Source organism: Rhodospirillaceae bacterium (assembly GCA_002728255.1).
Lineage (GTDB): Bacteria > Pseudomonadota > Alphaproteobacteria > UBA7887 > UBA7887.
Genome location: PBWV01000012.1, coordinates 1 through 57,671 on the forward strand (window position 1 = coordinate 1; position 57,671 = coordinate 57,671).

Sequence of the window (57,671 nt, forward strand, 5' to 3'; positions counted from 1 at the left end):
GGCTGGAGCAGGTCCCAAGGGTTCGGCTGTTCGCCGATTAAAGTGGTACGTGAGCTGGGTTTAGAACGTCGTGAGACAGTTCGGTCCCTATCTACCGTGGGTGTTGGAAACTTGTGAGGCGCTGTCCCTAGTACGAGAGGACCGGGATGGACGCTCCTCTGGTGGACCGGTTGTCGCGCCAGCGGCATAGCCGGGTAGCTAAGAGCGGACGGGATAATCGCTGAAAGCATCTAAGCGAGAAGCCCTCCTCGAAACCAGGTTTCCCTTGAGAGCCGTGGAAGACGACCACGTTGATAGGCCGGGTGTGGAAGCGCAGTAATGTGTGAAGCTAACCGGTCCTAATAGCTCGATCAGACTTGAGAAGAGAACTATGCACAGCCGCAAGAGCGCGCCAGATTACCTCATGATACAGCTACCATTCCCTAGAGTGTCGTTTTGTGGCACAAGGGTCTGTGAATTGTGTCCCCCGTCGGGGCACCATTTTAATTAGATCACCTTGGATGACCTGGTGGTTATAGCAGGGGGCCCGCACCCGATCCCATTCCGAACTCGGCCGTGAAAACCCTTAGCGCCGATGGTACTGCGTCTTAAGGCGTGGGAGAGTAGGTCGCTGCCAGGTCTTCCAAGGTGATTGTTGTTGACCGGTTTTGACGCGGGGTGGAGCAGTCTGGTAGCTCGTCAGGCTCATAACCTGAAGGTCGGAGGTTCAAATCCTTCCCCCGCAACCAACCTTTTTACGATAAATCAGTAGTTTACGACCTCCCAGTCGGGAGGCGTGTCCGCGTGCGCGCGTTTTGCCGCAAATTCGCCGCAAACTGGTTTTTTCGGACTCCAATACGGCCCCAAATTCGACCTTCTAGTTCTGTCTCGGCTTTGCCGCGTCAGATTCTGAAACTCAGTGCAGGCGGTTAAATGGTGTCGTGAGGCTGCTTGCTGAGGCCAGGGTGATTTTGAGGCACAGTTTGAAGTTGGCTTATACTTGGAGACCTTTCTCGCCTAATCTTAGATATCGCCGAGTTCAGTGTTTTGCTCATCTTTTGAAATAAGTGTTAGGTAAGATAGTGGTTACAAGTTGTTAAATGGAGCCTATGATCTCAGCGTATTCTAGTAAGAGGAGTGTTGAGATGGCTATAGATCCAAATACGATCGACAGGTCGGTGAAGGTGGGATCCGAAAGGTCTTTTGGGCTAATATTTGCAGTTGTTTTCGCCATTTTAGTGGCACTATTTTGGCGAAGCAGTATTTCGTTGGCTATAATTTTTGGGATATTTAGCCTACTTATGATAGGATTGGCATTTGTTTGGCCGGACAGTTTAAGGTACCCAAACAAGGCTTGGTTTGTTTTTGGTCAATTGTTGCATCGAGTTATTAGCCCCATAGTCATGGGGTTTATATTCTTTGGTGTGGTTACCCCCATGGCCCTGGGTTTAAGAGTGCTAAAAAAAGACCCCTTGAAGCTTCAGTTGCAAAAGGGACACAAGACCTATTGGGAGGTGAGGGAGCCAGTAGACGAGGTTCGGAACAGTTTGACCAATCAATTTTGAGGATTATTGTAGATTGGCATTCCTGAGTGAATTTTGGCGTTACATGAAGATCCGGAAGAAATTCTGGTTGCTTCCAATCATGGTGACGTTGTTAATTTTTGGGGGCTTGATAGTCTTGATTGAAGGTTCAGCAGTTGCGCCCTTTGTCTACACGTTGTTTTAATTAAGCTTGCTATGAGGGTGCTTGGAATTTCAGCGTTTTATCATGACGCTGCTGCCGCTCTACTTGAGGATGGGAGTATTTTGGCTGCCGCCCAGGAGGAGCGGTTTACTAGAAAAAAACATGATGCAAATTTTCCGACTAATGCGATCCAATTTTGTTTGGACGATTCGGGTATTGGGCCTGACGAAGTTGACTTCGCTGTTTTTTATGAAAAACCGTTTTTGAAATTCGAAAGACTAATTGAGACATATTTGGCTTTTGCCCCATCCGGGTATTCCTCGTTTTCAAAAGCTATACCTATTTGGATAAAGGAAAAGCTCTTTCAACGACGCTTGTTGACGAAGCACCTCAGTGAAATGGGTGGCACCCAAAGTTGGGATACAAGGATGCTGTTTTCTGAGCATCATCTGAGTCACGCGGCGGCGGCTTTCTATCCCTCGCCTTTTGAGAACGCAGTGGTGTTAACAATGGATGGCGTCGGGGAATGGGCGACCACATCGATCGCGATTGGTAGTCAAAATGGTTTAGAGGTGAAAAAGGAGATTCATTTTCCTCATTCTGTCGGTTTGCTGTATTCAGCGTTCACCTATTACTTAGGTTTCAAGGTAAATTCTGGAGAATATAAAGTTATGGGCCTCGCCCCTTATGGCGAGGCAAAATATTTTGATAGGATTTGCAAACATCTGATTGATGTTAAGAGTGATGGTTCATTTAGATTAAACCAACGGTATTTCAACTACTGTGCTGGCCTGACAATGACCAACGATAGATTTGCATCTGTTTTCGGGCAACCGAGAAGACAACCAGAAAGCAAGCTGACCCAATTTCATATGGATATCGCTGCTTCGATTCAGGCAGTTACAGAATTTATAGTATTAAAAATAACGCGAACCCTTTCAGATGAATATAAGATTCCGAATTTGTGCTTAGCTGGGGGCGTCGCACTTAATTGTGTAGCAAATGGTAAAATTCATCAGGATGAGTCTTTTGAGAACATTTGGGTTCAGCCTGCAGCGGGTGATGCGGGTGGCGCAATTGGCGCGGCTTTTGCAGCATTTCATTTACACAAAGGTCAACCTCGAAAGCTCTGTGATTCTTATGACGGTATGAAGGGATCTTTTTTAGGGCCGCAGTATGGTGACGAGTATATCCAGAATTATCTAACGGAGAGCGGCGCTACATTTGAGGTGCTAAGTTGGTCTGACTTAATCGATAAAACGGCGTTAGCCTTAGCTGACGACCTGGCCGTAGCATGGATGCAGGGTAAAATGGAATTTGGTCCCAGAGCACTTGGGGGCCGGTCCATATTGGGTAATCCAATGTCACCGAGCATGCAGAGAAACTTAAATTTGAAGGTCAAATATCGCGAGAGCTTTCGGCCTTTTGCGCCGTCGATTCTGAGAGATGACGTTGCTGATTGGTTTGATTTTGATTCTGATAGTCCTTACATGCTGATGGTTGCAAATATCAAAAAGGAAAAACGTATCCCCATGAGTCCAGCGGACCAAGAACTGTTTGGAATGGATAAATTAAATGTTGAGCGCTCTACTATACCGGCCGTTACTCATGTGGATTATTCAGCGCGGATACAGACCGTTAGGAGAGAAGAAAATCCGAAATATTATGACTTAATTTCAAAGTTTAAAGAAATCACTGGCTGTCCGGTTTTAGTGAATACTAGTTTCAACATTCGTGGAGAGCCGATTGTTTGTTCGCCAGAAGACGCGTTCCGGTGTTTTATGGGAACTGAATTGGATGTTTTGGTGCTGGGAAGCTGCTACCTGCAGAAGGTGAGGCAGCCAGAGGGCCTACGTTNGGACTACCGCAGTAAGTTTGAATTGGATTAATTGTTGGCATTGATTGATTTAACTACTGCGGCCTTGCATAAGCAATTTTTCGGGGGAGAGACTGGGGCGTGCTNGTTGGTTAGGTGTTGCACTGTATTTCTATTTGGTTATTAATTTTTACCTAGGGANCTGAGGTGAATTTGATATGTTGGGCAAGTACGGCGCTTATTTGCTAATTTCTATACTGACGATTTTTGGGCTTGAGTTTGGTTGTTTTGTAGCTCTTAGCGTGCACACTGTTTACACAAAAGAAAAAACGGTTGGGGAGGCTGTACAACTTTGGGTGCGCGAGCATCCTTGGTCGGGTTCTAGGCCAAGGGTGGCTAGTGCGTTTAATCCTCTTACTCAGACAGACTTAATCCCGGGCACCGAAATTACAGGCTTGAAGGTGAACAAAAAAGGGTTCTTTTCAAACACAAAGAAAGAGCCAGAAAGGTTGCCCGATCTTGTGAATAAAGGGTCGGATATTTTCCGAATTGTTATTTTAGGGGGAAGTAGCGCTGCAGGGCTTACTGCAAACTCAAATGCCGAGACCATCTCAGCGCATCTTGAAAAAATTCTTAAGAGGTCAGAGTCAAATCTTTTGAGAGATAAAACAATAGAGGTATTAAATTTTGGCGTTCCGGGACACTATTCTTTTAATGAGATGAATCGTTTTTTTGTGCAGGTGGCGTTTTTGAATCCAGATATTACAATCAACTTTGATGGATATAATGATGCGTACTACGCTAATTTTCAGCACTACATTCAAGGAATTCCAGTCCCAGTTATGAACTGGGCAGACTATACCTACACTACCTTTAACCTTTTTCATGGTGCAGGCGAGTACAAAAGGCCAGCGGCTCCTCCAATTCTGACTTATTTTTATTTGATGGCGCAGAGGCTTTTTGAAAAATTTCTTTTGGTGCAGGCGTTGAGAACACAAAATGATNCAAAGCGCTCCGTTTATGAAGCAAATCCTTATATTAACTTTTCTTGGGGTTATCGTTCCAAGGATCCAACTTATCGGGGGGCGCTGAAAACAAATTTATCCGCAATTGCGAGTTATCATAGTAAATATGCTGGATTATATTTGGCTTATCTACAGCCAACCCCACTTCGCTATAAAGATGTACAGGCTGAGATCTCGAGTGGTGTGGATTTCAGGCGTTCTCCCGGAAATCCTAAAACGGAAGTAACGGGTGACATTGATGCGCTGTACGTGGAGAAAATAATTGAGGCATTTGATTCTTTCGCAATCGCTTTTGAGCAACTGGATACGGAGTTCAAGGCGAATGCCAATATAAGGTTTTTTGACATTCAACGAATTTTCCAGCCAGTACAAGAAAGGGTTTTTAATGATGTCGTTCACTTAAACAGCCTAGGGAATGAGATTATCGCGAATAGGATGGCGGGCGATATTTTGGNGCTCATTGCCCAAAATAATTAAAATGATGGTGGCGCAAGTTCCTATTATCGTGCCATTCAAGGGACTGAATTTGTGACATCTGAAAAGTGGGNGTTGCTCCAGAATTTTNGTAAGTTTCTTGTTATTCGCATTTGCTGAAGTTTTGGTTTAGGGGGTCGGAGACCGTTGGTCACCATAGGGGCCGTCAGGCGCATATCTAAGGGTCGGAGGTTCAAACCCTTCCCCCACAATCAACCTTTTGGCACAAATCAGTAGTTTACCACCTCCCGCGTCTTGCTTTAACATTGGCCTGTTAGGTGTGGAATGCCGAATAGGTTCAAGGGTTACTCTGAGGAGGGTGTTGACGTGCTAGATGTTGATAACGATGTGAGTGTCGAGCAAGCGGGCGGGGTTGATAGCGTTGATCAGGCTGAAACTACTAAGCAGGTCATATGTGGGACTTGCGATGGATTTTGTCCAGTAGAGGCAAAAGTTAAAGATGGTCGTGTGGTGAGGGTGACTCCGCGTAGCGCGCCTATTCTGAAAGACGTGTTGTGCATGAAGGGTGCATTTTCGCCAAAGGCTTTTTCACATCCCGATCGTATTCTCCACCCTTTGAAGCGGGTTGGCGCACGTGGTGATGATCAATGGCAACGCGTATCTTGGGACGATGCGTTAGATGACATCACCGACCGACTTAAGAAGGTGGTCGATCAGTACGGCCCCGAAGCTTTTGCTGTTGCACATAGTGGCGGTTGGTTGTTGGGTGACAATGGTACTACGCGTCGCTTTATGAACCATCTTGGTTCACCTAACTTCATCACGTCAGTAGCCTATTGCGCTGGTAACACAGCGGCTATCAATCGCTTCGTCTACGGCTGGTTCCCGCGCGCCGATATCATGAACTCGAAGTGTATCGTATTGATTGGCCATGATCCTAGGCGGCACAGCTGGACTATGGAGTACAAGGCTATCCGTATGGCGCAGGCACGCGGNGCTAAATTGATNGTNCAGGANCCNCGCAAGAGTGAGAANGCNGAACGNGCAGANGTNTGGTTGCCGCTNCGGGCGGGCACNGACGCTGCGATGACGCTTGGCTGGCTGAATGTTATGATCGAGGAAGGTCTTTANGATAAAGAGTTCGTGCGCGATTGGACNGTTGGGTTTGAACAATTAGCTGAGCGTGTTCGCGAATACCCGCTGGACCGCGTGGCAGACATCACTGGCGTTGACGCCGAGTTGATTGCTAAGGCTGCTCGGATGTATGCGACTGAAGGGTCAGCGTGCATCCCGTGGACACCTATCACAGACCAACAGGTCTCTAGCACGTCAGCCATCCGCCTACAGTGTATGTTGCGAGCACTCAGTGGTAATCTTGATATCAAAGGTGGGGATCAATTTGTTGGATTCAGTCCGACAGTACGATCGGATTCCGAAATCGAATGTCATGAGGTGTTGCCTGAAGAGCAGAAGATGAAACAGCTCGGAATTGATCGGTTCCCGGTGTATACCTATAAAGGCATGCGTCCCATGGAGGATGCCACCGAAAGAGTTTGGGGCACTCGCTATGCTAATCTTGTGAATGGATGCTATATGGCAAGCCCCATGGCGGTTTTTAAGGCCATGACTGATGGTAAGCCTTATCCAGTCAAAGCGCTTTTTTCGATATCGAACAATACACTAATGGCGTTTGCCAATACCAAACGCGCATACGAAGCGTTAATGAAGCAAGATTTGCTTGTTACCTANGAGCATATGATGTCACCGACAGCGGCGATATCTGACTACGTTTTGCCGGGAGACGCGTGGTTGGAACGCCCAACTATGCAGGCTGGAGTCAGTGAGCAGGCGATGCAGCCACCTGGAGAGTGTCGTAACATTGTGACCTTCTGGCATGAGATCGCAAAACGCATGGGCATGGCTGAAAAATTCCCGTGGAAGAACGCTGAGGAGATGCTGAATTATCGTCTTGAGCCGGGGCAGATTACCTGGGAGGAGGCAGTAGCTGCTAACCATATACCCAACCTCAATAAGGGCGGTGTGGGCGAGTTACCTGATAAGCAGTATTTGAACACAGGTTTCGCCACCCCGTCGGGCAAGGTGGAGCTGTATTCTGAAACCCTCAAGGATTTTGGCTTTGATCCGCTGCCCTATTATCGGGAAGCGGCGACAGTTAATGATGAATATCCAATGTCATTATTTGTCGGTTGGGCCGATGATGAGTACTTCCGAACGGGTCATCGCAATATCCCGGAGCTCCGCAAGCGGGTGCCGGACCCAAGCTTTTTTGTCAGTCCCGACGACGCAAATTGTNTGGATATTAAGGATGGTGATTGGGCGCGCGTGAAGACTTCAACTGGGTCGATCATAAGTCGAGTATACACTCGGTCTGGTATGCCGAAAGGTCTGGTGCGCGTGCCACACGGCTGGTGGAAACCAGAATCGCAGGGTGGATTGCAAAAGATGTCTGGTATGTGGGATTTTTCAGATGCTGTGGTAACCGCTGACGACGATCCAGATCTGATTGATCGGGAGCAGGGCGTTCCTCATCTTAAGGGCATGCGTTGTGCCCTCCAAAAGCTAACAGAGTCAGAAGTGAAAGTGCTTGAAGAGCATTATGGGCCGACCAACGACATTCCTCGTGGGCCGGAAGGTAAAGTATTGCGTCCGAAGTCGGACAAAGAGGATTTTATGTACGATGAGCTTTCGGGGGATGGAGTTGAGTTTGAAGCAATTGAGCTGTCCATTTATGGTCGAACTTCTAGCATGTAAATTCAGNGGTGCAGCCGTTATCCTNTGAGAGAATGCTGGACAATCTCGCCCCCTTTTTTGCCTACGACTTAGTCAGGTGTGGGGCGGTGAGGCATCATTTCCGCAGATGGACTTGTCATCAATCATTCGGCAGAGTAAGTCATCCTAGAAAAAGCAGGGCCGGATAATGTCAATGTTTGTTTGGGCCGATTAGTGGGGTTAAAAAAGGAAACATGACGGTGTCTCGTATTGTGCAAGTTTATGACACTGTAGTGCTGGGGCGACCTAAAGCCGTTTTGGTTATTCTATTCTCTTCATTAATATTCTTTGGTTATCATACAAAAGATTTCAAGTTGGATGCGTCAGCAGATTCCTTGCTGTTAGAAGATGATTTGGATCTGCAGGAATTTAGAAAAATCCATGAGCGATTTCCGAGTGGTGATTTACTTGTGGTTACATATACTCCCCAAGCCGATCTTTTTTCGGAACAGGCGCTGCAAGCTTTGAGGGGGCTTCGCGAGGAGCTTAAGCAAGTTAAAAGTGTGGCAAGGGTGTTCACCATACTTGATGCGCCCCTCCTAAATATTTCAGATTTGCCTTTTGAAGAAATGATCAAGGATATACCGAGCCTAGAGAAAGTCGGCATCGATCGCGCTAAAGCAAAGGAGGAGTTGCTTAATAGTCCTATTTATCGTGAATTGATTGTTAGTGCTGATGGCCGGACTGCGGCTTTACTTTTGGAATTGAGCGAAAATCAGCCGTATGCCTCCCTGCTAAAATCTCGAAATGAACTCAGAGCCAAAAAACGAAATACTGGTCTTTCTTATAAGGAANTCAGGTTGTTAGAGCGGACCAGTATGGCATTTGATCAAGCCCAGGAGCGAGTAAATCAGGAGCGCCGCGAGGTAGTTGCTGAGGTCAGGAAGATTATTCAACCCTATCGTCAAGATGGTATTCTATATCTCGGCGGTCTACCAATGATCTCGGATGACATGATAACATTCATCCGGACCGACCTGTTTGTTTTTGGTGGTGGTGTTTTAGCCTTCCTTGTAATCATTCTTTTTGTGATTTTCCGAGAAGTTCGTTGGATCATGCTTCCCTTGGTTGGTTGCTTATACGCTGGTCTGGTTATGACAGGTGTATTGGGTCTAATTGGCTGGAAGGTAACCGTAATTTCATCGAACTTTCTTGCTTTAATGTTAATCATCACTATCTCCATGAATATTCACTTAATTGTACGGTACCGGCAACTCAGTCGAGACAATGCTCATGATGATCAGCTAGTTCTTGTCAGAAACACCATGCATAAGATGGTGAGACCCTGTCTATATACGGCTCTCACCACCATCATTGGATTTAGTTCTCTAGTTGTGAGCGAAATTAAGCCCGTTATCGACTTTGGTTGGATGATGAGCGCCGGTCTGGCCGTTACATTTCTTACCTCATTTTTAATGTTTCCCTCACTGTTGATGGTGACGGGAAAGCGTGGATCTCACCCCACTGTGAATAGTGGACGATTCCTCTTGCCAACCTATCTAGCCCGTCTGACCGAGGCCCACGGGAATAAAATTCTCGCTTTTACGCTGGTTTCCGTCGTCATTAGCCTGGGGGGTGTGACCCAGCTACGTGTGGAAAATAGCTTCATAAACTATTTTAGTGCTGATACAGAAATTCATCAGGGGCTTAAACTAATTGATGAAAAGCTTGGGGGGACTACACCGTTGGAAATCTTGATAAGATTTCCGGAGGAATTGAATGATTCTGATTACTCTTTGGACCCTAAACACCTTGAAGGGTTAACTGAGGAAGAGATACAAATGGAACTCGAGTTTGCTGCTATGGAACGAGAGTTTGCGGCAACGGCTAACTCACCAGAGTATTGGTTTACTGCCTACAGGGTTGATCTTATTAGGCAGGTTCACGACTATCTTGAGGGACTGCCGGAAATTGGCAAGGTTACTTCGTTAATATCACCCGTGCGAGTTGCGGAAAATTTAGCGGAAGAAGAGCTTGACGAATTCCAGTTGGCAATTCTCTACACAAAAATTCCTCCTGAAGTTAGAAGGGCTCTCATTGATCCTTATGTATCCATCGATGACAATGAAGCAAGAATAGTGGCTCGTGTGCTGGACTCGAAACCAGGTTTGCGGCGAAATGAATTGTTGGAGAGGATACAACGTGACTTACGAGAAAAGCTAGGGTTTGAAGAGCAGGAAGTAATCGTGAGTGGGTTGTTAGTGCTCTATAATAATATGCTTCAAAGTTTGTTCGTATCCCAGGTCAAGACTATAGGCGCCGTGATGTTGGGGATTGCTATTATGTTNCTAGTTCTGTTTCGCTCAGTCAGCTTGGCTGTTATTGGAATTTTGCCGAACGTATTAGGGGCAGTGGTCGTTTTGGGCATAATGGGGTGGGCCAAGATCCCACTGGATATGATGACCATCACAATTGCTGCAATTACCATTGGAATAGCTGTAGATAATGGGATTCATTATATTTACCGCTTCCGGGAAGAATATGATCATACCAATGACTATGTGGAAACCTTACATGTTTGCCATTCAAATATAGGTAGGGCAGTATTTTACACTGCCATAACCGTTATCGTTGGTTTTTCGATCCTGGTTCTTTCCAGCTTTATCCCTACCGTCTATTTTGGGGTGTTGATTGCATCTGCAATGTTTGTTGCGCTTTTGGCGGCGCTTACCGTGCTTCCCAAGCTGATTTTACTTTGGAAGCCATTTGGGTGACGCATTAAAGATTTCCGCATAAAAATGTTTTGGCCTTTGTGATTTTTTGCAGAGTTTAGCAATCGGCAAAGACACTCGCTGGTTTCCCACCAGGAGTGCCGCTAACGATTGGAAGGTATTGTCTAGGTATGATTTAGATGCTCCCTGTTAGCGTGGGGTAAAATACTGTATGAGTCGGCATCGCTATAACCCCGCGCATGTTGATGGATTAGAGAAATAGAAGACTTATTGATCTATTTGGCATTGCGAAGCGAACTGCCGCTTCGGTAAGTCGGTCAGGATGACTGCTATGGCGCGTTTATTGGTTAAATGGCATAGACGTTCCCCAGAATTCTCTGTGAAGGAGAAAATAGAACTNGGCATGAAGTGGGGTTGGATATAATGATGGCTGGGTGTGCTAATGCTTACAGCATCTATTCCAAACACCCAGAGCAATGCTTTGACGACGATATAGTAAAGCGGTGTGCGGGTGGGTCCCGCCGACATCCAGTAAATTGTTTGGACGCCTTGGATGTCCAAGTATATAAGCTGACGCATTGCAGTGCTTTCAACCAAAGTTCTCTCTGCAAAGCCAAGTTGCGATAAAAGTTCTGCAAATCTTCTGATATCCTTGCTTTTGAGTTCNGAAAGATTTTTAAGATCTAGCCAAAACCATCCGTTGGACGGAGGTGATATCTCGTTTAGAGTGACTAGGGCCCCATTTTGTTTCACATAAGGCTTGTCATGGGACAGGATAATAGTGTCNAGTTCTCGGTCAAAATATATATCTAACTCTACCCCATCAAATCCGCTCCTAAAAGCCGCGGCAACAGCTTCTGGGGAGTTTGGCAAGAATTCTTTTGCGCTACCCCCTTGATGGGCCCAGACTCTAGTTTGAGAGAAATAGGAATTTTCAGATGTGTCGAGAGAAATTGGCTTAAAATGTATAATTAGGCTGGCAACAAAAAACGAAAGTGCGATCAGTAAGAGGCCTGTGGCAATGAACTGGCAAGTACTTCCACAACGGATGCGGGCGAGCAACATTAATCAATTTGGCACAAAGTGATTTAGGCTACCACGAATCCTCGTATTCAAGCTGCCAAATAGTAACAGGTCTCGAGAAGGGTTAGGGATCCCATCCGAAAAAGCGTAGCCCATTGTACCCAAGATGGAGCCGTAGATTCTGCTATTCACAACTAGAGATGCACTAATCTCGGGTGGAACGTTATAGGTTAACAATGGCACCTCCCACTCTGCTTCGTGGGGTTGCGTCGAATTGCAGTGAGGGAAGCCTGATGCATGTAGGTTTTGTCCATGATCCGAGGTGTAAAAAAACATTGTCTCTGTGGCCGCCAAGTTTGTCAGAATTTTTCCTAGAAAATGGAACGTGTTCAGATAAATGCTAGTAAGATACTCCCGTTCTCTTTGGTTAATACTTGTTGGGAAAGGATATTGATTTTCCGCGCCCTCTGGAATTTGTGCCTTGTATGGGAAGTGAGAGCCATTCTTAATCAAAAAAATAAAGGCTTTTTCGTCTCTTGCCAGTGACTTTGCAATCTGCTCCAACGCTGCTTGGTCTCTTTTTTCATTGGGAAGACTGCCAAAAAAGTGTTGTTCATCCATCAGTGAAATATCATTGGGTGTTTGAAAGTACTGATAGCGGGATCCCCTTTCTTGGGCACTAATATATATTGTTTGATAACCGGCTTTTTTTGCGCGTTCCCAAAGGCTAGGCTCTAACGTTATTTCACCATCTTGAATTGTCAGGCCATTGATGATTGCCCACACTGACTGTGCGCTACAATTATGCATAGATCGGAAGGATTGGGCGTTTTTCAGTATGGGCATATTCTTCTCGATCTGGTTGATGGGGGGGAACGTCCCGTCCTCAATAAAATGGGAAGCCATTTTGAAGTGATGAAAGGATATACTTTCATCGATCACTACCACAACAGAGGCGGAATTATTTTGTCTATGGGTGTAGCGGTCTTGGTGGGTGAACCCAGGACTGAGTTGGGTAATGGGGAGAGGAAAAAGGGTTGATATTTGGACGGGCATCCCTCCCATTCCGTTGCCATTTCTCGCCACGACAATGGTTGACGTGCCTAGTAACATCACTATCGACAGACCTACGGCNGATCTGTACACAAGTGGTTTGGCTGCCAGATTTTTGATAGGGATCTGTTTGGCTGGTAACAAAACGCCTAATAGGCCAACTATCGCTGTGCCCGCTGCAATGGCTATTGATTGTAATGTTTCAACTGCCAGAGGGCCAAGTCCATCGATGTTGATTAGTCCCATTTCAATGGCATCAATCGTTATGGGGAAACCGGTTGTGGTCCAGTAATACTGGCCACAAATTCCGGAAACAAGAAAAAGTATGAACACGATAGTTTTCAAAATTGTACCGCTAAAAAAGGAGAAATAGACGAAGAGCAAAGAAAATCCACAAAAATACAGAGTATAGAAAAGTATTAAGGCTGGTTTTTTTCCATATGCATTAAGAACTAGCGTTTCGTATAGAGCTGTATTGGATAGAAAGAGATAGCTAACTAGAAGGCATAATTTCAAAATAGAAAGATACATTGTATATTTGCGCATACTAAATTCAGCTTCTCTTTTGTGCCTTTNACTAATATTGTCAAGAAAATCAGATAGAGCAAGCGTAAATGGTCTCGTCGCGGGNGCGGCTGGNGATCGAATCAGCAGGCCCTTTATTTCTGAGTTCGATCCACGTGGCCGCGCCATGCATGTGAGAATTCTGAGCGAACCCCAGGAGAGCGAGCTAGCCCTTCTGCGGCAAACTTTTCGCGGATGAGCGCAAGATGCTCTCGGCCGAAGAGGCCTAAAGTGTGGCCTAGAGCGGTATCGAAAAAGACATAATGTGGGACGCCCGTAAGTCCAGATGCTTCGGCCTTTGNCATGCATTCTTGGAGTTTGATTTCTGCGTTCCCATTTGCGGCCATATATCCCTTAAAGTCTTTAGTGTGGGCGCCTACTTCCACCATTGTTCTTTGTAGTTGGTTAAGCGATTCAATCTCATAATTTCTCCAGCCGGTTCCCCAGCCTTGAACGCAGACTCGCATCAAAAATGGCACCTCCAGATCTTGAGCCTTCGCAAAAAGGAATGCTTTGTTTGCCAAGTTGGAATCCAGTAAGCGGCATGGGCTGCGGAAAGGGAGTCCTTGAAGGGTGGCATACTGCCGGGCTGTGGCATAGTACATCCTTGCTTTCCGGTCTGCTGCCGAATTGGCTGGGCGACGCTTATTATCTGGATCCACTCGAGTGGTGATCCCCAAAGACACATAGTTCAAGGTGTAGGGTAAGAAGTTAATGTGTACCCTGTAATCCCGCGCGACCTCCAACGAAGGTCGTACCGCTAGATAGGCATGGGGAGATTTGATATCTAGGTAAACATCCAACGTTTCCTCAGCATCTTGGGACATGATCATCTGCCATTCCTCAACCTCTGAGAGAATATCAGAGGAACATGGCTGGGACACTATCGGTTTTTTGTTACACATCGAAGTTCCTTCAGTATCTAGTGTGGCCTGGTAGGCCTGCTAACTTTTGTTTTGTCCTTTTTATTTAATCGGGATTAAATAATGGTTTGTTGAGAGCTAGAGTAAAACTAAACGACGCATTAAAGCAGTGCAAAAGTTGAGTTAGCAAACTGAGTGGTGTTTCCTTGGTAGGTCGTTCCCTTTCTCACCCCTTTACTGCTTGAAAGTAGCACACATTTGCTTTGCAAGCTCCTCCCCCATAAAGCGGTGACCCAGAGCATTCATATGACCCCAATTTACTCCGCTGAACGCATGGTAGTATAGATCGTGATTTCCTCTAAATGCTCGATCCCGCATAGAATTAATTACAGGGAAGTATGCAAAGTTTTCTTTCTGAGCAAGAGTGGTGAGTGCTTTGTCAATATAGCTGGGGACTAGTCGTCCTTCTGGCAAGCCGAAGCTCTTTTCGTAAGCATNCCATATGTCTGAACGCATGACGTAATGCGATGGGACGCTGGTTACCGCAAAAAGTCCTCCATCTTGCAGAACGCGGCTGTTCCAGGCACGCATACCTGCGACGAATACGTCCCAGGCGTGTTGTTCCTTTTCTGACATGGGTGGTGATACGAAGAGTGCAGGATGTGTTCCACGTCGGTCCACCGCATTATCTTGCCACGCATGAGGGCCTTTATGGTTAAGAATTAGGACTACATAAGCATGGGTGAACAATTGTAACAGACGGCTGTAGGAGGTGATGTTCTGCCGCAAAATACTCCAGCGAAGTTTTCTGAGGAAAACCGGGTTTGTTTGGAAACGATGATCCCAGACTAGGTTTCCCGCAGAATCGACTTCCCAGTAGGGGCTGAAGGGATCTTCTGTCAATTCACGGACATTATTGAAGAAGTCATTGCCTGCTACGACAACAAGGACGATATCGGGCGAGAAGTTTTTCACAAAACTCTCGTATAGAGCCATCTCGCGAGACTGCCCCATTCCGGAAACCCCAAAATTTATGACTTCTACTTTGTTGTCAGACAACATATTGCAATGACTCAGACCATCCTCAAGAATTTGGGTGAATCGTTCGCGTGCGGTGACCTGCAGTCCCTCTGTGAAGGAATCTCCCAGAACGGCGATACGAATGACTGACTCTGGTTTTGTTATAGCTACAAGTTTGTCCAGTTGGTTTATGGGTACCCGGATTCCTTGTTCATTAAATGCAATGAAGACCTCCGCCTCCTTACGGAACCAACCCACGGCTCCGGGTCTATGACGGACCCCGACGTCGGGGTCGTATTGATAGAAGGAAGGATAGTTGTATCCGATTATTCGGAGTAAAATTTCTCCGATAAATGCAGCGAAAACTAGGCTAGTGCATAGCAGGGCGGAGCTGGCCACGCCATGCCTTCTCAATCCAACGTTCATTGGGCACCGTGATTATTATTTGTTACCTATGGCAAGCCAAGCCCTTGGCACAGATTTAGCTAACCGAAGGTTAAGCCTTTAGTATATTAAATTCTGTTAAGGAATTAAATTCCCAATCTGNTGCCTATGCTTCTGAGGCTTCAAATGTANCTACAGTTGGTTGGAATGCTATTCATTTTTGGATTTTGACGAAAGGGCAAAAGTNATAAGCATTTTCTACTCATTCTTATGGGAATATGGGCTCCTCCATCCCAGNTTCCCAGNCCGGATATTTTTGCATCACTTTCAAAAATCGATCTGAATCAAGGATACTTTGCAACCAATTCTGGACAGCGGACAATTGGAGGGAATCAAACCANTTGCGGTCGTTATTGGCAAATTGTCGGATGAAGGGAAGGATCGCCGCGTCGGCAAAGGTAAAACTATCTCCGAACAGGTATGGCGAACCTGTTAGCCGTGTGTTCAGCTTCTTAATAAATTTTTCTCCTTGGCCGCGATAATGTAGGGGACTTAAAACATTGTACCGGGTGGGATATTTGTACCGATCTAGGTCTTTCTTAAATGGTCCATCGTTTTCAGCAATCAACGCATCGATTTCCTCGCGTCCTTGAGCCAACGGGTCTAACCATCCGTCCGGATCATTCCTGCTCAGTGCCCAATACATGATTTCAAGGCTTTCCTCTAGGACTTGCCCATTTGGTAATAGGACTACGGGTACGGTTCCCTTGGGTGATGCCTTTATCATCTCGGGAGGCTTGTTACGTAAGACGACCTCGCGTAGCGCACATTTCTGGCCACTTACAGCGATGGCAAGTCGNGCTCGCATCGCATAGGGGCATCGCCGAAAGGAGTATAGGACTGGGGTCTTGTCCGGCATGCTGGCTAATTCATCCATTGAAAATAGTTCGCTTCTTTGTCAACTCATAGCATTTTCCGACGTGTGGTTCACCTCTTTCCTCTGCTAGCTCTACTTGGACTTGCCTGGCTGAGTATCGCGCTCGTTGTTTATCGGAACGTTGATTTATGCAACCATCGCATGACACGCCAATCACAAAATTCGGTGACGAACGATCAGAGGGGCTAATGGGGCGTCGGCATGCATGGCAAAGTTCGTATTCACCTATTTGTAGGCCGTGTTTAACCGATACCCGGTAGTCGAAGACGAAACACTCGCCTTGCCAGCGGCTTACTGCCTCAGGAATTTTCTCAAGGTACTTTAGGATGCCTCCTTTCAGATGGAAGACGTTTTTAATACCTTGTTTATTAAGGTAGGATGTTGCTTTCTCACAGCGGATGCCACCAGTGCAAAACATGGCAATATTTCTACCCTTTAGCCCAGCGCTATGTTTATTGAGCCATCCAGGTAAATCACTGAAGCTGTTTGTTAGCGGGTTAATAGCCCCTNCGAAGGTGCCGACCCCTACTTCAAAGTCGTTGCGAGCATCGATAACAATTGTGTCTGGGTCGTCAATGAGAGTATTCCAGTCTTCAGGTTCAACGTAGGTGCCTGCACTAGTACGCGGATCAATGTCAGGTATGCCCATGGTTACGATTTCTTTTTTTACGCGAACTTTGAGTCGGTAGAAGGGTGCGAACTCTGCATGAGATTCTTTATGTTCCAACAGGGCAAAAGCAGGAAACGCACGCAAGGAATCTAATGCAAAGTCGATATCGGTTCGCGATCCTGAAAGAGTGCCGTTGATACCCTCTGGGGCCAGCAACACAGTTCCTCTCAGACCCCGAGACGAAAGGCGGGCCAGAAGAGAGTTCCGCAAAGAGGTAGGGTCGTCCAAGGAGGTAAAATGATAAAATGTGGCTACGACAATCTTTGGCATGATAGTCATTATAGATGACAAACGGTTAAAATAAAATGCAAGGAAGGGCGCTCATGTCATGCTACACGTATNCCAGCGAATAGGATTCTGCGGAGTATTGCCCACTAAGGAGTTGAGGTTAGAATGAGTGGACAAAAGAAAGTGTGTGTAGTCGGTGCCAGCGGGCTAGTGGGTTCAAGTATTGTTCGTGAGGCCTTAGAACGGGGCTATTTGGTTAATGGGACACTGCGAAATAAGAATATACTCTCCAAATCCACCTACCTCAAACGCTTAGTAGGTGGGGAACGGCTCACGCTGTTCAATGCTGAGATGGCTAATGGATCATCTTTCGATGCACCTTTGAGGGGGGCCGATGCAGTTTTCGTCGCGTGCCTTATTCCGACCTATAAAGGCTGCAGTGGAATGCTTGCGGTGGANATGGATCTTATGAGGGGGCACGCTGAGATAATCAGGCCTACAGTTGAGGGATGCTTAAATATACTACGATCAGCCAAGCGTAATAGAGTGAGAACGGTGATAATATGTTCATCCACTTCGAGCACCAACCCTTCAATATCCGTACCATTGAAAAATGAAGTCGAACATTGGTCGGATGAAAACGAACAGTGTCGCGTAAGAAAATACACATCTGCAACTAAAACAATAATGGAAAAGGCTGCAATAAAGTTCGCCGAGGAGAATGATATTCGCCTTTCAATTATCTTGCCGACTGGTTTGTATGGTGAAGCGGTTCTTCCCGAACATCTGCGCCATAATCCTTTTGCTTGGTTGGCCCGGGCTATTGATGGGGGGGCTCCACATCATAAGACGATGCCAAATAANTCTGTTTCAATGATTCATCTGCGCGATCTAGCAAATTTATTTCTTGCGGCTTTCGAAAATGACCATGCGTCCGGTCGCTATTTTGGTGTATGGGGCAGTTTGCATTGGAAAGATATTTATGCCGAATGCCACAAAGTTTTACCGAATATGCGGATGCCGGACCCAATTGGGGAGCCAGCAGTGGCTCCCACTGGTTTCGATTTCAGCCGACGCGATAGTTTGGGAGTTAATATTAGAGATTTCCCGACTTTCCTCCGGCAGACGATTGAGTGGATTCAGTCTAGGCCGTTTCCGTAAGAGAACAACCGTTGACTTATTCCGCTGCTATTTTTTCCAATTCGGGAAAAGCTTTTGGCCAGAGGGAAGGGCGTGACCGCCCATATTGGGGAGGATATGCTGTTTCAGCGCCGAGCGTGTCCGCTGCATGCATGGGCCAGTGCGGGTNGTAGAGGGCGCCCCGTGCCAGCGCTACCAGGTCGGCCTTGCCCGAGGCAATGATGTCCTCAGCAAGATGCGGGTCCCGGATCATGCCCACTGCCATGGTTTTGAGGCCACTGCTCCTCCTTATGGCTTCAGAAAAGGGCACTTGGTAACCTGGCCCTGTGTTTGCAACAGGCGGGCGCGTGGCTAAGTTGCCTCCAGATGAGCAATCGACGAAGTCACAACCATGATCTTTTAGTACTTTTGAAACCTCAATGGACTCCTCTACGGTGATACCGGGTTCCGCATAGTCCGTAACTGATAGTCTTACTCCCAAGACCTTTCTCTCGGGCCACGCAGCACGAATTGCATCAAAAACTTCCAGAGGATACCGCATCCGATTTTCAAGAGAGCCGCCGTATTTGTCTTTCCGGTGGTTGGCGATGGGTGAAAGGAACTGGCTCATCAGATAGCCGTGTGCGCCGTGNAGCTCAACAACCTCGAAACCAATCCGGTCGGCACGTTGCGTGGAGGCAACGAAGGCATNTCGAATACGATCCATATCTNTNTGGGTCATTTCCACCGGCGTATGCCANCCGTCAGCAAAGGGTATTGGGGAGGGGCTGACTGTATTCCAGCTNTCTTGGCTTGGNCTTAGTGGCTTGCCTCCATTCCACGATAGATCAGTGGAGGCTTTACGGCCAGCATGGGCGAGCTGTATGCCCGGCTTGGCAGAGCCAAAGTCTCTGAAAAACTTTACAATGCGGGCAAAGGCTTCTTCCTGTTCATCGGTCTCTAGTGCTGTACATCCGGGGGATATGCGGCCGATGGCTTCAACCGCTGTTGCCTCGGCAAATACCAGCCCAGCTCCTGATACTGAAAACTGTCCCAAATGCATTAGGTGCCAATCTGTGGGAACGCCCTCCTTGGCGCTGTATTGGCACATCGGTGCGATTACAATCCGGTTGGGNAGTTCGATATCTTTGAGTTTTAAGGGCGAAAATAATTGGCTAGTCATGATTCCTCTGTATGTAGGCTTATCTATAAATGNTTCGGTGCCCTATGTCATAGACTGTCTAAGATAGATTAACGAAAGGTCACCGTCGCTTTAGAATCCCCTGTGGGGAGCCCGGTATAGTGCACTGTTATGGTCTGCCCTGCTTNNACNGGACGAAAAGTTCCCATAGCACCCAGACTTAGGACATCTCCTGGCTGCAGCTGTTTACCCTGCGCTTCAAGGTGTTGTATTAGCCAAAGTACTACGTTCAAGGGATGTCCTATCATATCGCTTCCTTGGGCACGTTGGATCTCTTGGCCAGTTTGGTCGACGGTCAGGGATTCGATCTTTCCAAGCGCATTAATGAATTCCTGAGTTGGCTGAACGGGAATCCCTTTTCCGATGACTCCCGTGCGTGACACAACATTATAGCCTATGATGGTAGCAAGATTTAAGGGTTCTNCCTCTGCAACTACTATATCAAGAATTTCTANGAAGGGGATTACTTCTCCAAGNTACTGAATTACTTCCCCGTGGGTACGAGCAGAATTTATCTGTTCGTCTGTAACTGTGACGATAAGGTCCGCCTCGTAAAATAGCCGTACCCCCGAGGTGGTGGTAATTTCACTACCGGATGGCTGTAACATCTCCTCGAATACTACGCCNCCAACTGGCTCANTAGCCCCAAATCGCTCCTGTAGCTTCTTATTGGTTAGGCCTGCCTTGTATCCTACTTGAAGCCCGAGTCGGTCACCAAGTAATTTCAGGTATTTAGCCTGGGCGCAGTACCCATCATCTAAAGGGGTGCCGTTCGGGTAACCTGGGCCTGGACTTTTGGAGGNAAAGGCATTGGCAGTCTCGCGGATGGTATTGTGGTCAGGGCAGGCCATTGCTCCAACTGCGGGAATGAGAAAGCCTAATGCAGCGCTTAGAAGGGTGATAGGTGCGGTTTTATTCATGATGANTGAATATACTCAGATGGAGGTGGAAAACTAGAAATCCTGCTTTTACCAGTTTGCATCCCTGTACCGCAACGAACTATTTGAATTATTACTCAGGAATCTTCCAATAGTGTTTGAAGAAAAATTTTAATATTCCCCATGATTGTGTAATTTAAGGCGTAAGCTGATTTTCATATTCTTAAATCGAGGAAGGAGGCTTGGCTGTGCCGGTTTTTGAACGCGATGATGTCTGCATTAATTATGAAATACACGGAGATGGGATTCCCGTACTATTGCTTGCTCCAGGTGGTATGCGGTCCTCAATTTCTATCTGGGAAGAGGTGCCGTACAATGCTATTGAACGTTTAGCGTCCAGTTACAAAGTGATTGCCATGGACCAAAGAAATGCCGGTAGGTCGACTGCGCCCATCAAAAACACAGATGGCTGGGAGGTCTACACCAGGGATCAGATTGCGCTTATGGATCACCTCGGGATTGAAAAATTTCATGTTGCAGGTATGTGCATTGGGGGGCCGTTCATAATGGGTTTGGCAAAAGTTATCCCTGAGAGAATAATGTCAGCCGTTATGCTCCAGACGATAGGTTTTGATGATAATCGAGAAACTTTCTTTGAGCTGTTTGATAGTTGGGCTGAAAAGATCAAGCACTTGCATCCCACGATGGATGAGGTTGATTGGGTTCAATTCAGATCTACAATGTTTGGGGGGACTTTTCTTTTCAATGTATCTGAAGATTTTGTGGCCGCCTGCCAAACACCTTTTCTCGTCCTGATGGGAGAGGACGTTTATCATCCTGAGGTGACGTCTCGTAAAGTTGCTGAACTGGCGCCGAATGCGACTTTTATTGAAAGTTGGCAGGGTCCCGATGTTATTGACATAGCGAGCAAGAAAATTGACTCATTTCTGGCATCACATAGTTAAGGCGTACGAAGTACATTAGTGGGTAGATAGCTTTGAAGCAGGAAAGTGTAAATGATTGAAGTCAATGGGATGGCCCATGTCATCCTGACAGTTGGTCAATGGGAAAAGGCATGTGCTTTTTATGGTAAACTTTGTCCGTTCCTTGGAATGCAACAGGTTTTTGAGGGAAATAATTTTTTATACCACGTCGGAGGTCGTACGGCCCTGGGGATTCAGCGGTGTTCAAGTGAGTTTCTCGGGGAAGCCTTTCACCAGAATCGTATTGGCCTCCATCATCTTTGCTTCCGTGCCCGCAGTCGTGCGGACGTCGATTCTGCAGCATCATTTCTGAGAGAGATGGGTGCTTGCATCGACCGGGGTCCAATGGAAGGCTCTTGGGCCCCGGGTTATTACTTTTTTGTTTTTGAGGATCCAGACGGTATTCGGCTTGAGATCAATTATATTCCCGGCAAGGGTGTGCTGGCTGGGCCTACGCCCCTTTCCGTAAGTGAGGATCCTAATATTAATATGGATCCATAAAAACTATAAGGGTGTCTCCGCAGGGTGGGTCGAGATTTTGAGAAGATAGAGACTATTTGTACCTGCAATAACTTATTAGTTTAGTTTCAATTGACTTTTGTTTTGGTGCGAAACAGCGAGAACTTTTATGACCATAGATGTTGAGAATTTTAGAAACAGACGCAACAATGCGCGTTGGAACAGAGTTTCAGTCGGAGACGTTATCGAGCGAATGACCTGGAATGAGCCAGGAAAAGTTGCTTTTATTGCGACCCCAGAGGCGACAGTAGATCCAGCGTACGCCCGGGTTACCTATAGCGAAGCCAACGATGTAATTAATCGAGTTGCCAACGCACTTCTCGCTCTTAACCTTCCGAGGGCATCTCGAATTGCCATGTTGTGCGATAACTCTAATGAAGCATGGCTAGCAAAGGTGGGTGTCGCTAAAGCGGGATTGGTTGCTGCCCCGATCAATGTAATGATGGCATCAGATGTGATTGCTGAAGCCCTTCAGAGAGTAGGGGCCCAGCATGCAATAGTTGATCAGGCGCTTTGGGAACCTCTGGAGGGAACATTGGCACCGGCAAACATTAGGCCTATTGTGTCGATTGGTGGGCCTCCACAGGGTCGTATTCCTAATTTTGAAGAGTTTATGTCGGAACACGGCGCCGATGAACCTGATGTTGAGATACATGGGGACGATATCTGGCAAGTTTTGTTTACCTCTGGAACTACTGCCAAGCCTAAGGCCGTGATGATTTCACACACCAGTACCTATATGGCTGCTTATAGCAAGGCTTTGACTATGACGCGTGGACTGAGCCATGAAAGTGAAATTCGGCTGGGAGTTTTTACCCCCATGGTTTTCCATATTGGGGATCAACATTGCGTGTTTGGTCCTTTGGTGTGTGGTGGTACTGTAATAATTGGTCGGAAGCCCCAAGGTCCAGAAATGGCACGTGCAATTACAGATGAGAAAGTAACCTGCTTATTTGGTGGATCACCCCAATTTGTTGAAAGCTTGATTACTGAAGTTCAGTCCAAACCAGAAGAGTATGATTTGTCGAGCCTTGGTGTCATGTGGTTTGGCTGGGCTCCTCTTGCTCCAGCCTCCCTGGCTGCTTTCCAGGAGCTTTGTGGGCCTCAGCTTAAGGTTTATGAAATGATAGCCCAAACGGAGGCTATTGCCGGGCATCGGTTCTTCATCGACCGGCACCTGGATATGTACCTAAGGGAGGCTCCGGCCATCAACCATGTAGGTAAACCAAGCCCAATAATGGGCGCGACAGTGATGGACGAGACAGGGCAGGATTTACGCGATAAGCCGGGCGTGGCAGGTGAGGCTGTGTATCGGACGCCGGCTATGTTTTCCGGCTATTACAGGGACCTAGAAGCTACGCAGGAGGCGGTGCGCGGAGACTGGTTTCACTCGGGGGACAGTTTTGTATATGGACAGGATCAAATTCGTCTGATGGTTGATAGATACAAGGATATAGTAAAATCTGGGGGGGAGAACGTATCGAGCATTCGGGTCGAATCTGTGCTCCAGCAACATCCGACGGTTATTCGTGCCGCAGTGATAGGTCTACCAGATGACCGTTGGGGTGAAATGGTAACAGCCTGTATTTTAAAAGCCCCAAACACTCAATTCGAAGAAAAAGCACTTATTGGGTTTGCCCGTGAACGTTTGGCAGGATTTGAAACTCCCAAACGTATTGTGGTAATGGATGAATTTCCTACGACTGTTGGTGGTAAAGTATTGAAATATAAACTGCGCCAATACTTATTGGCTGGAAGCTAAATTTCTTGTAGACCTGTATTATCTATTAAAATATTTGTCACTTTGTAGGGAAAAACTATGGCGCAAGGCTACGTTTTTGGGCACTTGAAGGTGCTGAATCTTGAGGCGCTTAAAATTCAGTGTGCAGCCAAGATCCTTCCTATGATTGAACCTGCAAGAACAGAGAATACAACCGCGCCTTTTATGATTGTGGAGGGCGTGTAGCCAAATCTTGTGAGTTTGTTGGTCGTTTTAATCGCAGTGTTGCTGCGTCAGCCAGTCGAGTATTTTTATGCTTCTCTTTCAACCCGAATCTGTAGTGTGGAGACGTAACGCGGTACTGGTCGCTTCTCTGTTTTTCATTCTAATCGGTACGGGCAGCATTTATTTTATTGTAGTTGCTCTAAAAGAGATGGCAGCCGAGTTCGATTGGCCCCGCACTGTCCCATCTACTGCCTACGCCTTGCAATATATGGGGGCAGGAGTGGGCGGAATATTCATGGGGTGGTGTTTTGATCGCCGAGGGATGGCGATCCCTGCCTTTGTGGGCGCCAGCATGATTGGTGCGGGAGCCATTCTGACAAGTTTTATAACTAACCAGTGGCAGTTGCTTTTCGTTTATGGGGTGATGTTGGGTTTTTTTGGTCGCTCGGCTCTTTTTGGACCCTTGACAGCAAATATCACTCAGTGGTTTGAGCATAATAAGAGTTTTGCTGTTGGAGTTGTCGGATCCGGGCAGGGTTTGTCGGGTATGTTATGGCCTCCAATCTTCCAATATCTGATGGCTAGTGTCGGTTGGCGACAGGCAGCGTTAATTTATGGTTTGTTTGCGTTAGCCACCATGCTGCCATTGGCGTTTATTTTACGTTGGATACCGCCGGTTCTCGCCTCTAACCAGGCGGAGACTCATTTGCAGGGAGGTATTTTTCGGACGTATCGTGCGCTTCAGCTTGCCCTATGTGTAGCATCCGTTGGCTGTTGTGTGGCAATGTCGTTGCCATTAGCGCACCTCGTTAGCCACGTGAGTGATCTCGGTTATGATCTAGCTAGGGGTGCGGAGGTTTTATCAGTTGCACTTGGGTTCTCGATAATCTCCAGCCTGTTTGGGGTAGGTTTTTTAGGTCGGAGATATGGGGGCCTTAGGACCCTTCTGGTTTTTTCTGCAACACAAGCGACGCTATTAGCTGCCTTAGGTTTTGTCGATACTTTATTGGGATTTTATGTTGCGGCTGCATTATTTGGGCTAGGCTATGGTGGTATCTTGCCCTGCTATCCATTGATTGTCCGTGAACTTATGCCGCGATCAGAATCTGGCAGGCGGACAGGGCTTATCATTTTATGTGCGGGGATCGGGATGGCATTAGGTTCTTGGCTAGGAGGTTATGTTTTTGACCTTACTGGTGGATATCAGAGTGCCTTTCTTATTGGAGTTGCATTTAATGTCGCAAACCTCGTAATCATTGTTGGGCTCATTTTTCATATGCAGCGTGAAAAAGGCGATGATTATAACGCAAAAATGTTTTAAAGGCTTTCTATTTACTTTATCTCGGGATTGATAAGGAGGCAAATGCTAGCCGTGTCCAATTGACCGTGGCCGTTATTAACGTGTTGTTGGAAAGCCACCGTTGCTGCGGCACCTAGCGGTGTTGGTGAGCCCCCTGTCTGGGCGGCAGCCTGGGATAGACGTAGGTCTTTAAGCATTAATTGGGCGGAAAAACCTGGCGTGAAGTCTTTGTCTTTACCGGATTCTGGTTTGCCTCCGGGCAGTGGACAGGCATTTTCAAGTACCCATGAATTCCCGCTCGATGCAGATATCACGTCGTAGATAACCCTCTTATCGACGCCGAGCTTCTCCCCTAAAGCAAAGGCCTCCGAGGTAACAACAAATATGCTGCCAGCAACCATATTGTTACAAATCTTTACTACTTGTCCTTGGCTTGGGCCACCGCAGTACACAACTTTCTTTCCCATTGTTTCCAGGGTACTCGTGCATCTTTCAAAGATTTTTTTATCCCCACCGCACATAAAGGTAAGAGTTGCTTGTTTCGCTCCGACAGTGCCGCCAGACACCGGAGCATCAAGCATGTCAAATCCCGCTTGTTTGGCCAGAGAGTGCGCATCAAGCGAGCTCTCTACATCGATAGTGGAACAATCAATGAATATAGTGTTATTAGCTGCATTGCTCAAAAAGTCAGGTGAGGTGAAAATTTCTTTAACTTCTTTTCCTGTGGGTAGCATGGTAATGACAAAGTCTACTTCCTTTACTAAATCGCGAAGGGACATGGCCGATATGGCGCCTTGATCGAATAGGCTTTGTTGCGCTTTTTTCGACAAGTCAAAAACCTTTAGACTGTGGCCTGCCTGAAGAAGGTTTAGCGCCATTGGTTTACCCATATTGCCAATCCCAATAAATCCTATTCGTGACATGTGTCTATTCCTCGTTGCAAAAGTTTCTGAAATCCCCTGATTATTCAACGTGCCCGCCGATACACCCTTCAGAAAAACCTAGATTTTGTTATATGCCTCAGGGTCTGAGAAACTCTAATCGCCGGTGCGGGTCATTTGGGATTTTCACAGTAGCGTGGGTTAACGGTTTGTGCGGGGTCCGGAACTATCTTGAGAATTATCGTCATTCTGATACTATCGTCCAACTAATAATGCGAGAAGTCTAGAGGGAGATATTTCATTGGTGAACCTCAAATTCGTTCCATCAACGGTTTTGAAAAGGATTTTCGTGGCTGCAGTGACGCTCTCTTTGACCGCAAGCCCATCGTTGTCGGGCCTTTTGTGCGGTGGAAGTCATGAGGCGAAAGCAGAGCAAACTGTAGTGGCTCACCTTGATGAAGGCTCCGGCAGCGAGAGCATGAGCGGGCCAACGGGGGCTGGCGAAGCAGGGTCTCGGCATGATGCCAGTAGTCATGAGCATACCTCTTCGGATTAATTGATCTGGTGAGTTTGGTGTGGCGGGCGCCTCGCCAATCGATGGGCCACTTCATTTCAGCATTTTGGGTTGTCGACGTATGGGTTTGTGGCTAGAGGCCGACCTGACTTTATTGCACAGGAACGGTACCGGGTTGTTTTCTTAAATTGGTGTTAGGGCATGATATGCAAATGAGTGAGGCTCCGAACTGGAAAGAAAATGGGGTTAAAGTGATTAGCGGCGACCATTTGGATATCAATACTCCGCAGACCCCTGGAATGGATCGTGCCGCTGCAATCAATTACGCGACTGCTGGAGCCCAAAAACTTTGGGCTGGCACTGTAGCGATCCGACCTAATGCCAAGACCGGAGTGCATCATCATGGTGCTCTAGAGAGCATAATTTATGTAATTAGTGGGAAGGCGCGAATGCGCTGGGGAGATTCACTGGAGTATGTTTGTGAGGCTGGGCCCGGGGATTTCATATACGTGCCCCCTTTTGTGCCGCATCAGGAAATAAATGCAAATCCGGATGAGCCTCTGGAGTGCGTGCTCGTTAGAAGCGATCAGGATGCTGTGGTCGTGAACCTCGATATTCCAGTAGTTGAAGACCCAGAAGGCCTCCATTGGGTAGACCAGATACATCCGGATCCAAAAGGTTAGAGAGAGAGTTGTTAAAAGTATCTGTCAGGCAGGATGGTGGCCGCAGGATTTTATAAGAAAATTGGTGAAAATATAGGACGAAATTCCGAGATGAGTGTGGGGCTTCGTGTCCTGTCTGGGCCAAAATACAAAAATGAGTGAAATTAGGAGTGAAAATGACAGAGGAATCAAGCTATAGCCCGCCGAAAGTTTGGAAGTGGGAAAGCGAAAGCGGTGGCCGTTTTGCTAAAATTAATCGACCGATAGCCGGCCCAACCCACGACCAGGAGCTGCCGGTCGGCAAGCACCCCCTGCAACTTTACTCTCTTGCAACTCCAAATGGAGTTAAGGTCACAGTAATGTTGGAGGAGCTTCTAGCAAAAGGAATAGATGGGGCCGAATATGATGCTTACCCAATTAAAATTGCAGATGGCGATCAGTTCGGCAGTGGTTTTGTCGGTATCAATCCTAATTCTAAAATTCCAGCTCTTATGGATCGCAGTATAAGCCCCGGCACGCGTGTTTTTGAATCGGGTGCAATTCTGCTCTATTTGGCTGAAAAATTTCAGGCTTTCTTGCCAAGTGCTCCGGAAAATCGGGCCGAGTGTTTATCTTGGGTTTTTTGGCAAATGGGAAGCGCCCCTTATCTTGGCGGTGGCTTTGGCCATTTCTATGCATATGCTCCTGACCGATGGGAGTATCCAATCAACCGTTTCGCTATGGAGGTTAAACGGCAGCTTGACGTGTTGGATCGTCATCTGGCGCAGAATGAGTATATGTGTGGAAGTGAATATACCATAGCCGATATGGCTATATGGCCGTGGTATGGGGCTTTGGTTTTAAATAGGGTGTATGACGCAGCCGAATTTCTCGAGGCACATTCATATGAGCATGTGATGAAATGGGCTAAACAAATTGATGGTCGAAAGGCTGTGCAGCGGGGGCGGATGGTTAATCGCTTCACCGGAAAGACGAAGTATCAACTTCGTGAGCGCCATGAGGCCAGCGATTTTGATAATAGGACCCAGGATAAGATTGAGGCTGCGGGCGAAAATGAATAGGGTCACGGCCCAATCTACGGACTCTTGATTGCTGCACAGTTTTTGGAGAGGGTGTTTGCGAATGTTCTCAGACCGTGTAGAAGCAAAATGGATAGATATGTTTTGCAAGGTTTTTTGCCTTTGCAAGGTTGAGGAGGGGGATACGGTAGCTATCCTCTCTGAGAGTCAATCCAGGACGCTGAATGTGATCTTAGCTGAGCTTGCTCTTCTGAGGCTTGGAGCAAAAGTATTTCATGTGCGGCTGCCGACGCCCCCACAAGCTAGTTCTATTCCTATTCGTTCTACGGGCGCATCAAATTCTGTCCAAGGAATTGGGCCCGTGGTGATGGCGCTTCGAAGTTCTTCTATTGTTGTCGATTGCACTGTTGAGGGGATGCTCCACGCTCCGGAACTAAAGGAAATTTTGTCCGATGGGGCGCGGTTAATAATGGTATCTGATGAACACCCAGATGTTTTAGAAAGGCTTGTCCCCGAGCCCAAACTAGAGGCAAAAGTAAAACTAGGAGCGAAGATGTTATCAAATGCCAGCTTGATGCGTGTGTACTCAAAGGCCGGCACAGACTTGATGATAGATGTGACGGATACAAGGGGGGCGGGCGTGTGGGGGTATTGTGATCGTCCGGGTACTGTGGCCCATTGGCCTGGAGGTCTCGTTTTGTGTTTTCCTAAAGCGCAAAGAGTTAACGGAACCCTAGTAATGGATGCGGGGGACATAAATCTTACATTCAAGCGTTATCTGGAAAGTCCCATTCGGCTTAATATTGTTGATGACTATGTGACAGATATTGAGGGATCTGGCTTGGATGCGGAATTGCTGCGTAGTTATATAGATGCCTGGGGGGATCCCGAGGCCTACGCAGTATCTCATGTCGGGTGGGGTATGAACCCGGCGGCTCGTTGGGATGCTCTGGCGATGTATGATAAATGCGATATTAATGGCACTGAGTTCAGGTCATTTGCTGGAAATTTCTTGTATTCCACGGGCGCCAATGAGGTGGCTAAAAGGCACACCCTAGGACATTTTGATTTGCCTATTCGAAATTGTACGATTGAGTTAGACGATAATGTTGTTGTTAGAGATGGGAAATTACAAGGGGANTTAAACTGACGTTGGTTTNTNCCAANNGTAGGTTCTGGGNTGATTTTCTCTGTATGAGTTAAGCGCGAAAGTTGTCANGTGGTGACAANCGAAAAGAANGGGCTCTTATTTTAGAAAGTNCCCTGTTTNTTTTTTCACATGAGAAACTAGTGNATGGAGGATTAAGGATGAACCCTTCTGGGCCAATGAAAGAAGCCCGTTCTTTTGCTTGGCAACAGCTGGCGGGAAAATNTGAGGATATACAAAAAGTAATAAGTTCTCTTGGGAAGGAAAAATTTCTNCCTAGAGCAAGTGGTTATGATGAGGCCGCGGCTTTTCCTTTCGAAAATTATCGTGATATGCGTGAGGCAGGGATTTTGGCCATGACTGTTCCCAGGAGCTCTGGGGGATTGGATATAAAATATTCTGATTATGCCCTGCTTGCTGCGGAAATGGGACGATGGTGTGGGGCAACAGCTTTGACCTATAATATGCACGCCTGTACTCCTTTATGGGTGGGTCATATCACGGATGATTTGGAATTATCAGTTGCTGACCGAGAGCAACATAACAAAAATCGTGAGTTGCATTTTTCTCGCATAGTCAACGAGGGGGCTATTTTTGCCCAGCCTTTCTCAGAAGGATCTGCTGCTGCTGCTGGTAAAGCTCCCTTTGGCACAACAGCTGCGAAAGTGGATGGAGGGTGGATTCTCAATGGCAAGAAAATATTTGCTTCTTTGTCAGGGGCTGCTGATTATTATGGGATACTGTGTACGGAACAGATTGGAGAACCTACCCTTAAGGACACACTTTTTATGGCGGTGCCTGCTGAGGCAGATGGAGTTTCAGTAAGTGGTCCGTGGGATCCGGTGGGAATGCGGGCAACTGTATCTCGGACATTGATATTGGAGGATGTATATGTTGCTGACGAGCAATTGCTTATGCCTCGAGGGGTATATCACCAAGCTGCTAGCCGTTGGCCTCATATGTTCCTCACTCTTTGTCCCACATATATGGGGATAGCTCAGGCGGCATATGATTTTACAGTTGCCTATCTACGCGGGGAGATTGAAGGTGTCTCTGTTCGGAGGCGCATGTATCCGACCAAGCAACTTACTGTCGCTGATATGTGGATCAAGCTTCAGCAGACATGGGCTTTGTTCACACAAGTTACAGCAGAGGCTAGGGTGGATCCTGCTAAAGAAGTTCGACTTAGAGCATTTGCCGCCCAATACGCTGTTATGGAAAATTCCAACGATATTTGTCGCTTAGCGATACGGACGTGTGGGGGCCAGTCAATGCTCAAGTCATTTCCTTTAGAGAGGCTGTATCGGGATTCACGACTTGGGTCTCTGATGTTGCCTTGGACAGCAGAACTTTGTTTGGATCGACTGGGGCGTGAGACTCTCTATGAGCCCGGTGAGGTAGACGAGGACCAATGAATATCTGTGAGTGGCTGGAGCAGTGGTCTGTCTCTCAATCGGTTAAGCCAGCAATTGTGTTTGACGGGGTAAATATTTCTTATGGCGAGCTCAACAGGTTGACGCGGCTTGCTGCTTCGGTTCTACAACATAATTTTAATATAACTTCAGGTGATCGAGTGGCATTTCTTGGCGCGAATTCGCCAGATATGCTGGTNTTCTTATTCGCTTGCGCAAGGTTAGGCGCTATTTTTGTGCCTTTGAATTGGCGNTTGGCAGCGCCCGAGATTGCCTATGCACTGCAAGATTCNGACCCCAAAGTGTTATTTTGCGANGAAGATTATCGTAAAAATGCCGAAAAAGCGTGTGAGGGTTCAACCGGTGATCNAATTTTGNTTGTTGATAGTCGATTTAAACTTNTGAAAGCGCATGTGGAAGGTGAGTATGACGCTATTCACGAGGGTTCTCATAGTCCATTGTTGATAGTTTATACTTCTGGCACAACTGGCCAACCAAAAGGGGCAGTGTTGACCCATCAATCGTTAATTTGTAATGCCGAGAACTCTGTTTTTATGCATGGGATGGTATCTGAGGATACTATATTCACTAACTTGCCAATGTATCACGTGGGTGGATTAAATATCCAAACTATTCCTGCGCTGAGTGTTGGCGCTACAATAATTTTACATCCCCGATTTGATTTGGAAGAAACTANCAAGGTGATAAATGAGTCTCAACCGACACTTATGATTTTGGTTCCCGCATTGATGGCGGCGATCATGAGTCATCCTGATTGGCTTAAACTTGATTTTTCTTCTCTTAGGGCCATCACTACTGGATCTACAAAAGTTCCTGTCCCGTTCATTGAGGCCTACCAGAACCGCGGTATTCCTGTGATTCAGGTGTATGGGTCTACTGAAACCGCGCCCACGGCGATCCACCAAACAATTGAAATGTGTGGAGATTCCCTCGGCTCGATTGGTGTCCCGGCGGTGCTTTCGGAGGCAAAAATTTTAGATGCTGATGGGAAGTTGGCAGGAATTGGGAAGAAAGGTGAGATAGTTGTGCGGGGACCCAATCTGTTCAGCGGATATTGGAATGATCCCGAAGGTACCGCACAGGTTCTGAGAGATGGCTGGTTTTATACTGGAGATATAGGACATGTAGATGAGAACGGGTGGTACTTCGTTGACGATAGAATTAAGGATGTCATTATTTCTGGATCTGAGAATATTTACCCAGCAGAGTTGGAGCGAATATTGGATGGCTGCGATGCTGTAGCGGAGTCGGCGGTAATTGGTCGATTGGACAAAAAATGGGGAGAGGTTCCGGTAGCTTTTGTTGTGCCCCGAAAGGGTGCCACAATAAGTTATGATGAAATCAATGAGTTGTTTGTTGGAAGTCTTGCCAATTTCAAACATCCACGNGANGTAATTGTGGTTAGTGAGCTTCCGCGGAATACTATGGGGAAAATTCTCAAATTTAAGTTGCGGAAAATGNTTCGCGAACGNGTTGTGGATCAAGAGATGCCAAAGGTTTATGGAGATAGAAGGANTTAAATATAGGGGCGTNTTCTCCAATCTGAAATTCTTTTGTCATTTCAGTATAGAGGATTTTTGTCGGCCTTNGNNATTGTNATCTTTAAATCTAACAGAGAAGAAAGTGTAGATGATGAAACCTGTATGTTTAGTNTTGGGTGCGGGCGCTGGTATTGGCGGCAACGTAGGAAAGAGGTTTGCGAAAGCCGGATATCATTCGGTGCTTTGTCGCCGCACTGATGAAGATGGTCTCAAAAAGTTAGTCGGGGAAATTGAGGAGAGTGGGGGGTCAGCGTCAGGCTTTTTGATTAATGCGGTTAAACCGGATGGTATTGAAGATCGTGTGGCAGCTATTGAGGCCGATATCGGCCCCATCGAAGTTGTGGTTTACAATCTCGGAGCCCAAATTGGTGACCGGGCGCTAGCCGAGACGACCTACAAGGCGTTTGAGCGTGGGTGGCAGATGGCCACTTTCGGACTGTTCAGGCTGGCGTCTGCCGTTTGTCCGCTTATGGAAGAGCGAGGAAGTGGCACCATTCTGGTGACATCGGCGACTGCCGCCGTGCGAGGGAACAGCGGGCAGCATTCCCATGCTGCCGCTATGGGNGGCCGGAGAATGTTGTGCCAGACTTTGAACGCAGAGTTTGGGCCCAAAGGAATTCACATAGCTCATATATTGATCGATGGGGCTGTCGACGCCCCAGATACATTAGGTAAAATGCTTGGTCCCGAAGGGTTCCAAAAGTTACGTGAGACTAGAGGTATGGATAAGGAGGGGCTGATACTTCCAGAGAAAGTGGCAGAAACTTATTTCCATCTAGCTCAACAAGTTCGCTCAACTTGGACCCATGAGATGGATCTTCGTTCGTTCTCAGACATGCCGTGGTGGAACCACTGACAGTAAGATAATGGTGTACATTTAAATTTGGGCGGGGAGAATGTAGTTACACTGATCCTTATCCAAAGGGGGAATTATGGCTAATATCTTGGCAGGCACCCAAACTGGTATCTTTGTAGTTGAGAAAGGCACGCCTCGGAGAGTCTTGGAGGTTGAGGACGTACGGAATATNGGGCTNGTTGGGCANAAANTTTTTGCCAGTACTCGTAGCGGAGCCTATCGATCGGATGATCAAGGTGAGAGCTGGGTGTTGTCAGGCATTTCTGATAGGCAGGTTTGGCAGATATGTTCCGATAATGGGAGTAGGCTTTTCGCCGTAACCCAACCCGCGGGTGTGTTTTTCAGCGATGATGGGGGTGAGAGCTGGGTGGAGATGAAATCCTTTGCCAATCANCCTCAGGCCTCCGAGTGGACGATCCCGCTTACACCTCCAATAGCGGCNCGGGCCCGAACTATCATCATTGACCCGACTGACAAGTCGAAAATGTGGGTGGGGATCGAAGTAGGGGGAATTGCAAAGACCGAAGATGGTGGAGCTANCTGGGATGTGGTGTTGCCTGGCGGTAATCCGGACCTGCATGTTTTGTGTGCCGATCCGGATCAGCCGAATATCCTTTATGCATCGACTGGCTATGGACGGTTGGACGGCGTGGCAGAGATGATTGAGGGTAATGCGGGAGTCTTCCGATCTGATGATGGTGGGTCCACATGGAAGTATGCTTGGCGTGGTATTACACCCAGATACGCACGGCCTATGTGTATTGATCCGCGGGCGCCGCACCAACTTACGGTGGCCTGTGCGCCCACGGCATTTTCTAGTTTTCAGGACGAGGGTGGTGCGGATGCTATGCTTTTGAGGTCTGATGATNGAGGAGAATCTTGGAGTTCACTTTGTGATCAGGCTCATTCCCCGTCGTCCGCTAATATACATGGATTGGTTGTAGATTCGGAGATTCTTGGAGGCGTGATTGTGGGAATGGATAATGGCCAAGTATGGAGGGTTCAACAGGATAGCCGGTGGGAAATATTAGCGGAGAACTTACCCCCAGTATTATCAGTTGCAAGTTTCTAAAGAAAAACGGATCGCTTAGAAGGAAGAAATCATGGTCGACCCAAATAACACGGTTCTTTATGAATTCTCAGAGCATATAGCCACAGTGACTATTAACCGCCCGGATCATTACAATTCATTGAATTACCGCGCCTATAAAGAATTGACTGCTGCGTTTGAGAAAGCGAATTCTGACGATGCGGTTCGAGCTATTATTTTTACAGGGACGGGCAAAGGTTTTTGCACTGGCGATGATGTGAAGGAATTGCTTGGTTCGGGGGCTGCCGAGCTTTCGCGTCGTATAAAGAGTGGGGAGTTGCAGTTACCCAGTGAGCCTATGAAGAGGTCGGATAAACCAATTATTGCGGCTGTAAATGGTGCGGCAGTGGGATACGGTATGGAATTAAGCCTTTTAGCAGATATACGTATTGCTTCGACCTCGGCGCGATTTTCGGAAATGTTTGTGAAGCGAGCCATTGTGGCTGGGTCAGACAGCTTCGAGCTCTTGCCACAAATTGTGGGGGTTTCTGCAGCTGCTGAGATATTAATGACAGGCGATTTAGTGGGTGCTGAGGAGGCGTTGCGGATGGGCCTGGTTTCCAAAGTGGTTTCGGAGGATCAGCTGTTGGGCGAGGCCCGAGATATAGCGCGACGAATTACAGTGAACGGGCCTTTGGCGGTTAGGGCCACAAAAATAGCGCTTAATCATGCGAAGCAAGGAAAATCTGAGGAATTGGCAGATCACTTAAGGGCGGCGCTTGCATCACTTCTGGCTAGCGAGGACCATAAGGAAAGTACGTCTGCATTTATTGAGAAGCGTACACCTAAGTATACAGGGCGTTAGCGTTGCTTGTAGATAGTAAATTTATATATTCGCCATGTTTGCTAAAAAGCTACTCTGCACCTCCATATCTCCTTTAATATTTTTTAAGCCGTCAACAGCAAACGTTTTGAGAGTGGTCTTGTTGGTCGCGATTGGTGTCGTCAGCGGGAGAGATCCTGCATTGGCTGCCATGGAAGATCCTTTAGCAAAGCGATTGTCACCCCAAATTGCCAGGGAACTCGTTCCTCTATTGGATGAGTTGCGAATATTGGAAGGGGAGATGCCTCTCGCCATAGCAGAAAGAGACGGAAATAATGTGGCATATATTTTTTCTACACATGAAGCCGTCAGTCCGGCGGGTTATTCTGGGCAGTCATTTGATGTCATGGTGGCGCTGCGAGTTGACGGCACGATTCTTGGCCATCTTATTCTTGAACATAGAGAACCGTTGATTGGGACTCACCAAGTTACTATTGGAGATGTGGATCAATTCTTAGGCCAGTTGCATGGCTTGAATGTCGCNTTAGAGAGGCGAGCTCCATTTAGGCATATGGATGGTGTCTCTGGTGCTACGATTAGTGCCAATGCTATGTGGGACGCTGTTATGGGTTCTTCTGTTGTCGTTGGTTATATGATGGGGATCATCTCTGATGAGGTCGGTGGGCTATCTATAGAGCGGTTTAGTTTTACGGCACGGACATGGGATCAATTGATTTCTGATTCCTCCATTAAAATTCATAGATTAACGAAGGGATTAGTGCGTGAGGCATTTTTAGCTGAAGGCGTCCATCCTGAACTTGATGGAGAAGATGAGGAGGATTTTTTAACTTTCTACATAGCCTTAGCAACGCCTCCATCTGTTGGGCGCAATTTATTTGGANCTAAGGTCTTCAGGAAGATTTCCCAAGGTGCTATGCCTGGTGAACATCATCTCCTAATTGCCTCAACAGGAGGGTATAGTTGGGTACCCAAAAACCCCTACTTAGTGGATATTTTTGATAGAATAAAACTTGTTCAAGGAAATTTAATCCTGACCCTTGAAACCAAAAACTTTTATCCAGCACGTCGTTATGCTGCTCCCGAATCTCCTAAGTTGAGTCAAGGCGGAAGGTTTCTAATTCCGGGCGAAGCGGGGTTCGATCCTACACAAGAATGGGCGCTACAAGTCACCCTTATTGCTGGAAAGGGAGAGGGTGATCCTGTCAAGGAGGTAGGCATGAGTCTGCCCTACCGTATTCCTTCTCATCATGTTGTGGGCTCCGAAGAAGCTTTAGAGAATGCTGGATTAAAAGAGATATCCTATATTGGAATAGGTAAGTGGCGGAAATCAATGTTGTCAGACTGGCAGATAGTCTGGGCATCCAAGCAATGGGAGATCCTAGGTCTATTGTCGTTATTGGNCTTAGTAACATTGGTGCTGTGTTTTCACCAATATCTGACCCGGCATCGTAAAATTTATAGATACCTGAGATGCAGCATCCTGTTGGTAACCCTTATTTGGGTGGGTTGGATAGCAGGCGCACAATTAACAATACTGAGTTTAATTAATTATTTTCGGTTGTTCTTTTCAGGCACAGGCTGGGTGTCGGCGCTTTTTGATCCTTTATTAATCATTTTGAGCGGGTATGTAGCGATAACCCTAGTTATTTGGGGTCGCGGGGTCTTTTGTGGATGGCTTTGTCCATTTGGTGCCCTTCAGGAACTTTTNGCCCAAATTGGTCGGTTGTTCTCTGTCCCTCGTATTATGGTGCCCAAACNGCTTCAAAAAAGGGGGCATTTGGTAAAGTATTTTGTCGCTGGTGGAATTATTATCCTCACAATATTCTCTGCTGAATGGGTTGCATTAAGTGCAGAGGTCGAACCTTTTAAGACCGCTATTAGTTTGCATTTTGGACGATCCTGGCCCTACGTTCTTTACGCACTAGNACTATTATTCGTTGGATTATTTATTGAGCGTTTTTTTTGCCGTTACTTGTGCCCTCTTGGTGCGCTCTTAGCTGTCGGAGGAAGGTTTCACTTCTTTAACACTCTGTTGCGACGTTCAGAATGTGGTAATCCCTGCCACCTGTGTGAACGCAGCTGTCCAATAGGAGCGATTGAGGCACACGGAGAGATTAATATGAATGAATGCCACCAATGTTTGGACTGCCAGGTTGAGTATCATGACCCAGCAAGGTGTCCGGCATTACCCCTTGTCTCGAAGCCGTCTGACTATTAAGTGGATTTTCGTCTCATAACGGCGTGAATTCTGGAATAGGTTCTGAGGGTTCCAAGGTTGTTAGAAGCTCGAGTAAGTTGCCATCGGGATCTCGAAAATAAATTGATTTTCCCCATACTCCATTGGCAGCTGGGCGAGGNACCGGCCCTTCTATTATTTCCACGCCCTTATCAGTCAACCAGTCGATTGCCTCCTGAATGCTGCGATCCCANCGAAAGCATAAATCAACGGTCCCTGATTCCAGTCGATCAGCTACTATATATGCCGGTTCGTTGAGCCTCTGGAGNTTAATGATGGCCGCGCCAATTCTAACCCGCAAAACAGGAATTTTCCCTGTCCGGAAGGCGTCTTCAAATTCAGCCTCGCCCCCCAAAANATTTTTATAAAATTCCAAGGAGCGGTCCANGTCACTGGCCATCACGACCACATGGTCTATCCCCTGGATAGGGACTGGCATTTGCTACTGTACCACTGCATCCAGGGGCAATTTAATTGTCTCCCCCGTTCGTAGCGCAGTTGAAACNGCATCTGTCCATTGCATGTATTGCACTCCGGTAGCTAGGTCGGTGTGGGTGACAGTTTCCTGACCGCGGATGGCATTAATAAACTCTTCCTCCACCCGCCAGTAGTTCTGCTTATTTTTAGGTACGCGAACNAGCTTCATTTGTTTTGAATTTGCTTTGCCCGCAAAAAGTTGGAGTTCGCCGCCGCTATCTGTTAGCCGCAGAGTCCCCTCCGTCCCGCAAACGTGTATATCAATCATCGGAAGATGCCCGGTGACTGCCGAGACTGATAAACGCATTTGGCCCCCTTGAGCCATTGATCCCATAATTTCTATATGGTCTGGAATGGTACACGCACGTCGTTTTCCCGAACCATCTCTGCGATATTTCACCACTGTCTGCGCCAGTGCTTGTACCGTAGTTGCTGGTCCGAGCCAGCGCATGATTATTTCGTACCAAATTCCCATATTCATAATGTTATTGCCGCTGAGAGCAGGGTCTTGGCGCCAATGCAATGGTGTATCCGGCTGGGCAAAGGTCCCAGTAGTTACTCTGCCATCAACTGTAATAAGGTTCCCAATAAAGCCGTCGCTAATCATCTGAATAACGGTTGGATCAAATTTATTAGATAGGGGGGCGGGCACGATTTGAGCAATCAAGTTGGGATTCATGCGAGAGGCTTCTAGCATCTCTGATGCTTCGCTGGAATTCAATGCCATTCGGGCTTCGCAGAGCACATGTTTGCCAGTCTCTAGTGCAGCAATGGTCAGTGGTGCATGCATATAAGGCCATGTTCCTATACACACGGCATCTAATTGGTCGTCAAAAATAATGTCTTCCCAACTACCTAAGGCTTCTGGAATGCCGAACGTTTTTGCAACCTTGCGTGAGGACTTTAAGGTCCTATTGGCGACCGCTACTACTTCAACCCCTTTTATGGCCTGTAAGTTGGGAATATGTAGAAGTGTTGTGTTAGCGCCAGCGCCAATAATGCCTACAGATATGGTTTCATTGCTCATAGTTTTGCTTTCAGTTGCTGGTGGATTGGCAGACAAGTTTAATATACGTGTTTAAAGGAAAAATAATAAAGTACTTAATAGGGTCCCACTTATAAAGTTTTTTTCAACCTCTGTTATCTTTTGTCGGTTTGGCAAAGTCTTGGTTTTTCGCAACTAAGTTGGCTATGTGTTCACCTGCCAGAACGTCGGAGTATTTAGAGGGCCGTCCTGGGCTCTGACAGCTTGGAATACATCGGACTTTGGCGTAGTGGTTCGGGTTGAAAAAGAATGGTATGGAATAGCGCTCCTTGTTAGACCGGTTGATAACACGGTGTGTTGTTGCCTTGTAAATGTCGTTGGTCCACCGAGCCATAAGTTGGCCAATATTAACTACAAAAGTTTCTGGGATAGATGGTGCCGATATCCAGCTTCCATCAAGTAACTGGATCTCCAATCCGCCTAGATTATCTTGTTTGAGGATTGTCATTAATCCGAAATCCGTATGGGCTGTTGCTCCAATGGAGTCAGGTGAGAGAGAAGAGCTTTGCGGAAGGTAATGCATCATTCGCATAAGGACCGTAGGTTTGGTGTAGAATTGAGTAAAGAATTGTTGGTTGATGTTCAGGCTCAGGGCAAAGACCTCCAATAGCCGTAGTCCAAGTCGATGAATTTCAGCAAAGTAAGTCTCCACCGGACCTCGAAAACCTTTAAGATCGGGCCACTGGTTGGGGCCGTGCAATGGAAGCCCGGCTTTGACCTGGGGGTCATCCAATGGCAGGTCTATGCCTACGTCAAAGCTGTCTTTTAAGTCGGGGCCTTGCCCGGGGTATTGGGTAGTTCCGAATGGTAGATATCCTCTATGAAACTCGTCTTTTAGAGATTTCATACGGGTTTCTATCGGTTGCTCAAAGAATAAGCGGGAGGCTCGCATTACTGAATCAACGATGTCCTCCGGGATGCCATGGTTTGTTACCAAAAAGAAAGAAGTTCCTTTGCATGCGTCGCTAACTTGACCGGCCAATTCCTCTAAACCTATTCCTGTTTGTAGAGCGCTCATATCTATTACAGGTAGATTTTTTCCANTCGGTGGTATTCTGGAAATATTAGCCATTCTTGGATACCTTGGGCTGTCAATGTGATAGGGTTTATTCTTGGTGGACGTTATAATTTCAGAAATTCCAAGTATTAAAAAGTAATATTAGTAAAAAAGGGTTGGATGTGGCCGACAAGCTTTTTATAGATGCACAACAGTTGCTGGAGGGATCTTTCGAGCTTGGCCGAAAAGTGATAAAGGATGGTTTTGAGCCAGATCTTATTATCGGGGTATGGCGTGGCGGAGCTCCTATTGCTATAGCCTTACAGGAATTTCTTGCGTACGAAGGTGTTCTAGCGAATCACTATCCAGTTAAAATTTCCTCCTATGTGGGCATTGAAAAACAGGGCAGCCAAATAGTAATCGGAGAGATGCAGGGTTTGGCTGGGGTTCTGGGCGACTCCCAGAGTATTTTGATTGTGGATGATGTGTTTGAGACTGGTCGCACCATTGAGGCGCTCGTTGGGGAAATTAAGGTTATGTTGGGAGAAAGGGTCCCCACTGCACTCAAGGTAGCAACTTTGTTTTCAAAGCCGGATAAGCGTAAGAGTGTTCTTGAGCCTGACTATGTCCTTCACACCACTGAAAAGTGGCTAGTATTCCCACATGAGTTAGTGGGCTTAACTCCCGATGAAATTCATACTAACAAGGGCTTCAAGTATTGATCGGCTAGGACCTAGCCAGCGAGCGATGGAAGATAAAGAATAATTTCGGGAAATAGCATCAGTATGGAGACTACAACGAGGTCTGCTAGGAGAAAAAATAACACGCCTTTAAATATGGTAGTAGTTGTTGCGAGTCTACCGACTACACCCTTTATAACGAATACATTTAGCCCAATGGGTGGGGTTATCATTCCAATTTCCAAAAATTTAGTAAGAACNACTCCAAACCATATTAAGCTTAAACCGGTATCATGAAGAATTGGAAGCAAAACGGGAATCGTGAGGAGCATTGCGCCTAGGGGTTCTAGGAACATTCCCAACACCAAATACATTATCGCTATTCCGAGCAGCAAGAGAAACATATCTGCTCCAAGGTCGATCACTATCTTCGACAAAAATTGAGAGGCGCCTGACAACGCAAGAAATCGCGTAAGAAGTAATGCTCCAATAGCTATCACAAAAATAACAGCAGTTGTTTGAACTGTTTCCAGGAGCGCCTGTTTAGACTTTTCCCAAGAAAGAGATCCTTTAATTCCTGCTATCGCGAAAGCGAGTAAGGCGCCGACCGCCCCTGCTTCAGTAGGGGTGAATACGCCTGCGAATAGTCCTCCAAAAACCCCCAATACCAATAAAATTACAGGCCAGGTATCTGCGAGAGCCAGGAGTCTCTCTCGGAGAGAGGCTTTCTCAAGAACCGTGGGCGCAAGCTCTGGGTTTAGTTTTACCCGAACAATGATTACAAGTACGTACGCCAATCCGGTCAGGAGCCCGGCGCTTATTCCACCTAAAAACAATTTTGATATAGGAACTTGAACAAAAATTCCGTACAGAATTAGCAAGATAGATGGGGGAATGAGGGCCCCAATGGTTCCGGCCGCGGCGACCGTTCCGGTTGCTAGTGATGGATCGTATTTGTTACGCATCATTTCTGGCACAGCAATGCGGCCCATCGCGGCGGCGCATGCGACGGAAGACCCCGTAACCGCCGAAAACCCCGCTGCTCCAAAAATCGTTGCAACTGCGAGGCCTCCAGGCAACCCGGACAACCATTTCCGCGCTGCATCAAATAAGCCCTGAGTAAGGCCCGCGTGGAAGCAACAAAACCCCATTAGCAAAAACATGGGCACTGAGGTTAGCGCCCATTTAGCACCGAAATCATAGGGAACTGCGGTGAGAATCCCCCACGCTGGTTTCAATCCGACCAATGTCCAAATTCCCCCGAACGAGACTGCAACTAGAGAAACGCCGACGGGGAATCTGAGCAGTATAAGAATCAGAAGAACGCCGATGCCTGCTAAGCCAACTTCTATTCGATCCATAGAAACTTGTTTCCAACTTTATGATTTATTGTCTGAACGCATCATGTTTCTTTTCACCCAATCCACTCGGTGCTCCGGAGATCGTTGTGATAATTTTGTATAGTAAAACTAGGATAACCAGGCCGAAACCGACAGGGAGAAAGAAATATGAGGCCCAAATGGGAATTTTCCAATCTACTTCAATCATGAATGTCCCCACAGACATCTTATCTANTGCATCCAAAAAAGTTTGGTAGAAAAGTATCGAAAAAACCCCTGCAGAAAATAACCAGCTACATACTGCCAGAACTTTTTGGATCCGATTGCGAAATAACTGAACTAGAATTTCCACAGTGATAGGGGCGTCATTTTTTTCTGCGAGTGCTAAGGGTAGAAAAACGATGGGTAGCATGTAGTAGTGAGGTACAATGGTCACGGTAGCTGGAATTGGTAATCCAATCCACCTCAATAAAACATCAAGGCTAATGTGGGCCATCATCAGTACTACTGCAACGCAGGCAAAAAAGGCCCATAATTGGCTCAGAGATGCTAGTATTTGTCCTAAACGACCCAAGTTATCCTCGCGTTGATACGCAAATATTAGTTGTTGTTACTAGTGTCCTACATTCCGTGAGAGGCCGCATCTACCTTGTCCCAGATTTCCGTTTTATAAAGTGTGGTTACAGCTTCTACGTCATTGGCATCAATCGCTGAAAGGAGTTCTCGCCAGCGTATAATTAGGCCACGAAAGCGTTCCACGCGTTGCCGAGCATCCTGAATTCCGTAATTGTCTTTAGCCATCTGATCAAAGTTGGCTAGATCTTCCAAAATAAATCGATCAGTTAGCGCCACAAGCTCAGGAGAGGGTTCGAGCACTTGTATTCCGTCTTGTGCTGCCTTTGTATTTAAAACTTCATCATTAAAATTTTGAAACTCCACCGTAGTCAACGCCGCTGCCTCAGCAAATAGGTCAAGCATATGGCGCCTTTGTTGGGTTGTTAGGGATCTCCAAGTATCTATATTAAAATTAAATTCATTCCCGTTGTATGTTCCGAGGGGCAATCGAGTAACATATTTCGCTACATCGCCAAAATTTAGATTATAGAGCTCAGTTGCCGGGTGGAGGTTGGCATCTAGAGCGCCTCGGCTAAGAGCATCATATATATCGTTAGCCGAAAGGCTCATCTTTATGCCTCCAACATATTCAACCCATCTCCCAAAGGCGGAAAAACTTCGGATCTTCTTTCCGCGCAAGGATTCCACCGTTGTCATAGGTTCAATGGTAAGCANCATGTAGGGGGCGTTTGCTGTCATCGCTACAAAAACGGAGCCATTTGCTTCGGCTTCTGCTAGGCATTCAGGGCATGTAAAAATATATTCGGAAACCGCTGCTGATAGCACTGTTGCATTTTTTCCCAGCATTGCCAGGTCGATAATTAAATTTGTTTGGGGCAGCTCAGCCGGATGATAGCCTGGCACGAGCATTGCGGCATCAGCTATCCCATCCCTTAGTCCTGTCAGGCTCTGTTTGAGGTTGAGCAGCGATCCATAATAGACCTCGGCACTCAATGTTCCTCCGGTTCTTTTCTCAATGTGTTCTTCGACGTAGGTGTAGGCTTTCGCCCAAGTGTGGGTGGGGGGGAGGCCAGTAGCGAAGGTAAGTTCTTTGGCTTCAGCTATTCCCTGCATGTGGGCAGTGCAAAAACAGAAAAGCGTGAGTGTTATTTTCCAACAGTGTTTCATAAAACCTCCCAAGTAACCGCCGAGTAGCACCTAAACCATCAATTAAGTTATTAAAAACAGCAATAACTCCGGCGCTGGAGCAGCTTTGTATCAGCTAGAATAACGTCTGTCATTAATCTGGTCNCCCTACAGCGATTTGTTGGGNCGTTTGCTGCGGTCGATCGCCATCTAGCAGCCCTAAGCTTGATAAATCACCAGCTTTCTGGGATTACATCAAAAGCTATGGTGAAACGCTTTTCATTTGATTGAAACGGGATGGTTTGGTGGTAAAAATACGAAGGGAATAGGACTATTTGTCCTTCACTAGGTTGCAAGAGGTGGAAATTGGGGTCTTGTTGTGTTGCAACATGATTGCTTGGTCGTCCAAACTCAATATATCCTTCTCCCTGGCCATCACCGTCCTTGGTGCATGTGGGTAATATTCCATAGTAGACGCCGCTAATCCATCCGCTTGGATGTATGTGCGTTTCATGATGGCCTTGTTCGTACAAAATTGAACCCCACGCTACGAGACGCCATTTAGTAGGTATTTGAGCCAGGTATGGGTGGTCTTTATCCGGCGGATGCCCTAGCGTGTAATCGTGTATGGCGTTTTTTGCTTTATCAAGAAGCAAAGAGACGGGGCTGTCTGGCGGATCCAATTGGAGCGCATTTAGCCTTTCCCCCTTCTTGATCGCTTTCCCACCTTGCTCGTAGCTTAGGTTCGGGTCTTCCGAGCATCGTTTAANCAACGATTCATTGAAGACCTTCAAATTCTTGTATCCGTTTGGAACCTCAATATGCACCGTTTCTATAAATCGTTCAAAGTTACATAGGCTCTCCCACTCATCCAGCTTGTGAAGACCAATTAAAGCCGATGTTTTAAGAGCGAGTCCGCTTGTATCATTGGGTTTTAGCTGGAGAGTGCTTTCCGCAACGGCCAAGACCTCAGTCCAGGTCTCAGACTGGTCTTGTGAAAGTTTTGGAGCGACCTTCAGTTGATCGCNAGAGGAATCATTTTTTTCTGAGAACCTTTTTTGGTAAGCAAGGTCTTTCAGTGTATCACCCAAATTGGATCGTGCATGCGTGCTGTTTTTGTTAATATCTAGGCTTTTCCTGTAGCATTCGAGGGCGTCCTCTAGTCTGCCTTCTGCTCTCAGCGCGTTACCCATGTTGTTGTGGGCATCGGCATATTGAGGATCTTCCTCTANTGCTTTTTTATAGCTTTCAATAGCAGCCCCCAATTTTCCAAGGTCTTGGAGGACATTGCCCAGATTATTGTGAGCAATGGCGTATGTTGGCTTGAGGTNGATGGCAGTGCGATANCAGTGTTCAGAATCATTTAGCTTGGCTAGAGATTCTAACGCTAGCCCCAGATTATTGTGTGCTTCCGCGTATTCAGGGTTTATTGCTAGGGCTTTTTTGCAGCTATCGATGGCATCGTGTGTTTTTCCAAGCGCAGAAAGAGCAAGGCTAAGGTTACTGTGTGCTTCTGCATATTGGGGTTCAAGTGTTATAGCTTTGGATATTAGATCAACAGCTAGGGAGTTGTCTCCACTCTGGTGGGAGATTACCCCAAGAAAATGTAGGGCTATTGGTTGCTGGGGTTGTGCTTGAAGAATTTGTTGGTAGATGGATTTAGCATTATCTAACTGTCCTGCCTGATGATGCTTTATAGCTAATTCCAGGGCCTCTTGTAGTGTCATGCTTTGTTGGTTCTCAACCATCGCTCACAAATCCTAGACGACCTAATCGAAGATTAATCCTGCGACCATCCTATTTTTATGGGTAGGTCCTTTTTATGTACCTTCCAGGTCCAGGATTTATTTAAGCAGACTCTTAGAATGGCGTCTATATATTGATGGCAACTTAGGAACTGGGTGTATCGGGTTAGCTTCACTTTTATGCTAACCAAAAAATTTACGAGGGGGAATTATGGCACAATTTGGTGACGACCCGGTTTCTGCAATCACGGAGGAAGAAGCCGCCGGGCAGATAGCAGAAATCTTTGCCGACATTCGAGANACCATGGGTATTCCCTTGCTGACATCTATTTGGCGCACACTTGTGTCTGTTGATGGAGGCCTAGAGGCAGTGTGGGCTGCCGCTAAACCCCTCTATCTAAGCGGTTTTCCCCAACTTGCTCTCGCTTCGATAGCAACGAGTGATGATTTGCCAGTTCCTAAGCCACTTTTAGCGGGCCAATTAGAGTCTGCAGGGCTAACGTCGGGAGATATTACCAGCGTGCGGGCTATCGTTTCGGCGTATAATAGGTCTAATGGTATGAATATGTTAGCGCTTAGTTGTTTGCTCGCTAAGCCACATGGCGACCCGCTGNCAAAACCCAAGATAGAGAANGTTATTCATTGGCCTCCTATACCTCGANTGTTGCCTCAGAACGAGATCGAACCCGATGTGTGGAGGCTACTTTTGGAAATAAACAAATTTGGCGCCGTAGAGGATGGGGCGCTGGCTACTTTATGGCGCCACCTGGCCCGATGGCCAGGTTTTCTGTCTATTGTGCATGACGTTTTTGTGCCATTGCAGCGATCCGGCGAGCTTAGTAAGTCCGTGCAGCGGGTACATGAAGTATCCGGTGAGTTGGCAGCAAGAATGGCTTATTTAAAGACGGAAACGGTTGCTCTGCCGGTTGGCGCCCATGAAATGGTTGAAAGCTATGTGGCTATTCCTGGTGCTGTGACCCGCATGGTAACCTTGGGACATGCAGTCGCGAACTGGCTGGATTCAGTTGTTGAATAGGTTCCATTTTTAAATCGGCTTTCACAATTGGTCGCTAGTNGTTATACCTGCTGGCCTGGAAGACACTATGGCGGGAGGGGGAGATATGCCAGACGGGCACGTNAAAAAGTCGACTCAGCGTAATCAACAGCTAAAAAACGTGGTCTGCAGTAGTTGTGATGGTTTTTGCCCGGTTGCTGTCAAGGTTGAAGAGGGTGAGGTTGTCAAAGTAACTACTAGAGACCATCCATTGTTCAAGGATGTGCTGTGTATGAAAGGTGCCTACGCTCCGAAATCTTTTGCCCATCCGAGCCGACTTTTACATCCATTGAAGCGGGTAGGTGCCCGCGGAGACGGGAATTGGCAGAGAGTTTCCTGGGATGATGCAATGGATGGTATTGCTGAAGANTTGACAAAGGTGGTTGANNGNTATGGGCCGGAAGCCTTTGCNATGGGTCATAGCAGTGGGACAGGANTTTCCGACGGAGGCCTTGGCCGACGGTTCATGAACCATTTGGGATCCCCAAATTGGATCAGTGGAGTAGCGTACTGCATGGGAAATACGGCTGCTGTTAGTAGGATGGTTTACGGCTGGNATCCTAGGGCTGATATTTTGAGTTCCAATTGTATAGTTTTGTTTGGTCATGATCCGAGNCGGCATAGTTGGACGCTGGAGTATAAATCCATCCGGATGAGGCAAGCCAAGGGTGCGAAGTTGATCGTTTTGGATCCTCGAAAAAGTGAAAATGCGGAGGCTGCCGACGTTTGGTTGCCGCTCCGCGCCGGAACTGATGCAGCTATGACATTAGGNTGGCTGAACGTAATTATAGAAGAGGAGCTGTACGATAAAGACTTTGTGCGGGATTGGACTGTGGGCTTCAACGAATTTGTTGAGCGTGTGCGACAATATCCGTTGAGCCGTGTTTCTGAGATAACAGGTGTTGAGGAAGAGCTGATAAGGGAGGCAGCGCGCATGTATGCGGCGAGCAAACCTGCTTGCATTCCGTGGTCTCCCATTACAGATCAGCAAACCTCCAGCACTTCAGCTATTCGTCTGCAGTGTATTCTGCGTGCTATCACTGGCAATCTGGATGTTAAGGGTGGGGATATATTCTCAGGTTTTAGTTCCGCTGTACGTTCTGAGTCAGAATTGGAGATGCACGGCCTGCTAGCAAATGAACAAAAGGCCAAGCAATTGGGAAGCCAAGAATTTCCTGTTTTTACCTATAGAGGGATGGAAGAGCTTGGGGATGCAACGGAAAAGGTATGGGGTACCCGCTGGGCTAATTTGGTTTCAGGTTGCTATATGGCTAATCCGATGGTGGTTTTTAAGGCAATGGAGACGGGGGATCCATATCCCGTCAAAGCCTTCTTTGCTATGGCAAATAACGCGCTAATGGCTTACGCCAATACAGGGCGGATATANAGGGGTTTGATGAACCAAGATTTAATTGTTTCTTTCGAGCACGCGATGACCCCAACCGCTGCTATTTCTGATTATGTCCTGCCCGGCGACTCTTGGTTGGAGCGTCCAAGTATGCAGGCTGGTATTAGCGCAAAGGCCATGGAGCCGAGAGGGGAATGCAAAAATGTAGTAACATTTTGGCATATGTTGGCTGCTCGGATGGGATTTGGAGAGTTTTTTCCTTGGGAGAACCAAGAGCAATTGCTAGATTATAGACTGGAACCGGCTGGGTTATCGTGGGNCCAAGTCATGGCAAATGGGCGTTTGCCTCGAGGCAAGCCTGAAGAAGATCCGTACCGTAAGTATCGTACAACTGGCTTTGCAACACCCTCGGGTAAAGTAGAGCTATATTCCTCCGTTTTGGAAAATTTAGGCTTTGATCCACTTCCTTATTACAGAGAGGCGGCAAAACCANATTCCCAATATCCTTTGACGATGTTCATTGGGCTTCCAGATGACGAGTTTTATCGGACTGGCCATCGTCATATGCCAGAGTTTAGGAAAAGAGTCCCAGACCAGACTTTTTTTATGTCACCCGGAGATGCAGCAGCACTTGAAATTGTGGATGGNAATTGGGCCCGAATTGAAACCAAGGTAGGNGTTGTTTCGGGAAGAGTATTTGTTAGATCAAGCATGCCAAGGGGTTTGGTGCGAGTGCCACATGGTTGGTGGAAACCTGAGTCAGCTGGTGGGTTGGATAATATGTCTGGCATGTGGGATTTTTGCGATGCTCTGGTGACTACGGATGATGATCCTGAGCTCATAGACCTTGAACAGGGTATNCCTCATATGAAGGGTGTTCCATGTAAGGTCTATGGGTTATCCAAAGAGGAAGTGAAAAAGCTGGAGGATAAATATGGTCCTACCAACGACCTTCCTCGTGGACCAGAGGGGAAAATTTTGCGCTCAGACGCGAAGCCTAATGACTTCATGTTCGATGATTTCACGAGCGAGGGCCTGGAATTTGAAGCAGCTGCACTTTCCCTGTACGGCCGGAATACGCTGTAGGGGTCGTAGTACGGAACGATTGTTTTCGCGGCGCTGCAATGCATCGCTTTGGTTTAATGGGGGGGTTATACTATGGGTACCCGTCGGGCCGCGATGGTGGCTGGTGATATCACATCCATATCAAGGGGTACCCGCCACCGTTTTGTCCAGCGCGGTTCTGGGACGGTGGTAGTATTCGGATCACCGTCGAGAATAAAACCTTCTAGGCCATTATCCATGACTTCGTTGCACTTACTGACATATATTGGGAACCCGCCAATATACGGCATAAATACTCGGGGGCGGCCGGGAATATTGGCTCCCACGTACCATGAGCTGCATGTTGATCGCAGNGATACTTTTGAAACGTCGGTAACGTGTTCTACCCAATTGTCTTCATGCTCATTGGTGGGTTCTATGGTCGTTACATTTGTATCTCTCATGTGTGCAATACAATCAACAATCCAATCCACATGTTGTTCGATGGCTTGGATCATACTTGCCAGGACTGAGGGGCTGCCGGGACCAGTAATCATAAATAAATTCGGGAAACCAGCGGAAGCTAAACCAAGGTATGCTCGGGGGCCTGCTTCCCACTTTTTTAAAAGGCTCAAGCCATTGCGGCCAGTAATGGATATCTTATCAAAGGACCCTGTCATTGCTGCAAAACCAGTGGCACAGATAATAGCATCGAAGCAGTATTCCTGGCCACCAGCGACCAAGCCATTTGGAGTGAACCGTTCAATCGGAGATTCGGATATGTCGACCAGATCTACNTGTTCTTGATTATAAACCTCGTAATAACCAGTATCCACACATAGTCTTTTGCAGCCAAGCACGTTATCAGGAGATAAAAGATCAGCTGTCTTTGGATCTTCTACGATATCACGAATTTTTGTGCGGACAAATTCTGCGATGGAATCGTTAGCCTCCTGTTCAAACAGCAGGTCCCCGTAGGCTCCAAGAAAAGGAAGTCCTCCTTTCTGCCATCGATCCTCAAATTGTTTTTGTCTCTCTTCAGGAGTTGCTTCTAAAGCGGAATCGGTATTGAACGGAAAATAAAACCCTGCTGGACGGCCTCGTGCTTTCGCCCGTAATTCCGGGTAAGTGGCCTTCACACGCTCTTCATATTTGGGGTCTAGTTTTTCATTCCAAGCGGGTATGGAATAATTGGGGGTTCGTTGGAATACAGTTAACGATTGGGCCTGTTTTGCAATGATGGGGATGGATTGAATGGCAGAGGATCCGGTCCCAATGATACCAACCCGTCGACCTTCTAATTTTGCGCCGTCATGGGGCCATTCGCCGGTGTGGTATATAGGTCCTTCAAATTTATCTATATCCTTAAAACTTGGCATGTTGGCAGCTGAGAGACAGCCTACTGCCATAATGCAGAATTGGGCTTGAACTTTATGCCCGCGGTCAGTCTCAACCAGCCATTTTTTNGTTGTTTCGTTGAAAGTAGTCGCAGTCACTTTGGTATCGAATTGGATATCGCGCCTAAGGTCAAATCGATCAGCCACGTGGTTGGCATAGGCAAGAATTTCTGGCTGAGGCGAATACTTTTCCGACCAACTCCATTCTTGGTCTAGCTCCTCGGAGAAAGAATAAGAGTATTGCATGCTCTCTACGTCACATCGGGCCCCGGGATAGCGGTTCCAATACCAGGTTCCACCCACTCCGCCTCCAACTTCAAATACACAGCTAGAAAGGCCCAGTTTGCGAAGGCAGTGAAGCATATACATCCCGGCAAAACCCGCGCCAACGATAACTGCATCGAACATTTGGTTTATCTCGGGTCGAGGCGTATCGATCTGCACGGTGCCTTCTTGANGCATTCTTTGTTTCATCCTCTCTATTCTTGTGGCCACAAACATAGTGGCGATTTTCAAAAACCTTTTAGGTATTTTGTCTATTACGGAATGGATGTTCAAGTTCTCAAGAGNAGTTTTTCCGTTCATATGGAAGTTAGTTTGGCGTTAATATGTAACTGCATTATCGGAATATAATCGGGGAGATGCTCATGAATAATATATCCACTCTGTTGGAAGGGCTCACTTTTCCCGAGGGGCCACGCTGGAGATCGGGGTATTTATGGTTTTCGGATTTTTATTCCAATGAGGTTATACAAGTTGATAGTGCTGGAAANCAAAGAACAGTTGTAGTGGTTCCGGAGCAACCTTCAGGTCTTGGTTGGACAAAAGATGGTCAACTCTTGGTGGTTTCAATGAGGGATCAGCGTGTTTTGAAATTAGATCATGAGTTGTTGGTGGAACATGCGAATTTGTCAGATGTTTCAACCTATTGGTGTAACGATATGGTTGTGGACCAGCATGGGGGGGCATATGTAGGGAACTTTGGATTTAATAGGCGTGCTGGGGAACAAGCTTGTCCAACCACTCTTGTCAGAATTTTGCCGGATGGAACTCCTAGTATAGCTGCAGATGATCTCTGGTTTCCTAATGGAATGGTAATCACTCCAGAGGGCGACATGCTAGTAGTGGCAGAAACATTTGCACACCGGTTGACGGCATTTGATATAGCGGTCGATGGATCCTTGTCTAATCGTAGAACCTTTTTCGAGGATTCTGATATGTATCCAGATGGCATTTGTCTGGATATGGAAGGTGCAATTTGGGTAGCAGATCCACACAATAACGAGGTTGTTCGCGTATTAGAAGGGGGAGCTATACAGGATAGAATTTCACTAGGTGATCGCGGAGCTTATGCTTGTGCGCTGGGTGGCCCAGATGGCCGGACCCTATATATTTGTACAAACAAGGGATCTGGGCCAGAGAACGCCGCTAATCGTGCGGGTAAAATTGAGTTCACCAAGGTTGCAGTGCCTGGAGTAGGTTCGCCCTAAAAGCGCAATTCTAGGAATTTAATAATTGGAGAACACTAATCGTCGAAATAGACAATAACGACCGCGTTGGCGATCACTATTGCGTCATCCGCGGCTTCATTAGGCACCTCTATGCCGCCGACTTCNGCTTCGACGGTCACGGTTCCATAAGGTAGTTCGTCAGCGATTTCCGAGGAATTTATCAAAGTTGGTTTGGGTACCCCGATTTTGACCGTTATGTGCATGTCGCTTGCTGATTTTTCGAGGGTTTGGAAAAAATTGAGGCTGGAATGCCGAATGGCATCNGAGACAGCTCGTTTTGCTGCAAGATTATAATCTTGACCATGGACGTCTACACCCATTCCCATTTCCGTTACGTATCGCTTCAAAGCCATTCTTGAGCTTCCTACCCGGTTCAATCAAATGTTCTTGATGATATCTAAACGATNGGGATAACGATACGGGAAAAATTACCAGGTATTAGGTTTTCGTCCATATGAGTGCGGGCTGGACCTTTTCTAGCTCAAGGGTTTTTAGTATGATTGGTTTCGAGGGAGGCACTTTGCATGCGGGATTCTGGAGCGGGGTTGGAGTATAAGCTGGCCGACTTGGAGCCTCTTAGCAGTGTCCGAAAAAGCTATCGAGTCAGCTGGTACAGATCCCCAATTGAGCACGGTAAATTACGTGAGCTCATGCGTCCAAGTGACTTAAAAGGNTGGTTTCAGGCCGGTGGTCACATGGGGATCNCGGTCATTACTGGAGGAGCAGTAATCTATTTCTTCGTCAAAGGAATGTGGCTTGCAATGTTATTGAGTCTATTCGCGCACGGAACAGTGTGTTCATTTTTCAAAGGCATAGCTGCCCACGAGCTGGGCCACGGGACAGTTTTTAAGACAAAATCGCTTAACAGGATTTTCTTGCGCCTATACAGTTTGTTGGGATGGCATAATTTTCATGAATATGCGATGAGCCACACGTATCACCATCGATATACACTCCATATCAAGGGTGATCGTGAGGTGGTATTGCCTCAATTTTCCAAGAGCACTCCACTCTATATTGTACAACTTTTCACTTTTAACTTTGTCGGTGGACTATTTGCTCCAGGCTGCATCCCGACCATAAAGGGTACCATTGAAACAGCTCTTGGCGGGTACGGGACATCTGTTTTAAGTAGGGAGTGGAGTAAAGCTCTTTACACAGCTCACCCTGAGGAAAGGCCAGCCGCTGTGCGTTGGGCTAGATGGATGCTTTTGTTTCATGGGAGTGTGTTGGTTGTCGCTGTGGCTACGCAAATATGGGTGTTGCCNCTAGTTTTAACATTTCAAAATTTCACCGCGAATTTTTTGAAGCATCTCGTCGGGTTTCCAATGCATTGTGGATTGAGGAGCAATGTGTCCGATTTTAGAAAATGTGTACGCACAATTCTGTTGGANCCGGTTTCAGAATTTTTATACTGGCGAATGAACTGGCATCTGGAACATCATATGTACGCTGGTGTACCATGCTATAATCTCAAGAAGCTTCACTTGCTGCTAAAACATGACATGCCTGAGCCTCGCACGTTATTAGGGGCATGGAAGGAAATGAAGGAAATTTGGGAGCGGCAAAAAATCGACCCGGACTATGAGTTTGACACCCCGGTACCTAGTGCTGAGGGTGAGGGAAGGCGGCAGGATAGCGAGCTGGACGCTTCGATTGGGGATCTAGCTCCAATCGCCCTCCAATCGTCCTAGGTGTTTGTAGGGTTTTCATAAGGCTAGTTTTCCAATAGATCAAAGGTGGCGAGAAGTTATCGTGCAATGACTTCGGTGGGATCGTTTTTTGGGGAGATAAAAAAATGAAAGCAGTGATAGTAAATGCGGCAGCGTCAGGAAGTCTGAAAGTTGGCAATGTTCCTGAGCCGGTGCCAAATTCCCACGAAGCGATTATAAAAGTTGGTTCATTCTCCTTGAATAGAGGCGAGTTGAGGCGGGCTCAATCATCCGAGGATGGAAAGCAAATCGGTTGGGACTTGTCAGGAACTGTGGAGGCAAGCGCTGTGGATGGAAGCGGGCCCGGNAAGGGAAGTCATGTAGTGGGATTTTCACGTCGAATGGAAGGCTNGGCAGAATATGTAGCTCTGCCGACTGCCGACTTTGCTGTGATTCCAGAAGCAGTGGATGGACCGGATGCGGCGACCCTGCCCGTGGCAGGCCTAACGGCGCTTTATGCTCTTGAAAGATGTGAACGTATTTTGGGGACTAAGGTCTTAATTACTGGTGCTACGGGTGGGGTTGGCTATTTTGCGTGCCAGCTTGCTGGTCTCATGGGGGGTAAGGTGGTTGCACAATTGCGTAGGCCTACATATGCACGCCTTATAACCGATCTTGGGGTGGACGAAGTTATTGTTTCATCGGATGGGAGCAANATCAGTGACAGCCATGAGTTCCGGTCCATAATAGATGGAGTTGGGGGGGGCATATTAGCCAACCTAATGAAGAAGCTGGAACCAGGAGGACGTGCCATTCTTTATGGGGTAAGCGATGGGAATGAGACACCTCTTGCCATTCGCGATTTGATGTTTACTGGGAATGGAAGAATTGAGGGCTTTCACCTATACCGTGAAAGCGAGATAGAGCCCGCTTGTAAGGGCCTAGAGAGGCTTTTGGAATTAATTCGGGTTGGAAAGTTGCGCACCCATATCCCAGTTCAAGAAAATTGGACGAATATTGGAGATGTGGCGGAGCAGTTGATTGCAAGAGATTTTCCTGGAAAGGCTGTCGTACATATCTAATGCGCGAAGGCCTGCGGTGGACACCGNTGAATTGCCGCTAACAAATAAAGGATAAAACTTCTATGGTAATTTCGGATATTAGGACCCATTTGCTTTCTGTTCCCTATCGCGACCCTCCTAAGATTGGGGTGGCTGATTATTCTGCACTCGAAGCTAAGATAAATTTGTTAGTGGTTGAGGTAGAGACCAAATCAGGGGTGATTGGCACAGGGCATCTCCATCCAGTAGCGGGGGGAATGAGGACTCTTGAAACTTGTATCCATGAAATGTTGAAACCCCTCCTGATTGGGGAAGAAGCTACCAGCGTTGAAGCCTTGTGGCAGAAGATGTGGAGGGCAACATACATACAAGGAAGGATGGGGATTACCGTTATGGCAATGTCTGCCTTGGANGTAGCTCTGTGGGATGCAGTGGGAAGGCATGCAGGTAAGCCATTATGGGAATTATGGGGAGGAAGTGGGGATGCTCTTCCCATCTATGGTTCCGGTTGTTTTCGCGGACTTGGTCATGATGGAATGATCGAGAAGGCGAAGCGATACGTCGATCGAGGGTTTGCAGCCATAAAAATGCAGGTTGGCCATGTGTTTACCGAGGACGAAGATGTAGCAAACGTTCGCGACATGCGCCAAGAATTGGGAAGTGGCATCGGCATTATGTTAGATGTGAACCAGGGATGGACCGCTGACGAGGCAATACGGGTGGGTTCCCGGTTAGATGAGTTCGATTTAGCATGGCTGGAAGAGCCAGTTTTAGCAGATGATTTTGAAGGCTACCATAGGGTTGCCGATGCAATTCAGACCCCTGTGGTGGGGGGTGAGAATCACTTCACACACCATGATTTTAAACCCTTTTTCGCAAGCAAAAAAATACCCATCATCCAACCAGATATTATGCGAGGTGGCTATACGGAGTTGAAGGTAATAGCAAATCAAGCACACGATGTTGGTATAAAGATGGCGCCCCATTTGTTTTATGAATTAAACTCTCATCTCAATGCTTGTATTCCGAATCCTATGTGGCTCGAGTATATGGGCTGGTTTGACCATTTGTGGGTAAATCCAGCCCTTCCTGAGAATGGCTTGTTAAAGCCTCCTACTAGACCAGGGCACGGTTTTGACTTTAAGCCAGAGCTGTTCAAAGAATTCCCGTATCAAGCCTAGTGCTACAAATAGTCTTAAGGTAAGGGCTTGGTTGATGAAGATACTGGGTGCAATTGTACGGATTGGCGCATCTGGAATTCCCTGGTACGTAGCGGGAATGATCCTGTTTGCTGGGATGGATGTAATTTCTAAAACACTAGTTCAGACTTTGCCCTTGGCTGGAATTTTGTGGGTAAGATATATTTTTTATGCTGGGTTTGGCCTCATACTGGTTCTTAAACTTTCCGGTCTAAAGGGATTAAAAAGTAAGACCCCGTTTGTGCAATGCGGAAGGGGCCTAGCTATGTTGTTCGATGTCGCATTGTTTGTTCTATCGTTCCGATTTCTGCAACTTGCGGAGGCCCATTCAATTGCGGCAATAGCACCGTTGATGGTGACTGCATTGGCGGTTCCCATGTTGGGTGAACGTGTTGGTCCACGCCGATGGTCTGCAGTATTGTTGGGTTTTGGTGGGGTTCTTATCATTCTTAGGCCGGGTTCTGATATTTTTCAGCCCGCTGCTATTCTTCCTCTCATAGGAACCTTGAGTTTTTCACTTTATCTTATTTTGACAAAAATTGTTTCTCGCCACGATGGCTTGGGCACAACCGTATTCTACCCAGGCGTGATTGGTTTGGTGATCCTNAGCCTAATCGCTCCATTCCAGTGGCAGAGCCCGACGTTAGAGGAATGGTCTCTTTTGGTTTTAGCGAGTCTTTTGGCTGTGGGCGCCCATATCTGCGTCATTCGAGGATTGTCCCTCTCTGATGCCAGTCTCCTTCAACCGTTCAACTACATATTACTACTTACGGCGATCATTCTCGGGTTTTTGGTATTTGATCATTTCCCAGATGCTGTAACTCTGTTAGGTGCGGGTGTGGTTGTTATTAGCGGGCTTTATGTTTGGCGGCGAGAGNGATCAACAGCCAAGGGGTCGGAAAAATAAGAACTGAACGAGCAAAAAATCGGGATTTGGTGCCCTTGGAGTGTTTCGGCAAAGAGTGCTATTAATGGAGATTCGAGCCGGGTTAGAGAAATAGGGTTGCGCCGCATTAATATCTGGCAGGCCTCAAAAAATCACGTTCGATGGCTGTTAAGGCGCTGTGGCATTTTTTAGTTTTTAATAGGAATACTAATCATGAAAACTCGTATTACAGAACTCTTTGGAATCGAACATCCCATTATTCAGGGGGGCATGCATTATGTGGGCTTTGCCGAATTAGCAGCNGCTGTGTCCAATGCTGGAGGGTTAGGGATAATTACGGGTCTAACCCAAAAAACACCACAAGACTTAGCCNGTGAAATTAAGCGNTGCCACGAGATGACCGATAAGCCTTTTGGGGTAAATCTNACTTTCCTTCCGGTTATGACTGCTCCCGATTATCCGGGCTATATCAGTGCCATTATAGATGGCGGCATAAAGGTTGTAGAAACTGCTGGTCGTAATCCGCAAGATCATCTGCCGCGACTGAAGGATGCGGGGATCAAAATTATTCACAAGTGCACCTCTGTCCGGCATTCTCTTAAGGCGGAAGCCATTGGATGTGACGCAGTTTCCGTAGACGGATTTGAATGTGGCGGACATCCGGGGGAAGATGACATTCCTAATATGATTTTGCTCCCTCGCGCGGCGGAAGAGTTGAAGATTCCATTTGTAGCCTCTGGTGGGATGGCAGATGCGCGGAGTTTGGTGGCCTCANTAGCTATGGGTGCGGATGGCATGAACATGGGGACCCGGTTTATGGTGACAAAGGAGGCCCCGATTCATGAGAANGTTAAAAGGGCCATCCTTGAAGCGTCAGAATTAGATACTAAGCTGGTAATGAGGCCATTGAGGAATACGGAGCGTGTTCTTCAGAATGCTGCGACAGANAGATTGCTGGAGAAAGAGGAGCGCTTGGGGAAAGATCTTAAAATTGATGATATTATGGAAGAGGTTGCTGGTGTTTATCCNAAAATCATGATTGACGGCGATATGGATGCGGGTGTTTGGTCGTGTGGAATGGTGGCTGGCTTGATCCATGACATACCAACTTGTCAGGATCTTATCGAGACCATCATGTCTGAAGCAGAGTCCTTGATCCGGAAACGGCTGGAAGGGATGGTAGCCGCCTAAGTATCTGNAAAATTGGCGACCAGCTCTGGGAAAGGGCTGGTCCTCCAGTTTTGGCATANCTTCTTGCCCTACCCCANTTTTGTGTGCTCA

The 57,671-nt window shown here is 47.0% G+C and carries 48 protein-coding genes, 1 tRNA gene and 2 rRNA genes; 33 read left to right on the forward strand and 18 right to left on the reverse strand.

Annotated features, from left to right (window positions below):
- The 9 genes from CMM32_02790 to CMM32_02830 form a co-directional block, all read left to right on the forward strand.
- Positions 1 to 360, forward strand: a 23S ribosomal RNA gene (locus CMM32_02790); the annotation flags it as partial.
- Positions 361 to 504: 144 nt separating this feature from the next.
- Positions 505 to 619, forward strand: a 5S ribosomal RNA gene (rrf, locus tag CMM32_02795).
- A gap of 32 nt (positions 620 to 651) precedes the next feature.
- A tRNA-Met gene (locus CMM32_02800) sits at positions 652 to 728 on the forward strand.
- 396 nt (positions 729 to 1,124) lie between these two features.
- Positions 1,125 to 1,544: a hypothetical protein gene (locus tag CMM32_02805; GenBank protein MBT05828.1), complete on the forward strand. Its 420-nt coding sequence runs from the start codon at positions 1,125 to 1,127 to the stop codon at positions 1,542 to 1,544.
- Between the two features lie 13 nt (positions 1,545 to 1,557).
- Positions 1,558 to 1,707 carry a hypothetical protein gene (locus CMM32_02810; protein MBT05829.1) on the forward strand — a complete coding sequence of 50 codons (150 nt, stop codon included), beginning with the start codon at positions 1,558 to 1,560 and terminating at the stop codon, positions 1,705 to 1,707.
- A gap of 11 nt (positions 1,708 to 1,718) precedes the next feature.
- Positions 1,719 to 3,554, forward strand: a complete 1,836-nt coding sequence (locus CMM32_02815) for a hypothetical protein (GenBank protein MBT05830.1) — start codon at positions 1,719 to 1,721, stop codon at positions 3,552 to 3,554.
- A gap of 145 nt (positions 3,555 to 3,699) precedes the next feature.
- The gene (locus CMM32_02820; GenBank protein ID MBT05831.1) at positions 3,700 to 4,983 is read left to right on the forward strand and encodes a hypothetical protein; all 1,284 of its coding nucleotides are present in this window, start codon (positions 3,700 to 3,702) and stop codon (positions 4,981 to 4,983) included.
- 282 nt (positions 4,984 to 5,265) lie between these two features.
- On the forward strand, positions 5,266 to 7,713 hold the full coding sequence (locus CMM32_02825) for a dehydrogenase (GenBank protein MBT05832.1): 2,448 nt from the start codon (positions 5,266 to 5,268) through the stop codon (positions 7,711 to 7,713).
- A gap of 212 nt (positions 7,714 to 7,925) precedes the next feature.
- Entirely contained in the window at positions 7,926 to 10,445 is a 2,520-nt protein-coding gene (locus CMM32_02830) for a hypothetical protein (GenBank protein MBT05833.1), read from the forward strand.
- Between the two features lie 225 nt (positions 10,446 to 10,670).
- Here the strand turns inward: CMM32_02830 and CMM32_02835 are convergent, their stop codons facing one another.
- From CMM32_02835 to CMM32_02860, 6 genes are all read right to left on the reverse strand, one after another.
- Positions 10,671 to 11,468 (reverse strand): hypothetical protein, encoded by a 798-nt coding sequence (locus CMM32_02835; GenBank protein MBT05834.1) that lies wholly within the window; start codon positions 11,466 to 11,468, stop codon positions 10,671 to 10,673.
- A gap of 3 nt (positions 11,469 to 11,471) precedes the next feature.
- Positions 11,472 to 13,352 (reverse strand): hypothetical protein, encoded by a 1,881-nt coding sequence (locus CMM32_02840; protein ID MBT05835.1) that lies wholly within the window; start codon positions 13,350 to 13,352, stop codon positions 11,472 to 11,474.
- The gene (locus tag CMM32_02845) at positions 13,139 to 13,948 is read right to left on the reverse strand and encodes a hypothetical protein (protein MBT05836.1); all 810 of its coding nucleotides are present in this window, start codon (positions 13,946 to 13,948) and stop codon (positions 13,139 to 13,141) included. The genes CMM32_02840 and CMM32_02845 overlap by 214 nt, the downstream gene beginning before the upstream one ends.
- A 192-nt stretch (positions 13,949 to 14,140) precedes the next feature.
- Entirely contained in the window at positions 14,141 to 15,352 is a 1,212-nt protein-coding gene (locus CMM32_02850; protein MBT05837.1) for a hypothetical protein, read from the reverse strand.
- 226 nt (positions 15,353 to 15,578) lie between these two features.
- Entirely contained in the window at positions 15,579 to 16,229 is a 651-nt protein-coding gene (locus CMM32_02855; protein MBT05838.1) for a glutathione S-transferase, read from the reverse strand.
- 10 nt (positions 16,230 to 16,239) lie between these two features.
- Positions 16,240 to 17,196, reverse strand: a complete 957-nt coding sequence (locus tag CMM32_02860; GenBank protein ID MBT05839.1) for a hypothetical protein — start codon at positions 17,194 to 17,196, stop codon at positions 16,240 to 16,242.
- 114 nt (positions 17,197 to 17,310) lie between these two features.
- On the opposite strand from CMM32_02860, the gene CMM32_02865 reads away from it, so the two are divergent.
- Positions 17,311 to 18,306: a dihydroflavonol 4-reductase gene (locus tag CMM32_02865; protein MBT05840.1), complete on the forward strand. Its 996-nt coding sequence runs from the start codon at positions 17,311 to 17,313 to the stop codon at positions 18,304 to 18,306.
- 16 nt (positions 18,307 to 18,322) lie between these two features.
- On the opposite strand, the gene CMM32_02870 is transcribed toward CMM32_02865, so the two are convergent.
- The gene (locus CMM32_02870; GenBank protein MBT05841.1) at positions 18,323 to 19,447 is read right to left on the reverse strand and encodes an oxidoreductase; all 1,125 of its coding nucleotides are present in this window, start codon (positions 19,445 to 19,447) and stop codon (positions 18,323 to 18,325) included.
- Positions 19,448 to 19,515: 68 nt separating this feature from the next.
- Positions 19,516 to 20,385 carry a fumarylacetoacetate hydrolase gene (locus CMM32_02875; protein ID MBT05842.1) on the reverse strand — a complete coding sequence of 290 codons (870 nt, stop codon included), beginning with the start codon at positions 20,383 to 20,385 and terminating at the stop codon, positions 19,516 to 19,518.
- 206 nt (positions 20,386 to 20,591) lie between these two features.
- Between CMM32_02875 and CMM32_02880 the strand changes: the two genes are divergently transcribed.
- From CMM32_02880 to CMM32_02895, 4 genes are all read left to right on the forward strand, one after another.
- A complete protein-coding gene (locus tag CMM32_02880) occupies positions 20,592 to 21,308 on the forward strand; it encodes an alpha/beta hydrolase (protein ID MBT05843.1) in 717 nt (238 codons plus the stop codon).
- Between the two features lie 51 nt (positions 21,309 to 21,359).
- Positions 21,360 to 21,827: a bleomycin resistance protein gene (locus CMM32_02885; protein ID MBT05844.1), complete on the forward strand. Its 468-nt coding sequence runs from the start codon at positions 21,360 to 21,362 to the stop codon at positions 21,825 to 21,827.
- 127 nt (positions 21,828 to 21,954) lie between these two features.
- Positions 21,955 to 23,607 (forward strand): AMP-dependent synthetase, encoded by a 1,653-nt coding sequence (locus tag CMM32_02890; GenBank protein MBT05845.1) that lies wholly within the window; start codon positions 21,955 to 21,957, stop codon positions 23,605 to 23,607.
- A gap of 271 nt (positions 23,608 to 23,878) precedes the next feature.
- On the forward strand, positions 23,879 to 25,111 hold the full coding sequence (locus CMM32_02895) for an MFS transporter (protein MBT05846.1): 1,233 nt from the start codon (positions 23,879 to 23,881) through the stop codon (positions 25,109 to 25,111).
- Between the two features lie 11 nt (positions 25,112 to 25,122).
- Here CMM32_02895 and mmsB read toward each other — a convergent pair whose 3' ends face one another.
- Positions 25,123 to 26,013, reverse strand: a complete 891-nt coding sequence (gene mmsB, locus CMM32_02900; GenBank protein MBT05847.1) for a 3-hydroxyisobutyrate dehydrogenase — start codon at positions 26,011 to 26,013, stop codon at positions 25,123 to 25,125.
- Positions 26,014 to 26,275: 262 nt separating this feature from the next.
- Between mmsB and CMM32_02905 the strand changes: the two genes are divergently transcribed.
- From CMM32_02905 to CMM32_02950, 10 genes are all read left to right on the forward strand, one after another.
- Positions 26,276 to 26,527, forward strand: a complete 252-nt coding sequence (locus tag CMM32_02905) for a hypothetical protein (GenBank protein ID MBT05848.1) — start codon at positions 26,276 to 26,278, stop codon at positions 26,525 to 26,527.
- A 170-nt stretch (positions 26,528 to 26,697) separates the two neighbouring features.
- The gene (locus tag CMM32_02910) at positions 26,698 to 27,168 is read left to right on the forward strand and encodes a mannose-6-phosphate isomerase (protein ID MBT05849.1); all 471 of its coding nucleotides are present in this window, start codon (positions 26,698 to 26,700) and stop codon (positions 27,166 to 27,168) included.
- A 155-nt stretch (positions 27,169 to 27,323) separates the two neighbouring features.
- Entirely contained in the window at positions 27,324 to 28,208 is an 885-nt protein-coding gene (locus tag CMM32_02915; protein MBT05850.1) for a glutathione-dependent disulfide-bond oxidoreductase, read from the forward strand.
- Positions 28,209 to 28,269: 61 nt separating this feature from the next.
- Positions 28,270 to 29,316 (forward strand): peptidase M29, encoded by a 1,047-nt coding sequence (locus CMM32_02920; GenBank protein ID MBT05851.1) that lies wholly within the window; start codon positions 28,270 to 28,272, stop codon positions 29,314 to 29,316.
- Positions 29,317 to 29,492: 176 nt separating this feature from the next.
- Positions 29,493 to 30,728 (forward strand): acyl-CoA dehydrogenase, encoded by a 1,236-nt coding sequence (locus CMM32_02925; GenBank protein ID MBT05852.1) that lies wholly within the window; start codon positions 29,493 to 29,495, stop codon positions 30,726 to 30,728.
- A complete protein-coding gene (locus CMM32_02930; protein MBT05853.1) occupies positions 30,725 to 32,266 on the forward strand; it encodes a hypothetical protein in 1,542 nt (513 codons plus the stop codon). Before CMM32_02925 ends, CMM32_02930 begins: the two co-directional genes overlap by 4 nt.
- 112 nt (positions 32,267 to 32,378) lie before the next feature.
- On the forward strand, positions 32,379 to 33,143 hold the full coding sequence (locus CMM32_02935) for a short-chain dehydrogenase (protein MBT05854.1): 765 nt from the start codon (positions 32,379 to 32,381) through the stop codon (positions 33,141 to 33,143).
- Positions 33,144 to 33,219: 76 nt separating this feature from the next.
- Positions 33,220 to 34,215: a hypothetical protein gene (locus CMM32_02940; GenBank protein ID MBT05855.1), complete on the forward strand. Its 996-nt coding sequence runs from the start codon at positions 33,220 to 33,222 to the stop codon at positions 34,213 to 34,215.
- Positions 34,216 to 34,246: 31 nt separating this feature from the next.
- Positions 34,247 to 35,038: an enoyl-CoA hydratase gene (locus tag CMM32_02945; protein ID MBT05856.1), complete on the forward strand. Its 792-nt coding sequence runs from the start codon at positions 34,247 to 34,249 to the stop codon at positions 35,036 to 35,038.
- Between the two features lie 34 nt (positions 35,039 to 35,072).
- On the forward strand, positions 35,073 to 37,235 hold the full coding sequence (locus tag CMM32_02950; protein MBT05857.1) for a hypothetical protein: 2,163 nt from the start codon (positions 35,073 to 35,075) through the stop codon (positions 37,233 to 37,235).
- 13 nt (positions 37,236 to 37,248) lie between these two features.
- On the opposite strand, the gene CMM32_02955 is transcribed toward CMM32_02950, so the two are convergent.
- The 3 genes from CMM32_02955 to CMM32_02965 form a co-directional block, all read right to left on the reverse strand.
- On the reverse strand, positions 37,249 to 37,692 hold the full coding sequence (locus CMM32_02955) for a bleomycin resistance protein (protein MBT05858.1): 444 nt from the start codon (positions 37,690 to 37,692) through the stop codon (positions 37,249 to 37,251).
- Between the two features lie 3 nt (positions 37,693 to 37,695).
- Entirely contained in the window at positions 37,696 to 38,757 is a 1,062-nt protein-coding gene (locus CMM32_02960; protein MBT05859.1) for a hypothetical protein, read from the reverse strand.
- A 103-nt stretch (positions 38,758 to 38,860) separates the two neighbouring features.
- Positions 38,861 to 39,847, reverse strand: a complete 987-nt coding sequence (locus tag CMM32_02965; GenBank protein ID MBT05860.1) for a hypothetical protein — start codon at positions 39,845 to 39,847, stop codon at positions 38,861 to 38,863.
- An 86-nt stretch (positions 39,848 to 39,933) separates the two neighbouring features.
- Between CMM32_02965 and CMM32_02970 the strand changes: the two genes are divergently transcribed.
- Positions 39,934 to 40,494 (forward strand): hypoxanthine phosphoribosyltransferase, encoded by a 561-nt coding sequence (locus CMM32_02970; protein MBT05861.1) that lies wholly within the window; start codon positions 39,934 to 39,936, stop codon positions 40,492 to 40,494.
- Between the two features lie 11 nt (positions 40,495 to 40,505).
- On the opposite strand, the gene CMM32_02975 is transcribed toward CMM32_02970, so the two are convergent.
- The 4 genes from CMM32_02975 to CMM32_02990 all read right to left on the reverse strand — a co-directional run bounded on the left by CMM32_02975 (position 40,506) and on the right by CMM32_02990 (position 45,241).
- On the reverse strand, positions 40,506 to 41,813 hold the full coding sequence (locus CMM32_02975; protein MBT05862.1) for a C4-dicarboxylate ABC transporter: 1,308 nt from the start codon (positions 41,811 to 41,813) through the stop codon (positions 40,506 to 40,508).
- Positions 41,814 to 41,838: 25 nt separating this feature from the next.
- Positions 41,839 to 42,366 (reverse strand): TRAP transporter permease DctQ, encoded by a 528-nt coding sequence (locus CMM32_02980; GenBank protein MBT05863.1) that lies wholly within the window; start codon positions 42,364 to 42,366, stop codon positions 41,839 to 41,841.
- Positions 42,367 to 42,413: 47 nt separating this feature from the next.
- Entirely contained in the window at positions 42,414 to 43,535 is a 1,122-nt protein-coding gene (locus CMM32_02985; protein ID MBT05864.1) for a hypothetical protein, read from the reverse strand.
- A gap of 191 nt (positions 43,536 to 43,726) precedes the next feature.
- Positions 43,727 to 45,241 carry a hypothetical protein gene (locus CMM32_02990; protein ID MBT05865.1) on the reverse strand — a complete coding sequence of 505 codons (1,515 nt, stop codon included), beginning with the start codon at positions 45,239 to 45,241 and terminating at the stop codon, positions 43,727 to 43,729.
- Between the two features lie 208 nt (positions 45,242 to 45,449).
- On the opposite strand from CMM32_02990, the gene CMM32_02995 reads away from it, so the two are divergent.
- Together CMM32_02995 and CMM32_03000 are read left to right on the forward strand one after the other, a co-directional pair.
- Positions 45,450 to 46,274 (forward strand): hypothetical protein, encoded by an 825-nt coding sequence (locus tag CMM32_02995; protein MBT05866.1) that lies wholly within the window; start codon positions 45,450 to 45,452, stop codon positions 46,272 to 46,274.
- A gap of 67 nt (positions 46,275 to 46,341) precedes the next feature.
- Positions 46,342 to 48,726 carry a dehydrogenase gene (locus tag CMM32_03000; protein MBT05867.1) on the forward strand — a complete coding sequence of 795 codons (2,385 nt, stop codon included), beginning with the start codon at positions 46,342 to 46,344 and terminating at the stop codon, positions 48,724 to 48,726.
- Between the two features lie 65 nt (positions 48,727 to 48,791).
- Here the strand turns inward: CMM32_03000 and CMM32_03005 are convergent, their stop codons facing one another.
- The gene (locus tag CMM32_03005) at positions 48,792 to 50,489 is read right to left on the reverse strand and encodes a cyclohexanone monooxygenase (GenBank protein ID MBT05868.1); all 1,698 of its coding nucleotides are present in this window, start codon (positions 50,487 to 50,489) and stop codon (positions 48,792 to 48,794) included.
- 239 nt (positions 50,490 to 50,728) lie between these two features.
- On the opposite strand from CMM32_03005, the gene CMM32_03010 reads away from it, so the two are divergent.
- On the forward strand, positions 50,729 to 51,571 hold the full coding sequence (locus CMM32_03010) for a gluconolactonase (protein MBT05869.1): 843 nt from the start codon (positions 50,729 to 50,731) through the stop codon (positions 51,569 to 51,571).
- Between the two features lie 35 nt (positions 51,572 to 51,606).
- On the opposite strand, the gene CMM32_03015 is transcribed toward CMM32_03010, so the two are convergent.
- The gene (locus CMM32_03015) at positions 51,607 to 51,945 is read right to left on the reverse strand and encodes a hypothetical protein (protein MBT05870.1); all 339 of its coding nucleotides are present in this window, start codon (positions 51,943 to 51,945) and stop codon (positions 51,607 to 51,609) included.
- A gap of 171 nt (positions 51,946 to 52,116) precedes the next feature.
- Between CMM32_03015 and CMM32_03020 the strand changes: the two genes are divergently transcribed.
- The 5 genes from CMM32_03020 to CMM32_03040 all read left to right on the forward strand — a co-directional run bounded on the left by CMM32_03020 (position 52,117) and on the right by CMM32_03040 (position 57,581).
- Positions 52,117 to 53,286 (forward strand): fatty acid desaturase, encoded by a 1,170-nt coding sequence (locus CMM32_03020; protein ID MBT05871.1) that lies wholly within the window; start codon positions 52,117 to 52,119, stop codon positions 53,284 to 53,286.
- A 104-nt stretch (positions 53,287 to 53,390) separates the two neighbouring features.
- Entirely contained in the window at positions 53,391 to 54,326 is a 936-nt protein-coding gene (locus tag CMM32_03025) for an alcohol dehydrogenase (GenBank protein MBT05872.1), read from the forward strand.
- A 62-nt stretch (positions 54,327 to 54,388) separates the two neighbouring features.
- Complete coding sequence (locus CMM32_03030; GenBank protein MBT05873.1) at positions 54,389 to 55,486, forward strand: hypothetical protein; 1,098 nt, start codon at positions 54,389 to 54,391, stop codon at positions 55,484 to 55,486.
- Positions 55,487 to 55,520: 34 nt separating this feature from the next.
- Positions 55,521 to 56,411 (forward strand): EamA family transporter, encoded by an 891-nt coding sequence (locus CMM32_03035; GenBank protein ID MBT05874.1) that lies wholly within the window; start codon positions 55,521 to 55,523, stop codon positions 56,409 to 56,411.
- A gap of 192 nt (positions 56,412 to 56,603) precedes the next feature.
- On the forward strand, positions 56,604 to 57,581 hold the full coding sequence (locus CMM32_03040; GenBank protein MBT05875.1) for a nitronate monooxygenase: 978 nt from the start codon (positions 56,604 to 56,606) through the stop codon (positions 57,579 to 57,581).
- The last annotated feature ends 90 nt before the right edge of the window (positions 57,582 to 57,671 follow it).

Excerpts from the sequence above, each read along its gene's own strand:
- CMM32_02910 (MBT05849.1), top strand. The coding sequence starts at position 26,698 with ATGAGTGAGGCTCCGAACTGGAAAGAAAATGGGGTTAAAGTGATTAGC.
- CMM32_02915 (MBT05850.1), top strand. The coding sequence starts at position 27,324 with ATGACAGAGGAATCAAGCTATAGCCCGCCGAAAGTTTGGAAGTGGGAA.
- CMM32_02895 (MBT05846.1), top strand. The coding sequence starts at position 23,879 with ATGCTTCTCTTTCAACCCGAATCTGTAGTGTGGAGACGTAACGCGGTA.
- CMM32_02945 (MBT05856.1), top strand. The coding sequence starts at position 34,247 with ATGGTCGACCCAAATAACACGGTTCTTTATGAATTCTCAGAGCATATA.
- CMM32_02890 (MBT05845.1), top strand. The coding sequence starts at position 21,955 with ATGACCATAGATGTTGAGAATTTTAGAAACAGACGCAACAATGCGCGT.
- CMM32_02805 (MBT05828.1), top strand. The coding sequence starts at position 1,125 with ATGGCTATAGATCCAAATACGATCGACAGGTCGGTGAAGGTGGGATCC.
- CMM32_02885 (MBT05844.1), top strand. The coding sequence starts at position 21,360 with ATGATTGAAGTCAATGGGATGGCCCATGTCATCCTGACAGTTGGTCAA.
- mmsB (MBT05847.1), bottom strand. The coding sequence starts at position 26,013 with ATGTCACGAATAGGATTTATTGGGATTGGCAATATGGGTAAACCAATG.